The 57,041-nt window shown below is 40.0% G+C and carries 64 protein-coding genes and 1 tRNA gene (1 of these 65 running past the window's edge); 51 read left to right on the top strand and 14 right to left on the bottom strand.

Annotated features, from left to right (window positions below; all coding sequences use genetic code 11):
- Positions 1-969 carry the 3' portion of a DUF4249 domain-containing protein gene (locus tag LV85_RS09170; protein WP_111318590.1) on the top strand. 84 nt of this gene lie to the left of the window's left edge, so 969 of the gene's 1,053 nt are visible here — the last part of the coding sequence; the start codon falls outside the window, past its left edge; it ends in the stop codon at positions 967-969.
- Positions 970-1,014: 45 nt separating this feature from the next.
- Here the strand turns inward: LV85_RS09170 and LV85_RS09165 are convergent, their stop codons facing one another.
- Entirely contained in the window at positions 1,015-2,355 is a 1,341-nt protein-coding gene (locus tag LV85_RS09165) for a saccharopine dehydrogenase C-terminal domain-containing protein (protein WP_111318588.1), read from the bottom strand.
- A gap of 272 nt (positions 2,356-2,627) precedes the next feature.
- On the opposite strand from LV85_RS09165, the gene LV85_RS09160 reads away from it, so the two are divergent.
- The 7 genes from LV85_RS09160 to LV85_RS09130 all read left to right on the top strand — a co-directional run bounded on the left by LV85_RS09160 (position 2,628) and on the right by LV85_RS09130 (position 7,330).
- Positions 2,628-3,110 (top strand): cytidine deaminase, encoded by a 483-nt coding sequence (locus LV85_RS09160; RefSeq protein WP_111318931.1) that lies wholly within the window; start codon positions 2,628-2,630, stop codon positions 3,108-3,110.
- Between the two features lie 158 nt (positions 3,111-3,268).
- Complete coding sequence (locus tag LV85_RS09155; RefSeq protein ID WP_111318586.1) at positions 3,269-3,916, top strand: alpha/beta hydrolase; 648 nt, start codon at positions 3,269-3,271, stop codon at positions 3,914-3,916.
- 93 nt (positions 3,917-4,009) lie between these two features.
- Entirely contained in the window at positions 4,010-4,447 is a 438-nt protein-coding gene (locus tag LV85_RS09150; protein WP_111318584.1) for a UPF0158 family protein, read from the top strand.
- A gap of 267 nt (positions 4,448-4,714) precedes the next feature.
- On the top strand, positions 4,715-4,930 hold the full coding sequence (locus tag LV85_RS09145) for a hypothetical protein (protein WP_111318582.1): 216 nt from the start codon (positions 4,715-4,717) through the stop codon (positions 4,928-4,930).
- Positions 4,931-4,994: 64 nt separating this feature from the next.
- On the top strand, positions 4,995-6,077 hold the full coding sequence (locus LV85_RS09140) for a BF3164 family lipoprotein (RefSeq protein ID WP_317046442.1): 1,083 nt from the start codon (positions 4,995-4,997) through the stop codon (positions 6,075-6,077).
- A 99-nt stretch (positions 6,078-6,176) separates the two neighbouring features.
- On the top strand, positions 6,177-6,683 hold the full coding sequence (locus LV85_RS09135; RefSeq protein WP_111318578.1) for a GNAT family N-acetyltransferase: 507 nt from the start codon (positions 6,177-6,179) through the stop codon (positions 6,681-6,683).
- Positions 6,684-6,730: 47 nt separating this feature from the next.
- Positions 6,731-7,330: an HdeD family acid-resistance protein gene (locus LV85_RS09130; RefSeq protein WP_111318576.1), complete on the top strand. Its 600-nt coding sequence runs from the start codon at positions 6,731-6,733 to the stop codon at positions 7,328-7,330.
- 58 nt (positions 7,331-7,388) lie between these two features.
- Here the strand turns inward: LV85_RS09130 and eda are convergent, their stop codons facing one another.
- Complete coding sequence (gene eda, locus LV85_RS09125; RefSeq protein WP_111318574.1) at positions 7,389-8,051, bottom strand: bifunctional 4-hydroxy-2-oxoglutarate aldolase/2-dehydro-3-deoxy-phosphogluconate aldolase; 663 nt, start codon at positions 8,049-8,051, stop codon at positions 7,389-7,391.
- 8 nt (positions 8,052-8,059) lie between these two features.
- A complete protein-coding gene (locus LV85_RS09120; RefSeq protein ID WP_111318572.1) occupies positions 8,060-9,055 on the bottom strand; it encodes a sugar kinase in 996 nt (331 codons plus the stop codon).
- 283 nt (positions 9,056-9,338) lie between these two features.
- Here LV85_RS09120 and carB point away from each other — a divergent pair, with 283 nt between their 5' ends.
- The gene (gene carB / locus LV85_RS09115; protein WP_111318570.1) at positions 9,339-12,158 is read left to right on the top strand and encodes a carbamoyl-phosphate synthase large subunit; all 2,820 of its coding nucleotides are present in this window, start codon (positions 9,339-9,341) and stop codon (positions 12,156-12,158) included.
- A gap of 24 nt (positions 12,159-12,182) precedes the next feature.
- Entirely contained in the window at positions 12,183-12,440 is a 258-nt protein-coding gene (locus LV85_RS09110; protein ID WP_111318568.1) for a DUF4834 family protein, read from the top strand.
- 174 nt (positions 12,441-12,614) lie between these two features.
- Here the strand turns inward: LV85_RS09110 and LV85_RS09105 are convergent, their stop codons facing one another.
- Both LV85_RS09105 and LV85_RS09100 read right to left on the bottom strand, forming a co-directional pair.
- Positions 12,615-13,841, bottom strand: a complete 1,227-nt coding sequence (locus tag LV85_RS09105) for a THUMP-like domain-containing protein (protein WP_111318566.1) — start codon at positions 13,839-13,841, stop codon at positions 12,615-12,617.
- Positions 13,841-14,830, bottom strand: coding sequence for an aspartate-semialdehyde dehydrogenase (locus LV85_RS09100; RefSeq protein ID WP_111318564.1), 990 nt, complete (start codon positions 14,828-14,830; stop codon positions 13,841-13,843). The genes LV85_RS09105 and LV85_RS09100 overlap by 1 nt, the downstream gene beginning before the upstream one ends.
- Before the next feature lie 201 nt (positions 14,831-15,031).
- Between LV85_RS09100 and LV85_RS09095 the strand changes: the two genes are divergently transcribed.
- The 4 genes from LV85_RS09095 (at position 15,032) to scpB (ending at position 19,146) form a co-directional block, all read left to right on the top strand.
- Positions 15,032-17,527, top strand: coding sequence for a lamin tail domain-containing protein (locus LV85_RS09095; protein ID WP_158531163.1), 2,496 nt, complete (start codon positions 15,032-15,034; stop codon positions 17,525-17,527).
- Between the two features lie 70 nt (positions 17,528-17,597).
- On the top strand, positions 17,598-17,768 hold the full coding sequence (locus LV85_RS22055) for a hypothetical protein (RefSeq protein ID WP_158531162.1): 171 nt from the start codon (positions 17,598-17,600) through the stop codon (positions 17,766-17,768).
- Positions 17,769-18,198: 430 nt separating this feature from the next.
- Positions 18,199-18,582, top strand: coding sequence for a TraR/DksA family transcriptional regulator (locus LV85_RS09090; RefSeq protein WP_111318560.1), 384 nt, complete (start codon positions 18,199-18,201; stop codon positions 18,580-18,582).
- A gap of 3 nt (positions 18,583-18,585) precedes the next feature.
- Positions 18,586-19,146, top strand: a complete 561-nt coding sequence (gene scpB / locus LV85_RS09085) for an SMC-Scp complex subunit ScpB (RefSeq protein ID WP_111318558.1) — start codon at positions 18,586-18,588, stop codon at positions 19,144-19,146.
- 1 nt (position 19,147) lies between these two features.
- Here scpB and LV85_RS09080 read toward each other — a convergent pair whose 3' ends face one another.
- The 4 genes from LV85_RS09080 to era all read right to left on the bottom strand — a co-directional run bounded on the left by LV85_RS09080 (position 19,148) and on the right by era (position 22,326).
- The gene (locus LV85_RS09080) at positions 19,148-19,771 is read right to left on the bottom strand and encodes a SprT-like domain-containing protein (protein ID WP_111318556.1); all 624 of its coding nucleotides are present in this window, start codon (positions 19,769-19,771) and stop codon (positions 19,148-19,150) included.
- Positions 19,772-19,836: 65 nt separating this feature from the next.
- Positions 19,837-20,040: a hypothetical protein gene (locus tag LV85_RS09075; RefSeq protein WP_111318554.1), complete on the bottom strand. Its 204-nt coding sequence runs from the start codon at positions 20,038-20,040 to the stop codon at positions 19,837-19,839.
- Between the two features lie 76 nt (positions 20,041-20,116).
- Complete coding sequence (gene der, locus LV85_RS09070; protein WP_111318552.1) at positions 20,117-21,430, bottom strand: ribosome biogenesis GTPase Der; 1,314 nt, start codon at positions 21,428-21,430, stop codon at positions 20,117-20,119.
- A 2-nt stretch (positions 21,431-21,432) separates the two neighbouring features.
- Entirely contained in the window at positions 21,433-22,326 is an 894-nt protein-coding gene (gene era / locus LV85_RS09065; RefSeq protein ID WP_111318550.1) for a GTPase Era, read from the bottom strand.
- A gap of 394 nt (positions 22,327-22,720) precedes the next feature.
- On the opposite strand from era, the gene LV85_RS09060 reads away from it, so the two are divergent.
- From LV85_RS09060 to LV85_RS09010, 11 genes are all read left to right on the top strand, one after another.
- A tRNA-Met gene (locus LV85_RS09060) sits at positions 22,721-22,793 on the top strand.
- Positions 22,794-22,987: 194 nt separating this feature from the next.
- Positions 22,988-24,244: a tyrosine-type recombinase/integrase gene (locus tag LV85_RS09055; protein ID WP_111318548.1), complete on the top strand. Its 1,257-nt coding sequence runs from the start codon at positions 22,988-22,990 to the stop codon at positions 24,242-24,244.
- A gap of 2 nt (positions 24,245-24,246) precedes the next feature.
- Complete coding sequence (locus tag LV85_RS09050) at positions 24,247-24,927, top strand: hypothetical protein (RefSeq protein WP_111318546.1); 681 nt, start codon at positions 24,247-24,249, stop codon at positions 24,925-24,927.
- 76 nt (positions 24,928-25,003) lie between these two features.
- Positions 25,004-25,312, top strand: a complete 309-nt coding sequence (locus tag LV85_RS09045; protein WP_111318544.1) for a hypothetical protein — start codon at positions 25,004-25,006, stop codon at positions 25,310-25,312.
- Positions 25,313-25,579: 267 nt separating this feature from the next.
- Positions 25,580-26,602, top strand: coding sequence for an AAA family ATPase (locus LV85_RS09040; protein WP_158531161.1), 1,023 nt, complete (start codon positions 25,580-25,582; stop codon positions 26,600-26,602).
- A 195-nt stretch (positions 26,603-26,797) separates the two neighbouring features.
- Complete coding sequence (locus tag LV85_RS09035; RefSeq protein WP_111318540.1) at positions 26,798-27,838, top strand: toprim domain-containing protein; 1,041 nt, start codon at positions 26,798-26,800, stop codon at positions 27,836-27,838.
- Between the two features lie 373 nt (positions 27,839-28,211).
- Positions 28,212-29,441, top strand: coding sequence for a hypothetical protein (locus LV85_RS09030; protein ID WP_211318397.1), 1,230 nt, complete (start codon positions 28,212-28,214; stop codon positions 29,439-29,441).
- A 12-nt stretch (positions 29,442-29,453) separates the two neighbouring features.
- On the top strand, positions 29,454-29,852 hold the full coding sequence (locus tag LV85_RS09025) for a hypothetical protein (protein WP_111318536.1): 399 nt from the start codon (positions 29,454-29,456) through the stop codon (positions 29,850-29,852).
- Positions 29,852-30,253 (top strand): hypothetical protein, encoded by a 402-nt coding sequence (locus LV85_RS09020; protein WP_111318534.1) that lies wholly within the window; start codon positions 29,852-29,854, stop codon positions 30,251-30,253. The genes LV85_RS09025 and LV85_RS09020 overlap by 1 nt, the downstream gene beginning before the upstream one ends.
- 464 nt (positions 30,254-30,717) lie before the next feature.
- Positions 30,718-31,218: a toprim domain-containing protein gene (locus LV85_RS22460; RefSeq protein WP_111318531.1), complete on the top strand. Its 501-nt coding sequence runs from the start codon at positions 30,718-30,720 to the stop codon at positions 31,216-31,218.
- A gap of 432 nt (positions 31,219-31,650) precedes the next feature.
- Positions 31,651-32,571: a hypothetical protein gene (locus LV85_RS09010; RefSeq protein ID WP_111318529.1), complete on the top strand. Its 921-nt coding sequence runs from the start codon at positions 31,651-31,653 to the stop codon at positions 32,569-32,571.
- A gap of 188 nt (positions 32,572-32,759) precedes the next feature.
- Here the strand turns inward: LV85_RS09010 and LV85_RS09005 are convergent, their stop codons facing one another.
- Entirely contained in the window at positions 32,760-33,146 is a 387-nt protein-coding gene (locus LV85_RS09005; protein ID WP_111318527.1) for a helix-turn-helix domain-containing protein, read from the bottom strand.
- Positions 33,147-33,759: 613 nt separating this feature from the next.
- Between LV85_RS09005 and LV85_RS09000 the strand changes: the two genes are divergently transcribed.
- The 24 genes from LV85_RS09000 to LV85_RS08885 all read left to right on the top strand — a co-directional run bounded on the left by LV85_RS09000 (position 33,760) and on the right by LV85_RS08885 (position 53,248).
- Positions 33,760-34,329 (top strand): GNAT family N-acetyltransferase, encoded by a 570-nt coding sequence (locus LV85_RS09000; protein ID WP_111318525.1) that lies wholly within the window; start codon positions 33,760-33,762, stop codon positions 34,327-34,329.
- A complete protein-coding gene (locus LV85_RS08995) occupies positions 34,326-35,246 on the top strand; it encodes a helix-turn-helix domain-containing protein (RefSeq protein WP_111318523.1) in 921 nt (306 codons plus the stop codon). The genes LV85_RS09000 and LV85_RS08995 overlap by 4 nt, the downstream gene beginning before the upstream one ends.
- 152 nt (positions 35,247-35,398) lie before the next feature.
- Positions 35,399-35,764, top strand: a complete 366-nt coding sequence (gene mobC, locus LV85_RS08990) for a plasmid mobilization relaxosome protein MobC (RefSeq protein ID WP_111318521.1) — start codon at positions 35,399-35,401, stop codon at positions 35,762-35,764.
- Positions 35,761-37,119, top strand: coding sequence for a relaxase/mobilization nuclease domain-containing protein (locus LV85_RS08985; RefSeq protein WP_111318519.1), 1,359 nt, complete (start codon positions 35,761-35,763; stop codon positions 37,117-37,119). Before mobC ends, LV85_RS08985 begins: the two co-directional genes overlap by 4 nt.
- Before the next feature lie 10 nt (positions 37,120-37,129).
- A complete protein-coding gene (locus LV85_RS08980) occupies positions 37,130-37,777 on the top strand; it encodes a ParA family protein (protein WP_111318929.1) in 648 nt (215 codons plus the stop codon).
- On the top strand, positions 37,756-38,106 hold the full coding sequence (locus tag LV85_RS08975; protein WP_111318517.1) for a hypothetical protein: 351 nt from the start codon (positions 37,756-37,758) through the stop codon (positions 38,104-38,106). The genes LV85_RS08980 and LV85_RS08975 overlap by 22 nt, the downstream gene beginning before the upstream one ends.
- Complete coding sequence (locus tag LV85_RS08970) at positions 38,103-38,474, top strand: hypothetical protein (protein ID WP_111318515.1); 372 nt, start codon at positions 38,103-38,105, stop codon at positions 38,472-38,474. The genes LV85_RS08975 and LV85_RS08970 overlap by 4 nt, the downstream gene beginning before the upstream one ends.
- The gene (locus LV85_RS08965) at positions 38,471-38,791 is read left to right on the top strand and encodes a DUF4134 family protein (RefSeq protein ID WP_111318513.1); all 321 of its coding nucleotides are present in this window, start codon (positions 38,471-38,473) and stop codon (positions 38,789-38,791) included. The genes LV85_RS08970 and LV85_RS08965 overlap by 4 nt, the downstream gene beginning before the upstream one ends.
- Positions 38,792-38,850: 59 nt before the next feature.
- The gene (locus tag LV85_RS08960) at positions 38,851-39,156 is read left to right on the top strand and encodes a DUF4134 domain-containing protein (protein ID WP_111318511.1); all 306 of its coding nucleotides are present in this window, start codon (positions 38,851-38,853) and stop codon (positions 39,154-39,156) included.
- A complete protein-coding gene (locus LV85_RS08955; RefSeq protein ID WP_111318509.1) occupies positions 39,156-39,440 on the top strand; it encodes a DUF4133 domain-containing protein in 285 nt (94 codons plus the stop codon). Before LV85_RS08960 ends, LV85_RS08955 begins: the two co-directional genes overlap by 1 nt.
- Entirely contained in the window at positions 39,437-41,944 is a 2,508-nt protein-coding gene (locus LV85_RS08950; RefSeq protein WP_170125610.1) for a TraG family conjugative transposon ATPase, read from the top strand. Before LV85_RS08955 ends, LV85_RS08950 begins: the two co-directional genes overlap by 4 nt.
- The gene (locus tag LV85_RS08945) at positions 41,944-42,606 is read left to right on the top strand and encodes a hypothetical protein (RefSeq protein WP_111318507.1); all 663 of its coding nucleotides are present in this window, start codon (positions 41,944-41,946) and stop codon (positions 42,604-42,606) included. The genes LV85_RS08950 and LV85_RS08945 overlap by 1 nt, the downstream gene beginning before the upstream one ends.
- Complete coding sequence (locus LV85_RS08940; protein WP_111318505.1) at positions 42,603-43,256, top strand: hypothetical protein; 654 nt, start codon at positions 42,603-42,605, stop codon at positions 43,254-43,256. The genes LV85_RS08945 and LV85_RS08940 overlap by 4 nt, the downstream gene beginning before the upstream one ends.
- Positions 43,253-43,921, top strand: a complete 669-nt coding sequence (locus LV85_RS08935) for a hypothetical protein (RefSeq protein WP_111318503.1) — start codon at positions 43,253-43,255, stop codon at positions 43,919-43,921. The genes LV85_RS08940 and LV85_RS08935 overlap by 4 nt, the downstream gene beginning before the upstream one ends.
- Complete coding sequence (locus tag LV85_RS08930) at positions 43,918-44,700, top strand: hypothetical protein (protein ID WP_146260457.1); 783 nt, start codon at positions 43,918-43,920, stop codon at positions 44,698-44,700. Before LV85_RS08935 ends, LV85_RS08930 begins: the two co-directional genes overlap by 4 nt.
- A complete protein-coding gene (locus LV85_RS08925; RefSeq protein ID WP_111318499.1) occupies positions 44,697-45,851 on the top strand; it encodes a plasmid transfer protein in 1,155 nt (384 codons plus the stop codon). The genes LV85_RS08930 and LV85_RS08925 overlap by 4 nt, the downstream gene beginning before the upstream one ends.
- 2 nt (positions 45,852-45,853) lie before the next feature.
- Positions 45,854-46,462 (top strand): conjugative transposon protein TraK, encoded by a 609-nt coding sequence (gene traK, locus LV85_RS08920; RefSeq protein ID WP_111318497.1) that lies wholly within the window; start codon positions 45,854-45,856, stop codon positions 46,460-46,462.
- A complete protein-coding gene (locus tag LV85_RS08915) occupies positions 46,440-46,877 on the top strand; it encodes a hypothetical protein (RefSeq protein ID WP_111318495.1) in 438 nt (145 codons plus the stop codon). The genes traK and LV85_RS08915 overlap by 23 nt, the downstream gene beginning before the upstream one ends.
- Positions 46,867-48,090 (top strand): conjugative transposon protein TraM, encoded by a 1,224-nt coding sequence (gene traM, locus LV85_RS08910; protein WP_111318493.1) that lies wholly within the window; start codon positions 46,867-46,869, stop codon positions 48,088-48,090. The genes LV85_RS08915 and traM overlap by 11 nt, the downstream gene beginning before the upstream one ends.
- A 99-nt stretch (positions 48,091-48,189) precedes the next feature.
- Positions 48,190-49,026, top strand: coding sequence for a conjugative transposon protein TraN (gene traN / locus LV85_RS08905; RefSeq protein WP_111318491.1), 837 nt, complete (start codon positions 48,190-48,192; stop codon positions 49,024-49,026).
- Between the two features lie 12 nt (positions 49,027-49,038).
- Positions 49,039-51,030 carry a type IV secretory system conjugative DNA transfer family protein gene (locus LV85_RS08900; RefSeq protein WP_111318489.1) on the top strand — a complete coding sequence of 664 codons (1,992 nt, stop codon included), beginning with the start codon at positions 49,039-49,041 and terminating at the stop codon, positions 51,028-51,030.
- 11 nt (positions 51,031-51,041) lie between these two features.
- The gene (locus tag LV85_RS08895) at positions 51,042-51,671 is read left to right on the top strand and encodes a M23 family metallopeptidase (RefSeq protein ID WP_111318487.1); all 630 of its coding nucleotides are present in this window, start codon (positions 51,042-51,044) and stop codon (positions 51,669-51,671) included.
- Between the two features lie 4 nt (positions 51,672-51,675).
- Positions 51,676-52,605, top strand: a complete 930-nt coding sequence (locus LV85_RS08890) for a DUF4099 domain-containing protein (RefSeq protein ID WP_111318485.1) — start codon at positions 51,676-51,678, stop codon at positions 52,603-52,605.
- Entirely contained in the window at positions 52,583-53,248 is a 666-nt protein-coding gene (locus LV85_RS08885; protein WP_158531160.1) for a hypothetical protein, read from the top strand. Before LV85_RS08890 ends, LV85_RS08885 begins: the two co-directional genes overlap by 23 nt.
- Before the next feature lie 127 nt (positions 53,249-53,375).
- Here the strand turns inward: LV85_RS08885 and LV85_RS08880 are convergent, their stop codons facing one another.
- Together LV85_RS08880 and LV85_RS08875 are read right to left on the bottom strand one after the other, a co-directional pair.
- The gene (locus LV85_RS08880; RefSeq protein ID WP_146260455.1) at positions 53,376-53,918 is read right to left on the bottom strand and encodes a hypothetical protein; all 543 of its coding nucleotides are present in this window, start codon (positions 53,916-53,918) and stop codon (positions 53,376-53,378) included.
- A 57-nt stretch (positions 53,919-53,975) separates the two neighbouring features.
- Positions 53,976-55,274: a T9SS type A sorting domain-containing protein gene (locus LV85_RS08875; RefSeq protein WP_111318479.1), complete on the bottom strand. Its 1,299-nt coding sequence runs from the start codon at positions 55,272-55,274 to the stop codon at positions 53,976-53,978.
- Between the two features lie 185 nt (positions 55,275-55,459).
- On the opposite strand from LV85_RS08875, the gene LV85_RS08870 reads away from it, so the two are divergent.
- Positions 55,460-55,954, top strand: coding sequence for a hypothetical protein (locus LV85_RS08870; RefSeq protein WP_111318477.1), 495 nt, complete (start codon positions 55,460-55,462; stop codon positions 55,952-55,954).
- A gap of 5 nt (positions 55,955-55,959) precedes the next feature.
- Here the strand turns inward: LV85_RS08870 and LV85_RS22240 are convergent, their stop codons facing one another.
- Both LV85_RS22240 and LV85_RS08860 read right to left on the bottom strand, forming a co-directional pair.
- On the bottom strand, positions 55,960-56,256 hold the full coding sequence (locus LV85_RS22240; RefSeq protein WP_111318475.1) for a hypothetical protein: 297 nt from the start codon (positions 56,254-56,256) through the stop codon (positions 55,960-55,962).
- Positions 56,257-56,463: 207 nt separating this feature from the next.
- Positions 56,464-56,700 carry a hypothetical protein gene (locus tag LV85_RS08860; protein WP_146260454.1) on the bottom strand — a complete coding sequence of 79 codons (237 nt, stop codon included), beginning with the start codon at positions 56,698-56,700 and terminating at the stop codon, positions 56,464-56,466.
- A gap of 57 nt (positions 56,701-56,757) precedes the next feature.
- On the opposite strand from LV85_RS08860, the gene LV85_RS08855 reads away from it, so the two are divergent.
- Positions 56,758-57,018, top strand: a complete 261-nt coding sequence (locus tag LV85_RS08855) for a hypothetical protein (protein ID WP_111318463.1) — start codon at positions 56,758-56,760, stop codon at positions 57,016-57,018.
- Positions 57,019-57,041: the final 23 nt, after the last annotated feature.

Here is a 57,041-nt window from a genome sequence, read left to right as displayed (position 1 = left end):
CAGATTTTGACCATCGAGGGTACTATTACCAGCGCTGCGGGGCCACATACTGTCCGCTTGACGAGAGGAGCTACCTATGGATCTGTGTTTGAAGGGTTGATACGGCCTGTCACTGGAGCCACCGTAATCGTGAGAGATGAACTTGGGAATGTTACTTATCTCTCTGAAAATCTCGAAAATCGTGGTGATTATCAGAGTCCTGCGAGTTTTTCAGCTATTGTAGGTAGGTCTTACACCTTGCAAATACAGCTTACAGATGGGAAGGTTTACAGTTCATTTCCCGAAAAAGTCAACAATGTCCCCCCAATCAGAAATTTGACTTACCAATCAGAACGAATTCCGGTAGAAGGAGAAATAAACGATGCTTCGGGGGTGAGTTTTATCGTGGATATAGATGATCCAGCAGAGGAAAATAACTTTTACTTCTGGAGAAATAGCCCTGCCACCTATGTGTTGGAAACTAGACCAGATCTCTATGTAGATCGTGAAACTATGTCTCCAGCACCGAAAGACTGCTGTGCGGTATGTTACAAATCAGAAACGACTGGAAATAGCTCATTTTTTATTGCAAATGATGATAATTTCAATGGTTTGAGTACCAGGATCAAAGCTGGGTTTATTCTTGATGATGGGTTACGATTTGTGAATACATATCGTGTGGATTTGCGACAGCTCAGTATTAGCGCTGAGGCTTATCGATTTCTACGCTTGGTGAAGCAACAAACTGAGATCAGCGGTTCGGTCTTTGATCCCCCTCCTGCGAATATTCGTGGGAATATGATAAGCTTGGATAATCCAGATGAGGTAGTCCTTGGTTATTTCATCGCAGCAGGAGAAACTTCCCAACGAGTTTATATAAATGGAGCGGAACTGGATTTCAGGCAGAATGTGGGAATCATTGCTGATGATTGTAGACAGGTCGAGGGTTCAGTATTTGATCCTCCTGTGGATTGGGATCCAGGGGCCTAGCAGGAAGCTGAAATATAACTGCTGGCCAGAGAATGTTTCAATTGCTTAGTCAGGCTTATATAACTTTTCCTGTTCCAGGAAGCTAATTCCATGATTTTTTAACCCGGCCAAAATCGGAGTGTAAATCTCTGCAAGCACAGGCAGATGGAGGCCTGTTAAATTGATTTTCCCATCTAGAAAGAGATCAACAGCAATTGCCATCGGAAGTCCCACCGTCTTTGCCATCGCCGTATAGGTAGCGTCTTCACCGAAGCAAACTAGGCTTGATCTGACTTCTTTGATGCCTTCTGGAGTTTTGAGTTCAAAAAGATGCTGCATCACAATCATGTCCTTGTCCTCTGGGTAAAGCTTCCAGTTTTTCTCTAAAATAGCTTGAAGAATCGCTGCTGGAGAACCTGTTGTTTTTGGAAGCAAATCATTTCCGAAAAATCCCAGCCACTGGATTTTCTCCCATGTAGGAAAATCAAAATCAGGGATCAGGTTTCCGAGCTTTTCTTCCACCGAAAGTGCTGGGTCGTAAGGCAAAAATGTGTTTAGGAACTGTCTCAAAGTCGTTCCTTCTGACAGATTCATCTGGAAAGAATCATCACAGATTCCCAGCTGCACAAATACATTCCAGGCTTTGCAGTAACCCGCTCTTCTGAGCGTTCCGCGTAGCATGGTGCTGATATTTTCCAATCCATAAACCTTTCTGTAGCTGAGTGAATCCCGATTGGGATAGCCGTCAAAATCCCCCAATCCTGAAAACTGGAGGGTTTCGAGTCGGTTGAAAAGCTGATGATAAGGAACAAACTTCAAATCCCCATTTTCAATGTAACGTGAAGTTCCCTGTCCAGCCAAAACCACGTTTCTTGGATTCCAGGTGAACTTGTATTTCCAGGGATTGTCTTCGGATTGTGGTGCGAGGAGCCCACCACAATAGGATTTGAAGGAGGTGATTTCTTCGCCTTTTGACTTCGCCGAGTTGATGATCTGCATGGCGGACATGTGATCAATGCCTGGGTCAAGACCGCATTCGTTCAGGAAAAACAAGCTTTTTGCTTCGATTTCAGACCTCATTTCACGCATTTCCTCCGACTCGTAAGATGCCGAGAAAAAATGCTTTCCAAACTCCAAACAGTCCTTTGCTATCGTAGGGTGCATAAAAGCAGGAAGCATGGAGATCACTACATCAGCTTCTTTGATCAGCGACTGCCGGGCAGCTACATTTTCTATGTCGAGCTGACGAGCTTCGGTATTTGGCTGATCTTTAAGCTTTTCCTTAGCGGAAGCCAGATTGATGTCCGCCAAAATCAATTTACGGGATTTGGGTTGACAGCTTTCAGCTAGGAAGTCTATTAAATATATGGCTGATTTTCCGCCGCCTAAAATCAGAATTGTATGCATGCTTAATCGATCTATACTATTTTTAGTAACCCTGCGGGTAAAACTCATAAAGTGATGTCAAGTACCCAAATCCCCCTACCCCCTTTAAAAAAGGGGGAGTTGGTTCATTTAGGCACCAAATTTTACTGAAAGTAGTTTAACGTGCAAACATTATGAATGCTCCTAATTATGGCTAAAATGGAGATTTTATTTTAGGGTAAAAAATTGTGTAGAGATTATTGAATGGAACAATTTCCTACCTTGATCGTTTGGAAAACTCCAAAGACAGAACCATGAGCAAGAAAATAAAAATAGAAGCTGAGTTTGAAGAACTAGCTTGGGAGGAGTTGACGATAGAGGAGCAGCAGCTGATGATGAGGGCGAGAAAAGTTTCTGAAAGCGCCTATGCGCCTTATTCCAACTTTCATGTAGGCGCGGCTGTACGGCTGGCGTCTGGGGAAATTCTACAATCCAGCAATCAGGAAAATGTAAGTTTTCCAGTAGGAGTTTGTGCCGAACGCTTGGTGCTTGGCTATGCCGGAGCCAATTTCCCAGATCTCGCAGTGAGGGAGATAGCGATAGTAGCGCGCAGAAAAGGCGAGGAGATTTGGGCTAGTGTGTCGCCCTGTGGACTTTGTCGGCAGACGATCAACGAAATGGAAATGAGATTTGATCGCCCAATGACTATTTTGATCCAGAATCCTGATGGAAGCGTACTCCGTTTCCAAGGGATTCAGACGCTTTTGCCTTTTAAGTTTGACGATTTGAACGGGTAGAGTTAAACTAATTCCTTGATCAAAAGACTGCCCTAATTAGTGTTTCGTATTTTGAAATCCCCCTGGCCCCCTTTGAAAAGGGGGAATTACCTCAATTTGAACCTTGCCGATAGATTCCAATAACTTACATCGGTTTTGCTAAACATTCATAAAGAGTTTTGAAAAAAAGCATCAATTTCCAATATCAAGCGCAGTATTCCGTATCTCATGAGCCGACTTTTGAAGAGAAAGAAATCTGGCTGATCTTGCATGGATATGGGCAATTAGCGGAGTTTTTCATCCGGAAATTCCAAGAATTCGATTCCTCGGACCGACTTTTTATAGCACCTGAAGCCACGAATTATGGCTATCTGAAAGGTTTTGCAGGAAGAGTTGGGGCAAACTGGATGACGAAGCATGAGCGGGAGTTATCCATCCAAAATAATCATAGGTATTTAGATCTCTTGATGGAGAATCTACTTTCGCAGTATAAGGATATACCCACCATCAAGTTACTGGGATTCTCACAGGGAGCGGCTACTGCCACGCGCTGGGCAAGTCGCTGGGCGGGTGAAGTAGATCAATTGGTACTGTGGTCAGGTGGATTTGCTCAGGACATGGTGTTGGAAGATGCCCGTGAGAAATTTTCGCAGACAGAAGTTTCCTTGGTTATGGGAGATCAAGATGATATGATCAGGCCAGAAAGCATTGAAATACAGCAGGAATTGATCAAAAATTTGAACAAGGATGTGAAAACCATGATTTTTCGAGGGGGGCATGAAATAGATATTGAAATGCTTTCGAGAATTCTTGAATCAAGTGAGTAAATCCAACTATATTGGTGCTTCAATTGCTTACTTAAACTAGAATTTAATCAGAATTCGACTTTCACTATTTTCTGAAAATTTTGTAAACCATCAATGCTTACGCTTACTGAAAAGGAGATAGACCTTATCTCAACCCAATTGCTCAAAGGAATGATCTGTTTCTATCAGATCGACAAGAAAAGAATTCATCAGATGCCAGATGATGAGGATTATTACAATTATGATCTGACTGAGGCAGAAGAGGATGTGCTAGACGAAATCGAAGAAAACCCGGACAATTATGCCGAGTTTACCCAGATGGAGCCAGCTCAGGAGCATCAGATGATGCAGGATTTTATTGACCGAAGGGTCAAAGAAAAAAGCCTAGCCGATGATTTGGTAAGTTCACTCACCAAGCCAAAGGCAAATACAGCTTTCAAGTTTCTGATCGAAGATTCCAAATACAAAAAGGACTGGGTCGAATTCCGCAAGGAAAAATACTACGACTGGATCAAGGAGCAAGTTGATAGTTTCAACTATACCGAAGGTTAATCGAATAGCCGTCCAGCTTTGGGCGGCTAATTTTTTTTGGTTTTAACCACGGTGGACACGGAGGGATTCTCCTGCTTCTCCAGAAGCTGGACTGGAGTATATATTTATGGTCTTATATTTTATGCCATGTGTGTTATAACTAGTGTTTTATTATTTTCGCACAAGCCATTTACCGCTTGCAAAAAAAACACCACTCCTATAGTTAATGTCCTTAGTTAACTGGCTAGTTTTTAGTTTGAACTATACTTTAACCAAAACAAGTTGATTATGAAAAACAAAATGAAAGTATTCGGTCTCACTTTGGGGATGATGGCAATGTCGTTTGCCTTCTTTGTGGGAAACCCTTCTAGTGCGCATGCAGAGGAGGAAAAGTTCGATTGGATTTGCTGTTTGGCGGATTCAAGTGGATGTACTGATGCACTAGGTGGTCATTGGGAATACGATGAGAAACGTGTCGGAGCAGCAACTTGTACCATTCATTAACCACACTAATTTGAACGCCTGCCAAATACTTTTGGCAGGCAAATTTATATTTAGTAATGTATAGATCAGTATTCTCCTTTTTTATTGGTTTTTATTATTAAGCTGTTCTACAGCTTCCAAAAGGAATTCTTTTGATCTTTCTGATCAAGAGATATACAATCTTAAATCAGTAAAAAAATACTACCCAGAACTAATAAATCCCATGAAGATAAATAAAGTGGGAGAATATTTAATTATTTCTGAGAACCCAAGAATAGGTCCAGAACAGCCTCTCTTACATGTATTTAACAAGAATAATTCAACTTATTTATACCCGAAAGGGATAACTGGGTTTGGCCCATTGGAGATTTCTAATGCCACTCTAATCGAGGAAGGATTTACCGATAGTACATTTTTAAACTATAGTAGCCAGAGCAAAAGGTTTTCCGAATTTTCTTTGACAAATAACGCTCGACTTGCAATAAGTGAATACAAACAACCAGATGACCTGTATATGGTTTACCTGAGTTATCATGCTACAGATAGTACAATAATTGGTTTGATGGCAAATGATCTCAACCGCTTAGCTGAATATTCTATTAGAGATGGAAAGCGGATTGCCGGTTACGGTACTTGGGAAAAAATACCAGAAACAGAAATGCTTATTGATTACGAAGATCCATTGATTAATTATCATTTGGGTGAGCTAAATAAAGGATGGTTCAAAGCAAATAGGGCACTTGGATTATTTGTAAAAGCTAGTATTTATAGAGATAGATTGGAAATTTTTCATTTCGACACCAAAAAATTTGACATTGTTGAAGGGCCAAGAGTAGAACTGCCAGATTTTAATATTCGGCACTCAAATGGTCAATCTACCGTTATTTTCAATCCTGAAAATGCTTATGGTCACAGAGATGTAGCAATTGGCGAAAAATATATTTATGACTTGTATGGAGGATTTAACCAAGCTCATATCAATCAAACCAATGAAATCGCAAAAACAATTTATATCGTGACTCACAACGGTGAGGTAGTAGGGAAACTCAATTTGGACATTTCCTTAAGAAGTTTGGAAGTAGATGAAAAATTGGGGAAAATCTACGGTATCACTACAGATGAGGATCCAGGGATAGCTGTTTTTGATATTCCTGCGGAGTTTTTGTAAGGATATGTTGCGATTCTAATTAGGAAGAAGCTCAGTTTGGGATTCTTTTTTTAATTCAAGCTAGACTAAGTTCTCACGATTTTTTTATACTTTAATTGAATGCATAATCCTCCTGAATTTTTAATCAGAAACACCTTAAAGCCTGGTGATCTTGGGCAGGTGGCTGCTTTGCATGGTAAGGTCTATTCGGAAGAGCATGATTTTGGGCTGGGCTTTGAAGCTTATGTGATGGAAAGCTTGCTTGAATTCTATCGTGCTTACAATTTGAAAAAAGACAAAGTTTGGGTAGTAGAAAGCGAGGGGAAAATGGTGGGCTTTGTTTTACTGATGCATAGACCCACAAACCGAGCCCAGTTGAGGTACTTCATCTTGGCGAAAGAATTTCGTGGTTTTGGTATTGGAAGCAGGCTGATGAAAGAATGGATGGAGTTCTTCGGAGAATGTAACTATGACGCGGCCTATTTGTACACTTCTTTAGGAATGGATGCTGCGGCTAGTTTGTACGGGAAAATGGGCTTTCGAAAGATCAGCGAAATGAAATCAAAGAATTTTGGAGTACTTTTATTGGAGCAGTATTACGAACTGATTAGTCCTACTAGGTTGTAAAATTTTATACTTTAACATTTATACTTTAATCAAAATACTTTCTTTTTATGCCAACACAACCCTTGAAATCCATCAAAAAAGCATTGTCACACTGGTATTTGATTACCATAATAGGAGTGATATTTGTTCTCTTAGGAATATGGGTTTTCCGAACTCCATTAGCTTCGTACTTAGTGCTGGCTACCTTTTTCAGTATTTCTTTTTTGCTTTCAGGAATAGCGGAAATTTCTTTTGCACTGGGTAATAAAGATACTATTGATAACTGGGGCTGGTTTCTGGCTTCCGGTATTTTTAGTGCTTTAATTGGTGTTTTACTTCTGTCCAATCCAGCACTTTCTATGGCTACTTTGCCACTTTATGTTGGTTTTGGGATAATGTTCCGTGCGATTGCTGGAGTCAGTTTTGCCTTTAGTTTGAAAGACCATGGGGATGAATATCAGTCCATGCTTTGGATGAGTATTTTAGGGGTTGTGCTTGCTTTCCTTCTGATTTGGAATCCTGCTGTTATTGGATTGACCTTGGTTACTATGACTGCATTGACGTTTATATTCATTGGAGCTGGAGTGATCTGGTTCTCCTTGAAGTTGAAAAAGCTGCATAAGGTTTCTGGGAATATTAAGGAAACGATTGAGCAGAGGGATTTGTAATATGTAAAAATTGTAAGTGGTAAGTTATTACATTAAAACAACTTACCACTTACACTATCTACGACTTACAGCTTTGAATAATCTTCAGCGTATCCGCTATTTTATTCTCCAAGAGCTCGTATTGCTGATTCTTGATCCAATCTTTCTTGAAAAGCTGAGAGCCCATTCCCACGCAGTACACTCCCGCATCAAACCATTCTTTTAGATTTTCTTCCGTTGGTTCTACTCCGCCAGTGGGCATGATGTGTAGTTCTGGATATACTGACTTAGCAGCAGCCACAAATGCTGAACCTACTACATTTCCCGGAAAGGCCTTCACAAGGCTTGCGCCTAGTTTTTTCGCCTGAAAAATCTCAGACATGGTAGCGCATCCTGGAATCCAGAAAACATCCTTAGAGTTACAGTAAACCGCTAGTTCGCGGATCAGAGCTGGGGAAACAATAAAGTCTGCCCCTGCTTCAATGAAAGATTCCGCTTGTTCAGTGGTGAAAATGGTGCCTATGCCCATCACTAAGTCTGGATACTTGGCAGCGTAATCGTAAAGCTCCTTAAAAACCTCTAGGGAGTTAGCAGTTCGGTTGGTGAATTCAAACACTCGAATTCCTGCCTTATAAGAAGCGTCTAGAACGCCTTTTGCCACTGCTATGTCTACATGGTTGAATACAGGAATCATTCCCGTAGCTTCCATGGCTTGAAGCATTTCTTCGTTTGAAAATTTCATAATAGTTTTTAACGTAAAAGTTTACCTACATTTTTTCCTTCCACCAGCTGATTGACCTCGTCTAAAGAGACGAAGTTAGCATCTCCTGGGATGGAGTGCTTCAGAACTGATGCTGCCACTGCAAAGTCCAGTGCATTTTGGTCTTCTAAGTGGAGTAAACCATAAATCAAGCCCGCCATATAGGCGTCGCCTCCTCCGATTCTGTCCACGATATGCGTCATTTCGTAGGTTTTGGATTCGAGCATCGCTTCCCCATTCCAAAGAATTCCACTCAGATTATTCTCTGATGCACTGATAGAATCGCGCTGTGTATTCGACACATATTTCAAAGCTGAACACATGGATTTGGCTTTTTCACAAGCTTGCAAATAGTCCGTTTCTGTGATCCCCATACAATTTTCGAAGTCGGTCAGACCAGCGATGATCAGATGCGATGGTTCGATCAGTTCTGGCATAATGTCCAACGGGCCTTTTCCGTATTGCCATAAGTTTCTACGGTAATTGATGTCGGCGCTGATTTTTACACCAAGCTTAGCAGCGGCTTTCACCGCGGCCTTGCAAAGATCAGCTGCGGATTGCGAAATGGCAGGCGTAATTCCTGTCCAGTGAAACCAATCTGCACCTTCAAAAATCGCTTCCCAATCAAAATCTTTCACATTGACCTTTGCAAAGGCAGAATCAAAACGATCATAAATGATTTTTGAGGAACGCTGCATGGTGCCATGCTCTACAAAGTAAACGCCCATTCTTCCTTCATTGAATCGAATCAAAGAGGTGTCCACACCTGAAAATCGAAGTGTATTTATAGCGGCATGGCCGATTTCATGGTCTGGAAATGACGTGACATGCGCAGCTGACAATCCCCAAAAAGCAAGAGAAACGGCCACATTTGCTTCTGCTCCACCATAATTGACTTCATAGGATTGCGTATTTACAAAACGCTCATGTCCAGGTGTAGAAAGGCGTAGCATGATTTCGCCAAGTGTGATTATTCTTTTATTCATCAATAGGATGTTTTACTAATTCATTTTTTTTGGAAAAAACAGGAAGGCAAATTTTATTTTTTGCGTTCTTGATGATTCAACAATAATAAAGGCGAAAAATTGGTTTACCAATTATTGTTGCCCAAATCTTTGTGATTTTCGAAACAAAGTCAGGTTATCATTGCAAACGCTTTATGAGACTTATTGGATTTCTTTCCCTTTTTACCGTGCCCCTTCAGAATATTTTTTTAATTTTGCCCCAATTTGGACTTAAGCAAAACTTTCTCTTCAATCTCCCTCTCTAATGCCTAAAGATAGCAGTATCAAGCACGTTCTCATCATTGGTTCAGGTCCCATCGTTATTGGTCAAGCTTGCGAATTTGATTACGCAGGTTCCCAAGCATCCAGATCTCTTCGTGAAGAAGGCATCACTGTGACGCTGATCAATTCCAATCCTGCAACGATCATGACTGATCCGGTCACGGCCGATAATGTGTATTTGCTTCCTTTGGAAAAGAAATCCATCGTACAAATCCTCAAAGATCACCCGGATATAGATGCTGTTCTGCCTACCATGGGTGGACAAACTGCATTGAATCTAGCAATAGACTGCGAAAAAGGTGGAGTCTGGGCAAAGTATGGTGTGAATATGATCGGCGTAGATATCGATGCGATCGATACTGCCGAAAACCGTGAGAAATTCAAGGCACTGATGGAGAAAATCGGTGTCGGTGTATGTAAAGGTGGTACGGCTACCTCTTTCCTTCAAGGAAAAGAAATCGCACAAGAAATTGGTTTCCCATTGATCATCAGAGCTTCCTATACCCTAGGTGGAGCCGGTGGAGCTTTTGTGGAAACGGAAGATGAATTCGAAAAAGCGCTTGTAGCTGGACTTCAAGCTTCTCCAGTTCACGAAGTTCTGATCGAACAGAGTATCATTGGCTGGAAAGAATACGAGCTGGAAGTGATGCGCGATAATATCGGCAACATGATCGTGATCTGTTCTATCGAGAACTTTGATCCGATGGGAGTGCATACAGGTGACTCTATCACGGTGGCTCCAGCGATGACTTTGCCAGATACGACCTATCAGCGTATGAGGAACTTCGCGATCACAATGATGAATAGCATCGGGAATTTTGCAGGAGGCTGTAATGTGCAGTTCTCAGTAAGTCCTGATAATTCTGAGATCATCGGTATCGAGATCAATCCACGAGTTTCCCGCTCTTCGGCTTTGGCTTCAAAAGCAACTGGTTACCCGATTGCAAAGGTAGCTGCTAAACTAGCAATAGGATATAATCTGGATGAGTTGAAAAACTCTATTACTGGAACAACTTCAGCATTTTTTGAGCCTACAATAGATTATGTGATTGTAAAGGTTCCTCGTTGGAACTTTGACAAATTCAAAGGAGCTGACAGAAGACTTGGTCTATCCATGAAGTCTGTGGGTGAAGTGATGGGTATCGGTAGAAACTTCCAAGAAGCACTTCAGAAGGCTTGTCAATCACTTGAAATCAAGAGAAATGGTCTTGGGGCCGATGGCAAAGAACTTCGTAATCAAGACGAGATTTTATATTCTCTTGCTAATCCTAGTTGGAATAGATTGTTCCACGTCTATGATGCCTTCAAACTTGGAATCTCTTTCCGTACGATTCAGGATTTGACCAAGATCGATAAGTGGTTCTTGAAGCAAATCGAAGAGTTAATACACCTTGAAAAGGAGATTGAAAAATATAAGCTAGATACCATTCCATTGGAAGTGATGGATTTGGCTAAGCGTAAAGGCTATGCGGATCGTCAAATTGCACACTTGTTAGATTGCTTGGAAAGCGAAGTTTTCGATAAGCGATACAAGGAGATGGGAATCAAGCGAGTGTATAAGTTAGTAGATACCTGCGCAGCTGAATTTGAGGCGAAAACGCCATATTATTATTCTTCTTTTGGCTCTGAAAATGAATCAGTAAAATCTGATCGTAAAAAAGTAGTAGTACTTGGATCAGGACCAAACCGAGTAGGACAGGGAATTGAGTTTGATTACTCTTGTGTTCATGGGGTATTGGCAGCCAAGGAATGTGGCTACGAGACCATTATGATCAACTGTAATCCTGAGACGGTTTCTACTGATTTCGATATTGCAGATAAACTGTACTTCGAACCAGTGTTCTGGGAGCATATTTACGAAATTATCCTTCACGAGCAGCCTGAGGGTGTGATTGTCCAATTGGGTGGTCAGACGGCTTTGAAGCTTGCTGAGAAGATGGAGAAGTACGGTATCAAGATCATCGGAACCAGCTTCGAAGCATTGGATCTAGCAGAGGATAGAGGAAGATTCTCAGCTCTTCTGAAAGATCTGGATGTTCCATATCCTGAGTTTGGAACGATTCACAATACCGACGAAGCCTTAGAGCTTTGCAAGACGATTGGTTTCCCGCTTTTGGTGCGTCCTAGTTACGTATTAGGAGGTCAAGGAATGAAGATCGTGATCAATGAGAAGGAATTGGAGCAGCATGTCGTGACTGTGTTGAAAGATATTCCGAATAATGAGATCCTGCTGGATCACTTCTTGGAAGGAGCTATCGAAGCAGAAGCTGATGCGATTTGTGATGGAGAGAATGTATATATCATCGGAATCATGCAGCATATCGAGCCGGCGGGAATTCACTCAGGTGATTCTTATGCAGTGCTACCCCCTTACAACTTGGGGGATTTGGTGATTCGTCAGATCGAAACTTATACAGAGAAAATTGCACTTGCTCTGAAAACTGTAGGCTTGATCAATATTCAGTTTGCGATCAAAAATGACAAGGTTTACATCATCGAGGCAAACCCAAGAGCATCTCGTACGGTGCCATTTATTTGCAAAGCGTACAGAGAACCTTATGTAAACTATGCCGTAAAGGTGATGTTGGGAGAGAAAAAAGTAACTGATTTTGAATTCAAACCTTACAAAAAAGGTTATGCGATCAAGGAGCCAGTTTTCTCTTTCCATAAATTCCCTAAAGTAAATAAAGAATTGGGACCTGAAATGAAATCTACCGGTGAAGCGATTTACTTTATCGATGATCTGATGGATGATTATTTCTTGAAAATCTACGCAGAGAGAAATCTGTATTTGAGTAGATAAGAAACTAATAAAACGTTAAGTATTGTGTGGAAATTTCTTGTAATAGTGCTCGGAGTTGGTTGGCTACTTGGCCAACTAATCCGATATTTTCTTAGAAGCAAATTGGCCAAATTTGCTAGGCATGTAAATGAAGTGGCGAAAGAGGAGCAACGTGCTCAGCGGCATGCTTCTGCCTCAAAGGATGAGATCATTGTAGACTACGTGCCTCAAAAGCAGCAAGAAAAACGAAAGCATGAAATTAAAGGCGGAGAATACGTCGATTATGAAGAAGTGAAGGAGTAATCCTTCACTTTTTTCTTTTTAACCACAAAGTGCGTAAAGGTTTCGCAGAGGGTACAGTTTTAATAGTTGTCCTGCTTCTCCAGAAGCTGGACTAATTAGCTGATTTTTATATGCTTCAAATTTGTTCTAAAACACTATTTGGGATTTATAATCCCGAATCCAATCACAAGGTTTTTATTGAAGCGTAGCTAGCCTACACCAATAGATCTTGAAACCGCTTTGGGTTTTGGTTCCAATCAAAAAATCCTCTCCTCCGTCCCTCAACCCAAATTTATTTTTAAAATCAGCCGCTCCAGTGGCATAATTTCGCATCATGACATTGACTTTGCCAAAAGGAAATCGCTGCTTAAGTTCTTTTTTGTTTGGGTTGACTTGATCGATTACTTCGAAAACTCTCGCTGGAAGATCTTTATGAAATTCAGAAGAAGTATATAGATGACTGTTTGGATCAAGTTTTTTCAGGCCAAATCGTGCTCCAAAACTTTTGAAAGCTCCAGCTTTCAAGATTCCTGAAAAAGGCTCAATCAAATACTTTTCTACCTCGCCAAAAGTAGAATTACTTATTTCTTCTTCGCGCTGCTCAAATGAAAAACTGGATTCTTTCGCTCCCAAATCCACCGCTTCGATGGTCAAGGGAGATTCAACTCCTTCTTTGAACCAATGCAAAAGCAATTCTTTCACTTCATTTTTCACGGAGACTACCTGCACTTTCTGTATGTCAGGAAGTTCAGTGAGGGCTTGGGAGATATCGAGCATTGGCGATAATTTCAATAAGATCGAATCTGACTTACTTTTCATCATTTCCCAGGCACTGTACACATCAGGCTCGCAATCCTGAAGTTTATACATCTTCTGGTTGCCTTTTCCCCTACGCGCAGGATCGGCGTAGATCAAATCAAAATACTTGTTAGATTTTACGAAGTGATCAAGCCCATCACCCTCAAAAAACTCGAGCTTTTTAGTTGAACTCTCCAAGGGTTCCGAACCCTTGGAGGGTTTCAATAGCTCCAAATTATACTTTGAAATCTGGAAAAGTTCAGGTTGCCTTTCGCAATAAATCCCCGTTTCAAAGCCTTGGCTCATGTAAAAAAAATCTACTCCAAAGCCTCCAGTGAGATCTATCATGATTTGTCCTTCCCTGTCTCTAGCCTTGAATTCGGCAGTTTGCTCTGATGAGCTTTGCTCCAAAGAAATGGAAGCTGGAAAAATCAATTGCGAATTGGATGCCCAAGAAGGGAGTTTTTTGGCTGCCTTTTGTCGTGCAGAGATTTGTTGCACCGCAGCTTTTAGATCGAAATCAGTTTTGCCCTGATATTTAAAAAGCAAAAGTGCAGGATCTTCCATAAGATGATCCTGCACAAATTGTTGGAAGTCGGCCCTATGAAACTGGGTCAAATCCATTAAAACAAGCCGTTTGCGAGCGCGTACTCAGCGATTTGCACGGCGTTGGTTGCTGCGCCCTTTCTAAGGTTGTCAGCTACAATCCACATATTTAGTGTATTTGCCTGAGACTCATCTCTTCTCAAGCGACCTACGAATACCTCATCTTTTTTGTGCGCATTGATCGGCATAGGATAGACATTGTTTGCTGGGTCGTCCTGTACGATTACCCCAGGCGCAGCTGCAAGTAGCTCACGCACTTCTGTCAAGTCGAAGTCTTCTTTGAATTCCACGTTTACCGCTTCAGAGTGTCCTCCCATAGTTGGGATTCTCACTGTGGTCGCAGTTACTTGGATTGTATCATCGCTGAAGATTTTCTTAGTCTCCTTGATCATTTTCATCTCCTCCTTCGTGTAGCCGTTTTCTTGGAATACATCTATGTGAGGAAGCACGTTCATGTCAATCTTGTGCGGATAGACCATGTTGGCTTTTTCTCCTACACGCTCCGCCATCATCTGGTCTACCGCTGCTTTGCCCGACCCTGTCACAGACTGGTAAGTGGACACCACAACTCTTTTGATGCCGTAGCGCTCACGCAAAGGAGCTAGAGCCAGCACCATTTGTATGGTAGAGCAGTTTGGATTGGCGATGATCTTATCTTCTTTCGTCAATTCTTTACCATTGATCTCAGGAACAACCAATTTTTTGGTCGCATCCATTCTCCAAGCGGAAGAATTATCGATGACGATAGTGCCTACTTCAGCGAATTTTGGAGCCCATTCTGTAGATGTGCTTCCGCCTGCTGAAAATATAGCTACTTCAGGCTTCAGAGAAACAGCTTCTGCAAGTCCGATGACAGTGTAAGGTTTACCCTTATAGTCAATCTGTTTACCTACAGATCGCTCGCTGGCGACTAATAGAAGTTCGTCAAAGGGGAAGTTGTGCTCTGCTAGCACCTCTAGGATTTCTGAGCCTACCAAGCCGGTAGCTCCTACCACTGCTAATTTCATCAGATTTAAAGTAGTTGTTGAAAATTTTTGAAGCACAAAAGTAAGAGCTACTAATTCATTTTCAGACCTGTCTCTCGAATATTTTAAGGAAATCTGTATAAATGCTGGTAAAAAGTGTGGTTTGCGATCATTTTGAATATTATATTGAGTCTAGACTTTTTAATTGAGATGCTTGTGGTAGGCTTAATTTTTATTTGGCAAATGATCTTTTTCACTGTTTTCGCAGTGAGTGACAAGTCGCAAGTGGAGTTCAATAGTCGTATTCAGGATTTTGAAAGTGATTTTTCGATCATCAGCTATCCAGATGAATTTTTGCCAGACTGGTATGCAAATGAGATCAGAAGTACTTCTTCGCGGATATATCAACTAAGGGGACTTGGAAGGAATGGCAGCAAAGCCTTGGCCGTACAGCCAATTTCTACATTTGATGGAGAACTTATCATTCGACTTTCTCCCAAAGGACTCAAGGATCCCAAAGTTCGTTTCTGGGCGAGGTCAGTCAAAAATGGCTCTGGTGATAGGCCTGCTCAAGTTTACTATCGTTGGGGAGGGAAATTGGAAAGTGGTTATACTGAGCGGAAAGTACTTGGAGGAGCAAATGAATTTGGGAATGAAGACCAAGAATTCAGAATGTTTGAGTTGGATGTTCCGGAAGAGTATCAAGCTGTAGAAGAGGTTTTTCTAATGGTAGAAATCCACTGTGGTCCTGGTACTGGGACCTGCGCAAAATGGTTGATGGATGATTTTGAGTTTGGGGAGTTTGTGGTAGATCGGACCGCGCCGATGGTAGTACGTGTACAAGGATATGATGATAATCAAGTCGAGGTTCAATTTGATGAAGCCGTAGATCCTGTCTTTTCTGAGTTTTTACACAATTATAAACTGGATGGGCAAGAACCAGAAGTAGTTAGATTGAATGCGGATTCTTTGGTTTATCTGACCTTTTCGGAAGAGTTAGAACTGGGGAATTATTATGATTTAGAGATTGCACAAGTCCCAGATTTAGAAGGCAACTTCCTGCAGGATACGGTGATTTCTTTTCAATTTTTTGATCCTTCAGCCATTCTGCCCAAAGCCCTGCTGATCAACGAAATCATGCCAGCTCCCAAGGCTGATCTCGACCTGCCCAATGTGGAATATGTGGAAATATTTCATGCTGGAGAATATGCGATCCGCCTCGAGGGTGTTTCTTGGTCAAATTCTAAATCGACTGTGATTCTAAAAGAAAAGTGGGTACAACCTGGCGATTACTTGCTTTTGATTCCTGAGAACCAAACTTTACTTTTGATGGAATATGGAGAAATCATTCCTATAAGAAGCTGGCCTACGCTTTTGAATTCTGGAGATCAGTTAAGTCTTCAGGACGATCAAGGGAAGCCGATTGATAGGATTGCATATACTACGAACAGTTGGAGAGGTACTGAGTACTCCAGTGGAGGATACAGCCTGGAAGTTGCAAATCCATTCTATGCCTGTGAGCAGTCTGATCTGCTTAAGCCATCGATTGATCCGCTGAGAGGAACGCCAGGAAGACAAAATTCTATTTTCGATTTGACTCCAGATGAAAATCCCCCGCTGCTCAATAGGGTAGAATTCTCCTCTTCAAAAAGTCTGATATTGAGCTTTTCTAAGCCTATTCTTTCAGGATTTGATCCAGTAAACTTTGTCTTTGAGCCAAGTTTGCAAATTGACTCCATCGCTCAGTCGAGTTCCAAAGAGATTCAGATTTTCCTTGCAGAGGATCTTACTGCGAATACTATTTATAGACTAAGAATAAATGGGTTGACGGATTGCTCAGGGAATGGATTTCTGCAAACAGAGCCATTTCAATTCGTTTTGCCGGTACAGGCTGAAAAAGGAGAGGTATTGATCAATGAGCTTCTTTTCAATCCAAAAGCGGGTTCACCGAAATTTGTGGAATTGATCAATGTAACTGATAATTACCTTGATATACAAGATTGGAAGCTTGCGAACTTTGATGAAATGGGAGAGGTAGCTCAAGTGAAGCAGCTCGGTGAATCTTCCTTGATTTTGCCGCCAAGAGGGTATTTGGCAATCACCACTAGTCCCGATATGCTGAAGCTTGATTATGCTAGATCATCCATGGGAGCCTTTGTCCATATCGCTACACTTCCAAGCTATCCTATAGCTGGGGGTACGGTAGTGTTATTGGATGCTACAGGAAATATTGCGGAGACATTTCCTTATTCGGAAGAGCTTCATCATCCATTGCTGAAAGACCCAAAGGGAGTTTCTCTGGAGCGGCTTTCTACCCAGTCAGCGGCTAGCTTGTCTGCCAACTGGTATTCGGCGTCGGCAGTGGAAGAATACGCAACTCCAGGTAGGAAAAATTCTCAAGTGATTTCTGGTGAATTCGAAGCGGAATTGATTCAAATCGATCCTGAAGTTTTTGACCCTGAAGGAAGCAATGGAAATACCTTTACGACTATTCGCTATGAACTTGACCAAGCAGGTTGGGTCGGAAGTTTTAGGATTTATTCTACCACAGGCCAATTGATCCAAGTACTTGCAGAAAATGAAATATTGGGCACAGCTGGATTGTTTACCTGGGCAGGAACGGATAGTCAGGGAAAGGTCCTAAGATCAGGCTATTATGTGCTGTTGATAGAATTGTATGATTTGACTGGAGAAATGAGGGTAATCCGGAAAACCATAGTCATTGCGACAAAACTTTAATTTTTTTCTTCTTATTTCAGGGTTTAAAGAGCAGAAAATAGTATCTTAAGAAGCTTAACGCCCCAAAACCATGGAAAAAGACCTAATCACTCAAGCCTTGCAGACGATTCACCTGCAGAATGGCAAAGACCTCAAGGAGGTCTCTCAGTATTTGAATATGAAGTATCGGATCGATGCAGACCTCTTGGTTCTGCAGACGAGATTGAAGAAAATGATACTTGAAGAAAAAGCCGTCGCTTGACGGTTTTTTTTATGTGCCAGCCAGTAGAGAATGTTCACTGCTTTGCTCCGCGGTTTTAATCGTGAGACTAGGATTTTTTTTTCTAAAAAGAACATGTTCTAGCTTTATCTGAGAACATACCATTTGTCAGGAGCTCTTCTTGATGGATTGAAAGTCAATATCAAGTATGGCGAGTTCTACTGTTTTGATTATCAGCTTTTTGAAAAATTCAGGTAGAGTGACACTCTTCGCCAAGAGCATTTATTACTAAACTTACTCATGGTTTTCGCTAGCAAAGCTTCAACCTGAAAAGGCTTAAAATCATCAATTAGACATAATTTTCAAGTAAAAGCAATGCTAGGAATTCTTGTAATTCCAATGCGTAGGTGTATTTTAGGGAACAAATTCTAGAAAGAATCGTCCCAATACTATTACTTAATTTTAGCTGGCTATGAGCAAGGAAGAAAAGACCGCATATTCTCCGGAAGAATTAAAAGAATTCGAGGAAATCATCTTGAAGAAACTTCAAAGTGCGAAAGAGGAATTGAATGTACTGAAAGAGTCATTGAGCAAGAGAAATGATTCGGGTACAGGTTACACTGCATCTACTTCCAAATTGCTGGAAGACGGAGCCGATACTTTAGAAAGAGAGAGTCAGAATCAATTGGCAGCAAGACAACAGAAGTTTATTATCAATCTTGAGAATGCACTGATCCGCATCAAAAACGGTACTTATGGTGTATGTGTGGATACAGGTAAGTTGATCTCAAAAGAGCGATTAATGGCTGTGCCGCATACCATGCAGTCTATTGAAGCCAAACTTGCTCAGAGATAAGCCTTGGATTTTCTTCACCGGCATATTGAAGCATTGATTTTTTGTGCTCCCACACCTTTGCCCAAGGCGGAGATAGTCAAGTGTCTTACTGAAATGTTTGAGGCGGAAATCCCCGCTGATCATGTAGATCAGGCGATTGATCAATTGAGCGAAAAATACCAGTCGGAGGAGTTTTCTTTTCAGTTGGAGCATTTGGGTGGAGGGTATCAGTTCTTGACCAAGCCTGCCTATCAAACTTCCATCGGGATTCTTTTGCGCCAGCAGTCTCAGAAAAGACTTTCTACGGCACAGTTGGAGACCTTGTCTATCATCGCATACAAGCAGCCTGTAACCAAAGGCGATATTGAGCAGATCAGAGGGGTAAATAGTGATTACTCTGTCCAGAAGTTGTTAGAAAAAGAGCTAGTAGATATCAAGGGCAAATCAGAGGGTCTTGGAAGGCCAATTTTGTATGGCACTTCTGCGAAGTTTATGGAATACTTTGGGATAAACTCCATTAAAGATCTGCCTCAGCCAAAGGATTTTTCTCAGCCAGACAACCAGATCGGAGAGGAGCGAGACTGAATTAAGCAATCAACTTTACCTTAGCCAATTGAGCGATCAGATACTTTTTTCCAGATTTGATTTCCTGGCATAATACACGAGTTCTTCTTGTTTCTCCTTTTTCAAATTCACGCCCAGAAAGCAAAAATCGATTTCCAGGTTTCAAATCAGATAGAAAAAGAGCTTCTTGGTTGAGGCTTGGTTCATCGTATTTGCTCATTTCCTTCATCAGAAAAAGATCAGCTGCCGAACTTGCTTTCGGGTTCTTCATGTGCTTGCGCAAGGGGATGAGCAAGTCAATTGGGAAAAATTTGGTAGAGAGGATAGGAAATAGTAATTGTTGAAAAGTTGATTTCCACTCAGCGCCATGCGGTGCGATATCGATACCAAACCTCACAAAGGCATGAAGATGTGCTACTTCATGTATATAAGTGAGCAGGAATTGATAGGGATTGAGATCCGCATTGATTGTGATCGTTTGGGTTTGCCTATCTCTACGGTATCTAAAGTCTCCAAGTTTAGATTTGCGAGTAGCAGTAGTCTTAAAAGAAAAGGGTTCTTGCTCCCAAAGTTCAACAGCATAATTGACAGCTGCCTCAGGGAGTTTTGTTATTAAGACTTGTCTTAGTTGTTCTGAACCGCTCATTTCGAAAAGTACAAAAAAAAGAGTCCCGCGAATACGGGACTCAATTCATTTAAGGAAGGTGTGAATTAGTTCACAGACTCAACTACCTCAACAACTTCTTCAACTACTACAGTTGAGTCAGCCTCATCGATAATGATTACTTCTTCCTCTACAACGGTCTCTTCTACTACCTCGATAGTTTCAGTACCTTCTTCTTTTACTTCTTTGTTACCGCATGAAGCTACAGCGAACATGCTAGCGATTGCGAAAATTGCAAATACTTTTTTCATTTGTTGTGTTTTTCTTAATTACGCTGCAAATGTATTACTACTTTGATCAATAAAACAACAACCGTTCAAATATATTTTATTTGTTTTTATAAATGATTTTTACCGGAACTCCTTCGAAGTCAAAGTGTTCGCGGAGGCGGTTTTCGAGGTATCTCGTGTAAGGTGATTTGATATATTGTGGCAGGTTGCAGAAGAATGCAAACACCGGATTTTTAGTAGGGAGTTGGGTAGAATATTTGATTTTAATATACTTTCCTTTCCATGCTGGTGGTGGATATCTTTCGATTTCAGCAAGCATCAAATCATTAAGTTTGGATGTGGTGATGCGACGAGTTTTATTTTCATACACTTTCACCGCCAACTCAATAGCTTGGAAAATTCTTTGCTTTTCTGTCACTGATGTGAAGATGATTGGGATCCATTTATTTTCACCCAATTTCTCCATCATGTCGTCTTTGATTTTTCCCATGGTTTTATGATCCTTTTCGATCAAATCCCACTTGTTTACCATTATCATCACGCCTTTATTATTCTTGATGGCGAGGGAGATCAAGTTCATATCTTGAGATTCAAGACCACGAGTAGCATCTACCATCACCATAACAACATCAGACTCTTCAAGTGTTCTCAAGGAGCGCATGACAGAGTAGAACTCTACATCTTCTGTTACCTTGGATTTCTTTCTGATTCCGGCAGTATCGGTGATGATGAAATCCTGTCCAAAAAGCTGGTAGCGTGTGTGAATAGAATCCCTTGTCGTACCTGCTTCGTTGGTGACAATAGAGCGGTCTTTGCCGATGAGGGCATTTAAGAAAGATGATTTACCCACGTTTGGTCTTCCAAGAATCGAAATCTTTGGAGTGTCAGCATCTGGGTCTTCGTCTCCCACATCTTCGAAATGAGTAATCATTTCATCCAGAAGCTCTCCTGTGCCACTTCCACTGGCAGAAGCGATTGGGAACACTTCAAAATCACTTACTCCCAGAGAGTAAAACTCATGGGCGGCAAAGCTTCTTTCCTGATTGTCAGCTTTATTAGCAACGACAAAAATAGGCTTCTTGCTACTTCTAAGTTCTTTGGCAAATTCACTGTCCAAATCTGTAAGACCCGTATGGCAATCCACAATGAAAAGTATTACATCTGCTTCCTCTATGGCAAGCTTCACCTGCTTACGAATCTCCGCCTCATACATGTCCTCAGAGCCGGTCACATATCCGCCGGTGTCAATCACCGAGAAGAATTTGCCTGACCACTGAGCATGCCCGTAGTGACGATCACGGGTTACTCCACTCATATTGTCTTCAATTGCCTTGCGCTCTTCTACCAGTCGGTTGAAAAGAGTGGATTTACCCACATTAGGTCTACCTACTATCGCTACTATATTTGCCATGATCAGGTTGGGTCGTACCCAAATTTTTTCAGTTTCAGTTTATTTTTTCTCCAGTCTTGTTCCACCTTCACGAAGGTTTCAAGAAAGACTTTTTTTCCGAAGAACTTTTCTAGTTCTTCACGGGCTTGGATTCCCACTTTTTTCAGTGCCGCTCCTTTATCTCCTATGATGATGCCTTTTTGGCTATCTCTTTCTACATAGATAATTGCACGCACACTGATGATATTCTTCTTCACCTTGAAATCCTCAATGGAGACTTCAGAGCTGTAGGGTATTTCTTTTTTGTAATTCTCAAAGATTTTCTCACGAATAATCTCAGAGGCAAAGAACCGTTCAGAGCGATCAGAAAGTTCCGCTTTGTCATAAAACGCCGGATGCTCTGGCAGTCTATCGAGAATCTCCTGCATGATTTTTTCGGTATTGAACTTCTCGCCAGCAGAAATCGGAATAACCAGCTCAGACTTAATTCTAGAAGTCCAATAGGTAGTTATTTCTTCCAGCTGACCAGGTTTGGCTAAATCAATCTTATTGATGACCAATAGAACTGGAACGCCAGACTCGTTGATTTTTTCGATAACGTGCTCGATGTCATTTGCTGTCTCGTATAGGTCTGTGACAAATAGAATGATGTCCGCATCTTCAAGAGAGATGTTTACGAAGCTCATCATGTTCTTCTGAAGTTCGTACTGAGGCTTCAGCATGCCGGGTGTGTCCGAAAAAACTATTTGATAATTATCGGCATTTGTAAGTCCAATTATCCTATGACGGGTGGTTTGGGCTTTAGAAGTAATGATCGAAAGCCGTTCACCTACAAGGATATTCATCAATGTAGACTTGCCCACATTTGGTTTTCCTATGATGTTGACGAAGCCTGCTTGATGTTTTGCTGTATCCATTGTAGAAATTTTTTACAAAGGTACTTGATTTTTAGACAGTCTGGAAGTTTAAAGTGATTTGGCAAAATAAAATTTGGTATTTAGTAGTCTCAGTCTTTCCTGTTTTAGGACTGTTCTAAACGGTTGATAGACAAATGCCTGCTACTGATTCGATGCTTGTACAGTCCAAGGAATATGAGCTGAAAAGGTAATTTACAGTCAGGTCTTCCAAATATTTTTCTTGGTGTAGGTTTGCATTTCAAAATAAAACGCCTACTTTTGTATCACAATTAGCCAGAAGGGCAGATTTAGATAAGAAAAAAGAAGCTTAAAGCTTTAAAAATATATCGCGGGATGGAGCATCCCGATAGCTATCGGGAGGTAGCTCATCGGAACTCATCAAGCAAAGACATATCGCGGGATGGAGCAGTTGGTAGCTCGTCGGGCTCATAACCCGAAGGTCACAGGTTCGAGTCCTGTTCCCGCTACTTGGTAACTCCGGACAATGTTAAAATTGTTCGGAGTTTTTTGTTTTTCAGGGGTTTAGCATTATTTGGAATCTATTTGATTCTGTTAAATTCGGATGATTTTGTCCCAGTTTTTGTCCCAGATATTGTCCCAGTTTTTGTCCCAGTTTTTTATAGTCTTTTTGCTCCGCTCTTTATTGTGACTATTTTGGGGCATGATTGATATCAAAATTTCTGCTGTATTAAACCCTAAAGCAATTCCCTCTTCAGGTGGACAGGGGATTTATTTGTGCATAAATTGGAAAGTTCGACATTACATTAATCTCAAACTTGAGAAAATTCCTAAAAATGCTTGGTCAGGCAAACCAACCAAATGGGTAAATAGTCAATATCAGTATGCTGAATTTCACAATAGGGTCATCGCTAGGGAGATTCATAGACTCAAAGGGATTATCCAGGATTTTTATAAACGCAACGAAATACTGACTGCGGAAAAGTTGAAAAATGTTTACTTGGTAAAGTATCAAGGGAAAAAGCTAAAGGGAGTGAATGGTGTTCATGCCCCTGGAGCCAGTGATAAAGTTTCCGAATTCATTGATTATTCTATCAACTTTGGAGCTACTTCCAAAAAGGTAGCTGGCACAAAGAAAGTATATGTAACCTTGAGAAAGTTGATTGAATCTTTCAAGAAGACTTCTGTCATGGCTGATATTGACGAAAACTACGTGCTGGAATTTGTGGATTTCATGAGAAGTGATCAGACAGAAATCAATTCAGATACCACAGTTGCCAAGTATTTAGATAGATTGAAGGTTATCTATAGAGAATACTGTGACCAGTACACCGTTCCTTTCAGGAAGCGGATTTTTGAAGGAATTGATATAGATTCCAATAAAAGACCTGATAAAATCATCTACGTGAATGATGAACAGTATAAGAAACTTTTAGAGTTGAAATTTGACAGAAAAGAGAGAAGGCTTGAAATCACCAGAGATATTTTCATTTTGCTGTGCAATACCGCGCTTTATTACAATGATTTGATCGCTATTAGCAATGAAAAAGGATTTGACCGTAACTTGCTGAAAGAAAATCCAAATCACTTAGTGCTTCAGGGTGAGCGAAAGAAAAACGGTGAGGAATTCTGGATTCCTTTGAATGACACAGCTAAGCAGATCGTCAAAAAGTATTACGTTGAGGATGATGAAATGATTTTCCCTAATAGTGTTGCAATATCTGAACAGAAGTTCAACCAGCATTTAAAAGTCCTTGCAGAACGGATTGGTTTTACTGATGTGCTTTCCAATAAAGTAGGAAGAAAGACCTTTGGTACCTGGACTGATCGCTTGGGAATGGATGATAATGATATTAGGATGATTTTTGGTCACTCACCGGGATCGGTTTTAAAAAAGTATTATACTGAACGAAGGACGGTTGAATCCTACAACAGAATTCTTTCTTTCATTCAAAGGTAACTATGCAAAAGAAAAGCAAGCTGGCTATCAAACATTACCATGGCAAGGAGCTGGAAAAGATTGGCAAATCTTCCACCGGATTTCCACTGTACGTCATGGTTCGATATAAGAATGTCAAAACCAAATTTGCGTCTAGGATCGGGATGAAATTTGTAAAGGATCATGATGGAGGCCTTGGTGCCCTAGACCGTGAAGTATCTAGAATCATAAAGGAGGAGGTCAACTATATTGAAATGCTTCGCGATTACTTTGAGGATACTTTGGAAGTAGAGTTTACACCATCAATGATAGTAAATGAAGCTTATGAAAAGGTGACCTTAGAAAAAATTGTTGACTATTTTGATTCCATTTTTGAGGATAGAGAGATAAAGGAGATCCTTTGGAGTATCAATCAGGATATAGCTGAGTTGTACGAAGTGGCTGGACCAATTCGGTTCATTTCTGCTTTACGTTATCTGGATCCGGCGCTTTTTGGTAAGATTATGAATATCCCTGCAGTCAACGAAGTCTTTGATTACTATTTAGAATACAAGTCTCTTAATTGGCCTGAGGTAACTCGGCTACAATTCAGAATGGCAGGTGAAGAAGGAGAAGAAGTTTCTTCTAGTTTGAGAAAATGGCTGAATGAGAAATTCGATGTAGAAATGCACCATTTTTATAATTTGAAGCCAATTACTATTTAATTCTTTAAAATATCGGACACTAGTGACCGATTTCATATTTTTTGCCTATATTTGAGTAAATCAAACTCAAAACAAGATGAATCAAGACACTTTTATTCCGTTTTCAGCTGTTAGCCAAAAATGGCTTGAAGAAAAGTTTAACAAGCTGGAAGAGAAAATCGCAAAGATGAGTTCGGGGGATTCCGAAAAGTCAATCAAAAATGAATGGCTTTCGCTTCAAGAATTTATGGAGGCTACAGGTGTGAAATCACATTACTCCATTTCCAAAATGGAGTCCGTTTCTGAATCTAGAGGAGAGGAATTCCGCTCCATGTTCAGAGGGAAAAGACGCTTTATCCACCAGAGAGAGGTGGAAAGATTTTATGCTGGAGAGTTTGAAAATTAAAAAGGAAAGGACGGCCATCCTTTCCTTTTTTTGAAAAAGCCAGTGGGCATTTCCAAGTTGTCTTTTAACCTTCTGTTATTAAAAGTGTGTACTAAATTGGTAAAACTTTCAATCAAAGTCAACTTAGGCAAGACTGATCTCCCATCTTTTTCATCTCTCCCGAATCAGCACCAACTCTTGGTGATCAACTGATCTATTCAATTTATTCTTAAACAATTAATAGCAGCATTTGGAATAATGTTGCCTGGAATCTTAATGCCAAAAAGTATGACCTTATTAAATCAAAAACCTAATTCAAAGGCTCCCAAAAATGGTGAATTTTTAACCATCAAAACCGCTAACCAGTGGATCGATGAAGCCAAAAGCAAACCCATCCCCAAAAAGATATTTGGCCCATTTTGGTATAAAGAAGAACTCTGTATCCTATTTGCCGATACGAATCAGGGTAAATCACTGCTAGCTGTTCAGATCATCGATAGTGTGACAAAAGGCACTTCGACGCTGGGCCTAGAAATGGAGCTTCCTGAGTCCAAGGTAATTTACTTTGACCTGGAATTGACAGCCAAGCAATTCGAAATGCGATATGCCCAACACGATAAGGATAAAGACATCCTGTTTGACCATTTCGAATTCAGTGAACAATTTTTAAGAGCTGAAATCAATCCCTATGGCTATGATGTTTCTGTAGAGGATTATGAATCCTTTCTTTTTCGTGAGATTGAAAACCAGACCACTGAGTCTGGGGCAAAGATTCTGGTGATCGATAATCTGTCCTGTGTCATTTCTGACAATGAAAAAGCAAAGAATACTACACCGTTTCTGATTCGGCTAAACAACCTAAAGAAGATGTATGGCTGGTCGATTTTGTTAATTGCCCATACTCCCAAGAGGAATTTGTTTGCTCCCATTAGTAGGAATGATATTCAGGGAAGTAAGAGTTTTATCAATCTTATCGATTCCTGTTTCGCAGTTGGGGAGAGTCAAAAAGATCCTTCGATTAAATATCTGAAACAGATTAAAGTCCGTTACGGAGCATTTCAATTTCCCTCTGAGAATGTAGTAGTATGCAAAATCGGTAAAGAGTCAAATTTCAGCTCTTTCAAATTTTTAGAATATGGCAAAGAGTCAGAGCATCTCAAGCACTTCGATGCAGCTGATAAAGCCCAAGTAAAGAATAAAGCCTTTGAACTGAAAGAGAGTGGCTATTCGAATGTGAAAATCGCCATGGAATTGGGTGTGTCAGAAGGAGCCGTGCGAAAGTGGCTAAAACAGGCTGAAATCGAGGAATAGTCGGATTCGAACGAATCGTACTGTACGAGGGGTACGAGGTGTACGAGCCGTACGAATTCCTATACCTCCTACCCTTCCTTTTCTTTTTGATGTATTTCTATCAAATGCCAGCAAAAGAGAAAAAAGCTACTGATTTCAAGTGGCTGTAAATCAATTGTCTTTTTCAAAAGTAAAAACACTTAAACACAAACAACCATGAATTATTCTGATTTAAAACATGAAGCAAATCGAATAAAAAAGGACTTCTCTATTATAGAATACTTCCAAGGCTTAGTGAGTGCCGGAGCGCTGAAATATGAAGGTATGCAAGGAAAGGAGCATTTCTTTGGTTTTCTCTCACAGAGGACCGGTTCCATTGCTGTGGATCATCGAACTAATGTGTGGTATGACCATTCTGCAGGAAGAGGAGGGGATGTTTTGGAAGCTGTTCAGGTTTTCGAGAATAAAACCTTTGCCCAGTCAATTGAGCAACTTTCTGATTTGCCAACAGAGAGAACAGTGGTTCCAAAGAATAAGCATAAGGCTGCTCCGAAGATTAAGATTGAAAGTGTGAAGAAGGTTTCTCATCCGGCTTTGGTAAATTATATACGAACCAGGGGACTAGAACCTGATGAGATTTCAGATTTCGCTAAGGAAGTACATTGGGGAAATAAAGGGAAGAAGTACTTCGCTGTTGGTTTTCCCAATGAGTCTGGTGGATGGGTGCTTAGATCTTCTATTTTCAAAGGGAATATCTTAGGAGGAGGTATTTCTATCCAGGTTCTTGGAACTCCTGATAGGACAAAGATCTTTGAAGGTTGGTTTGACTTTCTGAGTTATCTGAAGTTGTCAGGAGCAACTGATTTCAAGGCCGTTATTTTGAATAGTAGTGTCAATTTGAAATTAAGTCTGATCATGGATGTTTTAGCAGAATTTGAGGTGGTAGATCTTTACCTGGATAATGATGCCACCGGTGAGAAGTACACGAACTTTTTCATGAAAGCAGCCCAACTGTACCATTATTGTCGCAGCAATGCAATTTCTACTGATTGGGATTTGAATAAGCTAAAGGGTAGCCATGATAAATTTGGGAAGCTGATATCAACTCTCAAAATCAGCTCTAGAGATGTTGTCGGAATATGGAGTTTCCAAACTGAAGTCACCGATCAAAGGTATCGATATAAGGGATTTGAGGATTTGAATGAGGTTTTGAAGCCTCATGTTGTCACTGGAAATCAGAATCAAATTAGGCAGTGATTCATTCAGTTTTTCTCGTTTTATATATAAAAATACCCAGTACAGGGTATTTTTTTTGTTTGGATTAATCCTTTTCTTGGTAGCGCCATTTATTTAAAACGCATCTTTAAGGTATAAGTGAGATAAATATGAGTACCTGATAAGTGAGAAAGGTCTCTAGCTAGCTAAGGATATCTGCCCAAAATGGAGAGATATATCCTTTGGAATTTACAATCGATAGCTGAAATACTTGCCAATGGGAATAATTCGACCAAGAATTAACGATTATCATAATATCCCTTTCACTCAAGAGGAGGTTGATTTCGCTATTCCCTATCTCAATGAAGACATTCCTCTTTATGTGGATCCATTTCTACTTTGGAAATCACCTTCTATGCAGGACAATTCACTTCACACTGCAACTATCAATTCATTTAACAACCTAGGATATTTACTAAATAAGGGAAAAGAAAGTGAGGCTATTGAAATATTGATTCGGACGAGCGAGTGCAACGAGGTAGGGCTAGGTAATTCCAAAACCCGAATTGGTAAACCAATAGGTGAAAAAACAGCGAATGACATATTAAGTTTATTCAAGTCAATTCCCCAAGTAAACCAATCTGGTTTTGTCCATTTTGAGAGTATTCAATTGTTTGTTGATGGAATTTCACGAGACAGAATAAGTGATTTCACATGTAGTTTCATCAAGTCTTTTTTAGTGGACTATACAATTGAGCAATGCGAAAAATATGGCATCCCAATTCAAAAGGTAACGCTTGATTCAATTTATGATTATCGGAAGAATAAGATTGTATCAGAACAAACCCATCTTCCCATAAACCCTGAGAAGGGAGATCCAATTCTCTTAATCCCAAAACGATGGATCAGATCAATCCCGTGGATCAATTTTGACGATTACTATTCCAATTTTTATATCAAAGAAATTGATGAGAACGGTGAAAAGGAACGAATTCCATTGCTCAATTACAATAGACACAATTATGATGTAGTTGAAACTTATCTCAGAATCAGAGAACAGCAACAGGCGAACTGTAAGAATGACCCAATCTTTAAGCCGATTTCAAAAACTTCTGTTTCCAAGAAGGCTTCAACTATTCTAAAATTGCCAACTGGAAAGACCGACAATGCGGATATGAAATTTGAAGATAATGCTTGTCCATTGCTGGCGACTGTTTTTTATCCTCAATTAGATTTTGCCCAAGAACAGAGTAGAACAATCAGTGGTGTAAGCATTAGAGACTTAGTATTCTATAATAATAAGTCTTATGACTTCTTGGAAGAGATATTTCAAAAATACGATTGTCGACAAATTGTTTTTGAACTCAAGAACGTAAAGGAGTTGAATAACGATCATGTCGATCAATTAAACAGGTATTTAAAAGATCAATTTGGCAGGTTTGGAGTATTGGTTACTAGAAATGAACCACCAAAAAAAGTTACAAAAAATATTATTGACTTATGGTCTGGACAAAGGAAATGCATTTTAGTACTAACGGATGAAGATATAAAAATGATGAACACTCTTTATAGCGGGAATCAACGTTTACCTATCGATGTATTAAAAAAGAGATATATTGAATTTACAAGAAATTGCCCCTCATAAACCTCGAAAGATATGACTAAGAAGGAAGTCGATAATTTTGAAAAATATCAAAGTCAGTTAGAAGGTCTTTTATCTGAAATTGGCATGCTTGCCAAAAAATCTCCAAACGATGGTGTGAATAAGTTCAAATTAAAGTTTATCAATGAAGTAGTAAATGAATCCAACACTATTTTAGGTGATAATTATAAGCCATTTGATTCATTTAAAGAGTTTGACGAAAACGATGTGCCCACAAACAGCGATGTAACATTTATTATTTCTCAATATTTAAACTGCTTTGAAAAATTAAGATCAGATAATATCTACTACGACAAGAAAATAGAAGGAAGTAAGAATGTCTATTATTGGTTTTGGGTTATTGATGGCAAAAAATCAGACATTAAGACTTCAGAACCAAATAAAATCAAGTGATGGCTAAGAAAATTGAAAATTTAGATCTTCCAAACGAAGCAACAGTTAAGAAATATAATATACTTTCAGAATTGATAAATTCATTGATACTTGAGACAAAAGAACTGTCAAAAAAGAAACCTGACGAAGCACTGAATAAGCTTAAAATAAAAATGATTAACCGTGTTTTGGATCAACTTAAGGAAATTTTAAAAAATCAACCAACTATTGAATTTCTTGACCTGCTTGATGAAGATGGATTACCCACAAATAGTGATGCTGTACTAATTCTAGGACAATTCAGAGCTGCAATGGATCAATTTAAAAAATCTTATAATGGCAGAACTACGCAATATGAAAGCAGTAGACGTTGGTTCACCCAGGAAAACCCCGGAAAACATTATAAATCTCCTAAATTTTAAAGCGGCTAATAGCATGTGCCATATTTATTTAATCGTTGTACCGGTAATACTAATCCATCTACACCTTCCCAAACCTCTCCTCCAAAGTAGCTATCATCTTGAGTTTGGAATCTAGGAGTTCACGGTAAAGTTTGTTTTCAGCGTTGAGGCGTTCGATTTCTACTTTTAGGTTTTAGATTAGTTTTTGGTCGTCGGCAAATCTTTCTGGGCCCGTCTAGGTATAGAATTAGCCTAAGAGTAGTTTTTTAACTACGCTTTAATATCATCTAGAATATTCTGATATGCCAGTGAGAAAAAGTTTATGATCTTAGGCCAATTTCAAATTTCACCCAGTCCTTAGCAATAATTCGACTACGCCGAGTGGGGTACATTGGAACAATAAGGAAAAGAATTACTTCGCTGTAGGTTTTCCCAATGAGTCTGGAGGATGGGTGCTTAGATCTTCCATTTTTAATGGGAATATTATGGGAGGAGGAATATCTGTTCAAGTTTTAGGGGAACCAAAAAGGACAAAGATCTTTGAAGGTTGGTTTTGCTTTCTGAGTTACTTAAAGCTTTCTGGAGCCACAAATTTTAAAGCCATCATTTTGAATAGTACAACCAATCTCAGTTTACGGTTAATGCTGGATATTTTGAAAGAGAATGAGGGGGTGGACCTTTATTTGGATAATGATGCCACTGGTGAAAAGTACACGGGGTTTTTCATGAAAGCAGTCCAATTGTACCATTATTGCCGCAGCAATGCAATTTCTACCCATTGGGACCTGAATATGCTAAAGGGTGCCAGAGATAAATTTGGGAAGCTGATTTCGACTCTCAAAATCAGTACTAGAGATGTTGAAGGAATATGGAGATCCCAGACACAAGTGACCGATCAAAGGTATCGTTATCAAGGCTATGAGGATGTAAATGAGTTTTTAAAGAGTAGTATTATTAGGGGGGATCAGAAACATACAAGGCATTGATACGTTCAATTTTTTCTTTTTAAATACAAAAATACCCTGTACAGGGTATTTTTTTTGTTAAAAGAATTCATTTTCTTGAAGGAGTCTTTTAGTAGCAGCGAGTATCTCCTGTTTTTGATCAATTTTTGAAACATGATTTTGCTTCCTCGATGATCGAGATATGGAGAGTCAGATTAAACCAACTTTTACTTTTATTCGGGCTTAAATCCGGATGCAATTAAATTGATTTTTCTGCTAAGGCCTGATTGAAATATGCTTACTGGACCTATTCAGAAACTTTCAAGAGTGAGTTTGCTATAGGAGACAAGTTCATTTGGGAAGCTTGAGTTAATTGAATTTAAGAAGTTTATGAGCGGACATTTGAAAACTAGGTGTCTTGTTGAGATGTCATTAATTTAAGTTTTAAAATTAGAATAAATAAGTGCCTAAATCATGAAAAAGTTCACATTATACCTTGTTCCTCTTCTAGTCCTAACTGCAGGATGTAAAGGATTACAAAACTTGCCGCAAACTATGGGCGAGGAAAACTCTGCTTATACCTATATCCCTATCGATCCACTTCCTGTTTTTCAAGAGCCGGGGAGAAGTTGTCCAGGAAGTTGTGAGGGATCATCGCATGAAGAAAACTACAAAAAGCTTATAGAATCACTTCCTGATCAAGCAGTTCGACTTGCTGTCACTCATTTAGATGGGGAGGCCTCTGGCTCCTTCGGGCCGGCTACAATTGGTTATAAGAATAACAGCTACCAAGTAGTCCTCGACTACATTAGCGTTGACGCCACCCAGCTTCCGATTTATGTGAAAAGAGTTACAAATAAAGGGGATAGAGTTCCATTATATGCTGACTCACTTAAATTACCAACAAGATATGTTGTGTCTGCCGCTCCGAGGATTAACCCATTTTGTGAAGAGAATAATAAAGAATTTGTCAAGAATGAAGATTTAGGCGATCTGGTAATTGTTCCTGTGTACATCGGAGTGGGTTTACGTATGACGGCATCAGTCAAAGTAACGAAAGGTGAGGTGAACCTGTCCAGCTTAGGTGCCTTAGCTGTTGCTGCAGAGGCTGGGAAACTAACTGGGTCGTTGACAATTCAAACCCTTGGAATAACTGGAGAGAATGTAGCGACTTCATTACCTCTCCCCAGCGAAATAAATCAGACTACTATTCAAAATGCCATACTTTCTCTTGGATCAATTAAAGCTGTTCTTTACGATGAGGTTAATACAAAAACTACTCCTAGAATTGTTGGAATTTATAATCCTATAGGTGGTGGAAAAGAAATAGTGAATGGAATAATTTCTGTTTTAGCTGGAGATCCAATAAGGTGGTACCGTCCCTGCGTATTATAAAGTAATTCAGGCAACTAGAAATCGAAAGTATTGAATATGCTTGGCTAGTTTGAGATCAAATTTAGCAATTACATCCAAACCAATTTAATTATGAAACTGAGGTCTTATAATTTTAGTTGCGGTTTTTATTGATTCCTAACGCGGGTTACTTTTTCTCAATTTCGGATAATCTAAAATGAGTGCCGAACCTACCCCTTCCCAAACCTCTCCTCCAAAGTAGCTATCATCTTGAGTTTGGAATCCAGGAGTTCACGGTAAAGTTTGTTTTCAGCGCTGAGGCGATCGATTTCTACTTTTAGGTTTTCGATCTGTTTTTGGTCGTCGGCAAACCTTTCTGGACTCCATTCTTGATTTGGGATGATGGTGGCTATCATTTCTCCTTCGCCGCTTTCCAGCCAGGCCAAGTTCACATGGTGCTCCCGTTTCAACATGATTTTTATTTTGCCGGAGACCTTGTTTTTGCCTCTTTCTATATCTGAATATCCAGCCTGCGTTAATCCTATGGATGCTCCAAAATCCACTTGGGTCATGCCTAAAAATTTCCGGATGATTTTTATTCGCTGATTTTCAGTCACTAGTAGTAAGTTTTTACTTTTTTAAAGCTATATAATTTTCAAAAATATCGCAAAACCATATATTTGTATATGTGGATATATTCACACGGAATAGTTAAGTCTGCATCTACAAATTATCCAATTTCTGTGATTAATCATGATCACAATCCATTTCTAATGGGGGAAAAGAATAGTTGTTATTTCTACTTGCCAGTTTTCGAAATGGTATTATTTGGCAAATATATACTTATAAGTGTATTTCAAAACTGTTTTACTGTATTTCTGGGATTTGATATATGCGGATATATATCCAGATATAGGAATATCTAGATATATCATGAAATAAGTGCAATGCATCTAGTTCACAACCTTAAGAGTTGGAATTCAATTTTAAAATTTTATGGTTTTGCGATACGGCGACAGCTTTTGAACCGTTGAGGTAGTAACAGGATTTTTGTAGAAAATGAGAGGTAGGGCATCCTTTGCGTGTGCCATGCAAGTTGTGTATTTGTGACACAAATTCTGACGAATTTTCTCCCAAACACGAACTTGCCCTTTTAGAGATTCCTAGCAGAATCATCCAAAATGGAGGGATTTCACCTCGCAACTCGGTTAAATTTTAATAGACTAAAACATGAGAAAATTCTTAGAATCAGATAGAACAAAAGTCATAAAGGTGCTAGTGGATTCCTTTGAGGGGAATAAATCTGTTGATTTTGTGGTAGGAAATTCATCCAAAGGAAGAGAAGTCTTGATGGAATATAGCTTGGAGAACTGCCTAAGGAATGGAGAGGTCTTCATTTCTGATTCTGGAAAATCCTGTGTGCTGATCAAGTATTCCACCCAAAAGCAAAAGCCATTGAGCTTATGGCTTTGGGATTTGAAACTTGCTCTGAATGGCATTGGAATTCCTAAGATTCCAAAAGTTCTGAAGAGAGAGGCAAGCATAGAAGCAGCTCAGCCGAAAGATCCCTTTCTATATCTCTGGTTCATTGGAGTAGAGCCAGAAAGCCAGGGTAAAGGTGAGGGATCTAGCCTAATGAATTCAGTTCTGGACATAGCAAAAAGTAAGAATCTTCCTGTATGCTTGGAGACATCTACCGAGCGAAATTTTAAATGGTATGAGAATTTAGGGTTCTCAGTTTATGCTTCATCCAGTCAGTTTGGTTTTCCATTTTACTTCTACAGAAAGGAAGCGTTATGACAGTATTTGGAACGGAAATGCACTTGATGACATTTGTTTTTGTCTTGGTTGAGTGCATCTTTTTTGTGCAGCAATTAATAATTCATCTTCAAAGACCGTCCGAAAAGAAACGGTTGTATTACCTGATTTTACTAGGGCTACTTATAATTTATAATGTTGCAGGGGGTCTTTTTCCTGACCCGAAACTTTCATTGCCTATTAAGATTCAAATGAATTTGGCCTATGGATCTGGGTTTTTTATGGGAGCATTTTTCCCTTATTATTTTTACAAGGCTTATGATATGGATGAGTTAAAGTGGCAAGCTAAATATGGGGTTTGGCTGTTCTTAATTCTTCCGTTTTTTATTTTCTTTTGCATACTCTATCCTTTGTTCGATGATTTACCTAAGACGTTGTGGTATGGTCTTGCTATACCCTTGGGGTATGCCTTTTTTCTAGTGTATAAAATATTGGCATCAATACGAGAGAAATTTCGTGACAATAAAAATTCTTTGGAGGCAATTCTTACTTATGGAGCCATGTGCCCATGGGCTATTTTGCCTCTATTTAGCTATCTCAAAACATCCCAATTAGTAGAAGTGATTTTTACAAATTGCGGCTTTATTATCATTACTTTTTTGTTTGTGAAGCAGGTGATTTATGAAAATCGAGAGGCATTTGAAAAGCTAAAGCAATTTGATTTAAAAAAGGAGCTTGATACAGAAGGCATTTTCACAGAATGGTGTAACCAAACAGGACTCACCAAAAGAGAATCAGAAGTAGCGGAACAGGTTGCGCAAGGATTGACCAGTAAGGAAGCCGCTGAAATACTTTTTATTTCTGAAAGAACTGTAAATAAGCACCTCCAATCTATTTATAGAAAATCAGAAACTAAAAACAGGGTTGAGTTGATTAACTCCCTAAACTCCTATTCATAATTCAAAAATCAGGGTTTGAACCTATTTAGTAAGTATATCTGCGTATATAAATATATAGCTACGCAGATATACCAATTTGTCATTTTTGCGCATTTCTAGGTATTTTTTTTCACCACACAATTCCAATTCTTTACTCCTGCTAACACGCAGTCATGAAAGAGAAAAGAGAGAATCTTTCTTGGGTATCTGTCAGGTTAAAGCCGGAGATCTATACCCGATTGAAAGAGGAAAGTCAGTCACTTAAGATGTCATTGAGTCAATTGATCAGGATGAAGCTGAGCAGTGAAAATGCAAAAATCATTGACCTCAGTGGGCTCCTGGATTCCATTGAAAATCTTGTCTCTGAACAGGCACGGGTGAACAATAATATCAACCAATTGGCAAAGCATGCCAATACCTATAGGGACAAAATTTCTCCCTCGGTTTTTAAGGATCATACCATGCTCATGTCAAAGCACATCGAGCACCGAGATTTTATGAATAGGCTTTTGAAACAAATCTATCAAGCAATCAGATGAGAGCTAAAATTCTTTCCAGTACTAGCAGCTTCAAGGGTGTGACCTACAACACAAATAAAACCCAAAATGAAAAAGGGGAATTGATGCGGTTGCGCAATTTTGGGTATCTCCAGGATACCAAAGAAATAGGTCCGAACGAGGTGAAGAACTTTTTGATTGCACACTCCAATCGAAATTCCATAGTCAGGGACAAGCAGTTTCATGCTATGATCAGCTGCAAGGAGCGAGAATATACAAAAGAGGAGCTAACTGACATCGCGCATGAGTGGGTGGATAAAATGGGCTATGGGCAAAATCCTTTCTTGATTGTTTTTCACAAGGACACGGCCAATAACCATGTCCATATAGTGTCCTCAAGAATTGATAAGGAAGGAAAGAAGATCAATGATTCATTTGAAAAAATAAGAGCTCAGGAAGCTATTAATGAGATCATGAGATTGAATCCGAAACAAGAGGCAAAAAAAGCGACTGATGCACTTCAAGAATTCAGTTTCAGCACCAAGGCTCAGGGAAAGTTGCTCTTAGAGAATCTTGGATACAAGCTCAAGGAAAAGGATCAACAACTGGAATTGATCAAATACGGATCGGTCCAAGGACGAATCCCTATATCTGAGATCAATCAAAAGCTCCAATTCTATGAATTGGATAAAACTAGAGCTAATCAGCTAAAAGCAATTCTGGATAAGTATTCCAAAATCTACAAAACTGACCCAATCCCATTATTTGAACCGAAACACGGGGGTGTATCAGATAAGCTTCTTGGTTATCGCTCGGATTTAGGGGATTTCCTCTCAGCCAAGTTTGGTGTTCAATTGATTTTTCACGGGAAGGATGCAAAGACACCTTACGGCTATTCACTGATAGACAATGCCAATAATATTGTATTCAAAGGAAGCGAAGTGTTTCCAATCAAGCGCTTGCTTGAAGCAGAAGGGAAGCAACAAGCTTATCAAACTGACAAGTCCAATACCATTGATCTCATTGGAGGTAAGGTTAAGCTAAGATCAGCATTCAATGACTTTTCCACTATCCAGCAAGGGCTAGAGCATCATTCATTGAGGTTTGATCGGAGAGAAGGAGATACTTACCTGAAGACCTCACAAGGAGTTGTTTCCACCAAGGATATTCTTCAGCCAAATCAACTACAGGCTTTGGAAGATTATTTAAACCTATCAGGGGAGCATTCTTCAGGACAAAGCCAGGACGAATTCGACTTGATACCCATACTACATGTAGCCAATGACGAATTCGACTTGATACCCATACTACATGTAGCCAATGACGAAGATGATGAGGCTACCCATGGAAGGAAAAGAAAGAAAAAACGCAGTGGAGACAATGAAATCAACAGATAAAAAAATAACAATGATCATTCTATTTGCCAATCAGAAAGGAGGCGTCGGTAAAAGTACTTTGGCGGTACTCTTTTCCAACTTTTCAGTCCAAAAGAAGAATAGAAAGGTGAAAGTCATCGATATGGATTTTCAGCAGTCTTTGTATAACAAACACCTTAATTCTGACCTGTTGGAAAATGAGAAGCTGTACGAAGTAGAGCTATCGAAGATTTCTGGATTCCGGAACATCCGCAAGGAAGCAGCCGGAGTGCCAAACCTGCTAACAGTAATTGATCTGGCTGGGACGATGGCAGACGACAATCTGGTTCAGGTTTTTAAAGATTCAGGGTTGATCATATGTCCCTTTTGTTACGATGAGTACAGCGTTACGAGCACTTTTGAATTTTGCTATGTGGTCAAAAAAATCAACCCAGAGAGCAAAATCATCTTGATCCCAAATCGAGTGAAAACTTCGGTGAAATATGAGACGCTGGACAGTGTCAATCAGGCGCTCAGCAAGTTTGGGGAATTGACCGCACCGGTTTCTGATAGGATTGATTTTCAAAGAATAACTACTTCCTATTCTCCAAAAACATTGGATCCAATTCTCGATCCAATTTTCAGCAAAATTTTTAATGACTACATAGACGAATCCTCATGGGAAGTGGAAACTATATAAACAAACTAGTACAAGGAGTTCGAGGCGATATCCCTACGCCTGGGGAAGAAAAAATGCCAGAATCCATCAATAGTGGAATTGTAGAAAAGGAGGATAGAAATCCAGAAGTGGATGAGCTATTAGAGCGAATTCGAGACTATAAAGTAAATGGAGAAAACCGGAGATTGATCCGGATGGACTCTAAAATAGAGGATGTCTTTAAGCATGTGAATTACCTGTTTGGGATCAAGGTGACCTCTCTCGTGAACTATGTATGCTGGGATTTTCTGGAAAACAATCCTGAACTGGTCAACGAAATCAAAAAATCACTAAACCAACTAAAGCTATGAATTGGACTGACTTCTTTTTATATCTCGCCCTTTTCTATGTAGTGTACTATGCGGTCAACGTCGTCATTGATGTGTTAAGGACACCGCATCGTGCCAAATCTCAGGAAAGGCCTTCCTATGCATTCCAGTCTGACCTATCAGAATTTGACGAAAAGCCAATGGTCGTTGAGGAGGAAGATTTTGTTAACAAATCAACGTCAAAATCTGAAAAACCCGCTTCAACTAATACAGAAGGAAAAGAGGAGAAAATGGAGTTTAAGGAGATTAATCCAGTCAAGTCAACTGGCGGGGTGACTAATCTTGATTCCTTGTTTGCATTGGCTAAAGAGAACACAATCGAAATGAAAAAGAAAGTAGTGTTCTCATGAAGGCAAGTCATTTTCTCATTTGCTCCCTGTTAATTCTCTCTTTGCCTTGCGTGGAATTGATGGCGCAGACTCCTCCGGGCGTGGAAGAATTTCAAGAAGTAGAATCAGATATGGAATCTTTTTACGTCGCATTGTCGAAACTATCTCTTGTTACCGGTGCCATCTCAGGATTGCTAGGAGGTTTACGGGTTTACAACAATTGGCAGATGGGGCGGCATCATATTGATGTCCAAGTAATCAGCTGGTTTGGAGCATGCTTGTTTCTCGCAACTACGGGCTTTTTTCTTAGCGGACTTTACGGAGTTCCACTTACCTAAAACTTACAACCAATTCAAAATAGTCTATGAAATATTTTCTTACTAAAACCACAAAAATCATGTTCAACAGAACTACAAAAAAGATCTCAAGTGCCTTAGCAATGGCCATAGTTTCAATTGCTGCACATGCCCAAGGAGTGCAGGGAATTACTGCCGCTGAATCATCGCTCTTAACCTATGTGGATCCCGTCGCAAGTCTTTGCCTGGTGATCGGTGCAGTGGTAGGGATTATAGGAGGTTTCCGAGTGTACAGTAAGTGGAATCAAGGCGATCAGGATATCAATAAAGAGTTGATGGGATGGCTGGGTTCCTGCATTTTCCTGGTACTGGTGAGTGTGGTCATCAAAGCATTTTTCGGTGTCTAATGGCTAAGCAATTTCCGATATATAAGGGGCTTCAAAAACCCCTTATATATCGTGGATTTCAAGGAAAATTTATCGGATGGGGAATTTCCTCATTGATTATTGGAGTCGTGCTAGGTGGAGTTATCGGAAGTTTGACCAGCATGATAGCAGGTGGTGTAATCACAATTTTAGCAATAGTAATTGGTCTATTGGTTACTTCTCAGCAACAAAAAAAGGGACTGCATAGCAAAACAAGGCATGTAGGAGTGTTCCAAATCGCAACATCCTTAAAACCTAAAAAATGATATTGAAGAATAAAAGGAATGAATTTAAGTTGCCCTACGCGGGCATTGAAACTGAATTCAAGGGATTCCATCTACTTTTTAATCTAAATGGGGATTTCGGATTGATTCTGAAACTTGAAAACCCTGTAATCCAATATTCAGCCGATCCTTCTAGGTACGACTTTTTTCACCAGCTATATACGAATGTCATCAAAATATTAGGTGAAGGTCATTTGATCCAAAAGCAGGATGTTTTTTCAACTGAAAGCTATCATGAAGATAATTCAAAGGAGTACCTGCAGCGGAAATATGATGAACATTTTCAGGGTAGAGAATATGTTTCCCACAATACCTATTTGGTCATCACCAAGCGGTCAAAAGGAAGGTATAGTGAAAAATCAGTCAATGATTTTATTCAATCCATCGGAAAAGTGACAGACCTTTTTGAGCGATCAGGAATTAAATCAAGTGCTCTGAATAAAACAGAGATTGACCGATATGTGAAAAGAATTCTCAGTATGAATTTCTACCAGGATAGAATTGTACTGGACAATTTGGTGCCGGTGGAAAAACAAGTGGAAAGTGGAGATAGGGCATTCCGGTCTATTTCGCTGGTTGACACCGATAAGGTAGAACTTCCTGAAACGATAGGGTCCCATTCTGAAAGAAGTGATAAGGATAGCCTCAAAGGATTCCCAGTTGATAACATGGGTTTTCTATTTGATGTCCCAAACTTTCAGGCCATTGTTTACAATCAGGTCATCGAGATCGTAGAGCAGCGACCAACGCAACACAAACTTGAGGTCAAGCGAAAGCGGCATTCAGGAATACCAGATCCTGCCAATGATATGTGTGTCCAGGATATTAACAGACTATTGGAGGATGTGACAAGGAACAATCAGCTTTTGGTTAATTGTCATTTCAATGTTTTGGTTTCGGCTCAGAAAGAACATATCCAGGGAGCTTGTAACTATGTAGAGTCATCCTTATTTCAGCAGGGGATTATTGCCAACAAAAATTCTTATAACCAATTGGAGTTGTTCAGGACTGTCCTCCCCTGCAATACGGCCGAGCTAAAGGTTTACGATTACTTTTTGACCACTGCAGATGCTGCGTTGTGCTTTTTCTTTAAAGAATCACTGAATCAAGATGAAAAAAGTGGTTTTCAGATTCGATTCACCGATAGGCAGGGGATCCCCTTGAAAATTGATCCCTCAGATTTGCCTATGCAGACTAATCGGATCAATAATAGAAACAAATTTGTATTGGGGCCTTCCGGGTCTGGCAAATCATTCTTTATGAATGCCCTGGTGGAGCAGTATTGCATGTGGAACAAGCAGCCTGATCCTAAATGGCTGATGGATGTGGTGATCGTTGATACGGGACATTCCTATTCAGGACTGTGTCAATATTACAATGGCAAATACATTACCTACACTGAAGAAAAGCCCATTACCACCAATCCTTTTGCCATCACTGAAGAGGAATACAACATCGAGAAAAAAGACTATCTCCTTACACTTGTTTCCCTGCTTTGGAAGACAGCTGAAGGCACCGTTTCACAGGTGGAAGCTGATGTGATCTCCTACACCATTTCAGCTTACTATTCTTCATATTTCTCTGATGAGGGCAAAATTGATCGGCTTTGCTTCAATAGCTTTTATGACTTTGCTCTAGAGACAATTCCTGAAATAATGGAACGTGAACGAATCACGTTTGAATTGGATGAATTCCGATTTGTCCTCAAAAAGTTTTACCAAGGTGGAGAGTTTGAAAATCTGCTAAACGAAGAGGTTGACCAATCCTTATTCACCGAATCCTTTGTGGTTTTTGAAATTGACAGCATCAAAGAGCATAAGGTGCTTTTCCCAATTGTGACGCTCATTATTATGGATGTATTTATCCAGAAAATGAGATTTAGAACCAAGTACCGAAAAGCTCTGATCATTGAAGAGGCATGGAAAGCCATCGCTTCTCCTTTGATGGCTGGGTATATTCTGTATCTGTATAAAACAGTACGGAAGTTTTGGGGTGAGGCGATTGTAGTAACCCAGGAACTTGGTGATATTATAGGGAATGAAGTGGTGAAGGACAGTATTATTAACAATTCGGATACGATTTGCCTCCTAGACCAAACGAAGTTCAAAGACAACTATTTACAGATTTCTTCTTTGCTTTCCATCAGTGAGAAGGAGCGAATGAAGATTTTTACCATCAACCAGCTTGACAATCAGGAAGGGCGTGGCAGATTCAAGGAAGTTTACATTAGAAGAGGATCTACAGGTGAGGTCTATGGAGTAGAGGTTTCACTCTTCCAATACCTAACCTACACCACGGAAAAGCCGGAAAAATCGGCTGTAGAAATTTATGCCAATGCATTCGGAGGCTATAAGATGGGCTTGGACGAATTTGTAAAGGATTTTACTACATCTAATCTGACACTTCATAGTTTTTTCGAGAAGGTCAATAAAGAAGGATGTCCGCTTACTAATACCTTTCTCTCACCGAATTACCGCATAGCGTGATGAGGCATCTTCCACTACTCATATTGCTGCTTTTCTCAGGGTCAACTTTAAGTCAGACTGTTTATGTTGACCCCGCTGTTTCAGCTGCCACCGCCGCACATGCTTTAGTAATAGATTCACAACTCAAGGCGACCAACGAAAGGTTAAGTTTGATTGAGCGGGGCCAGCTGGCAATCACTGGAAACCTGACCATTGTCAATACGATGCAGGACAAAATCTACAAGGGGCTTTCCGAAGTCAGTTCCATTTTGACCAACCTTTCCAATGTCAAAGAAATCGCTCGAATGGCGACTGCTATTTCAGGAGATTTAAATGATGTGATGGATTTGGCGGGTGAGAATCCTGCTTTACTTCTGTTTGCCGAGAGAAACGCTACCATGTTTCAACAAAGGGCAACTTCCCTCGCTTTGGAGGTCAGTTCTTTTGTCCTGAAAGGTGGAGAAAATAACCTTATGGATGCCGGAGAAAGATCCAAGTTGATCAACCAAATCTTAAATGAAATGGTAATCCTGAGATCCTACACCTACGGCATGTATCGATCCATGTACTTTGCCCAGATGAAGGGAGTATTCAAGGCCCTGAATCCTTTCCAGGGGTACATCAATTTGGATATCCAACTCGCCCATGATATCGCCAGAAAAGCCAAAACCCTGCAGCCATGAAAACTTTGATTCTAAGCTTAATTATTCTGTTTGCCAATATCGGGACAAGTCTTGCGCAAACGAATGTTGCCCTTCTTCACCAGTTGGTAGAGGAGTCCAAGTCCGAGTACAATTTACAAAAGGAGGCAAAAGCAAATCAGGGGAAAAATGCCGTCAACGAGGAAGTCAATAACAACCTTGTTAAAAAGGTCAAAGAAAAATACAGAACGGTTCAGGAACGATTTGCAAAACTCTCCATTGTCATCGATGCAATTGGAATAGGTACAACGGCTGGGCCCTTGGTCAATTCCATCATTGATAACCAACAACAGATCCTGTATTACTGCAAGCAACATCCAGCTCTCCTCCTTTTTGCCGTCGAGACAGAAAAGCTCTTTGTACAAAGATCTTATTCATTGATGAATTACCTCCTAGGTCTTTCGGCCAGCATCGGGGTGGTCAATCAAATGAAAGTCTCAGACCGAAGAATTCTTTTTCAGCACATCATTGAGGAACTGAGAGAGATCAATGGAATTTCTTACATGGCTTCCCAATCTCTAAAGCATCATTTGCAGGGAAAATTAGGAGTCAATCCTTATTTGGGATATGTGGCAACGGAAATGGGACTGGTAGAAGAAATCATTCAGAACGCCAAAACACTTGCCAGATGAATAAGCTCATTTTCTTTTTGCTGATTATCAATGTAGCTCAGGCCCATTCCCAATCAGTGACGGTGGTATTTGACAGAAACCATTTTGCGATTGTCAATGCAAATGCCGCTATGAGGAATGTCAGCGAAATTGGGTATCACCAAACGCTGGCTGTCATCAAGCAAAATACGGATGATATCGTTGTCAATTCATCCAGTTTGGCGATGGTTCAGACGATGATAGTCAAATCCCTGACTCAGGTCAATGAAGGATTTAAGGATGCGATTCAGGTAAAGATGATTGGCGAGACTGTCCTGGATATCAAATCAATTTCAGCTGAGGCATTCGAGCTTGCCTCTGACAATCCCCTCTTATTTCTTTTTGTCGAAGAATATACAACTCAAGCTAAATCAAGAAGCCTAAACCTTGCTACCGAGGTGTCGAGCTTGATCCTAAAAGAAGGTGAAAATCTGCTGATCAATTACAATGTCCGGGACGAACTTTTAGATACTGTCCAGAAGGAACTGCAGGTAATCCGTGCTTTGATGCTTTCCGCAAAAAACAGCATCTATTGGGCGAAAGCCAACGGAGTAATCCGATCACTTAACCCCTATCAATCCTACGTCAACAAGGATTTAGGGCTGATCAATGAAATTATCATCAAGCAGAAAACTCTTACACGATGAGAACCTTACTAACAATTTCAATCATTTTCTGCATATGTCTCAAGAGTCATGGACAGACTCTAATTAAGGATAAAGCCATTATTGCCCAACAGGAGAGAATGGTCTTCAAGCAATGGGATGAAGACAAGTTTTATCCAAAACCCATCAAAGTTTTAGGGATCCCTATTAACTACTTGTGGTACTCAACTTGGGCATTGCATCCCAATTATCCAGACTTAGACAGAAGACCTTTATCAACTACTGGAGAGCAGACCCAGAGGCTTGGGTTGGCTGCTGCGATGCAGATCTCTTCCGACTACTACAAACAGCATTCGGATACCGTTAAGAATTTAGCTAATGCAGAAATGGCTAGAATTTCAGGCGCTCTTTCGGCCTCGGATCCTCTATATCAACTCTATTATAAGAAGGAGCTCAAGCCTTTGGAAGATCCTGTTTCCTCAGCTTTTCAGGGAATTTCTCCAGAGGTAGTGGAGTACATGACCGAACATGGAGTCTATCAATGGTATTTGGAGAACATGATTTCTCTTTCCGAGCGGTACGGATTTTCAAAGACCTTAGATATGGAACGAGGACAGCGAATCCTGATGTACCACAGGATTATGCTTGAAATGAGGGATATACTTGAAAAATGGCAATATAAGCTGGATATGTCAGCCAATATGCTAGCCTTCCGGAAGCTTCATAAGCGAAAAGCTAACGGGGAAATCACTATTTCAAATCCGCATGATGAAGAGGACATAGCCAAAAAAATCGCTAACCAAACCCAAGTCCTGAAATGAAGAAGCTTTTCACCGGAATTTTAATGTTCCTGGGCTTTTCCTTCCTGGGATTTGCCCAGTCTATCAACCATGACGAGTACAAGGAAACTATCAGCTACTTGCAGGGGAACAGCGTTTACGATAGAGGTGTGATGACCTTTTTCGAGGAAATGAGAGATTATGGTTTTGCCCATTCCGACCCTTTTATCAGGGATGCGCAGACCTTGGCCTGTATTTTCATGCTGATTTTTTTCAGTCTAAAATGCTACGAAATGATGGCAGGGGACAAGAGGTTGGAAATCATGCCACTTTTAAGACCCTTCGCCTTGGTGATACTGCTCATGTGGTGGCCAATTTTTTGTCAGATCATTGCTTTTCCCACTGATTTGATTGCTGCAAAGACAGAAGCTCTATTCAGTACGCAAAACGACACGAACAACTCCCTTCGTCTTGACCGTGCAGCCTACATGGTGGAGATGGGTGACCAGCTGGTGGAATACCAGGCTGTCACTGAAATGGCTTCGGATCAGGCTGAGGATTCAGAAGAGGATTTGGGAACTGTAATCGTGGACGGTGTTAAAGGGTTCTTTTCAGACCAGATCCTTTCACCGATTATGCAAATGCGGATCAGAATGCAAACCAGCCTTCAATTGCTGGTAACCCAGATTATTGAACTGATTGCAATGTGGATTCTGAGGATTTGCGTCTATATCATTTTCATGATCCAGATCATCTATTCTACTGTGCTTGTAATACTTGGACCTTTTGCGGTAGTGGTCAGTATCCTTCCGGCTTTTCGGGATGCTTTTACTACTTGGATAGCCCGTTTCGTCTCGGTCAATCTTTATGTAGGAGTCGCCTTTTTGATCCTTTATATCACAGGAAGACTTCAGCAATATGCCTTGGAAGTGGAAATTGACAAATATGAGTATTTGCTTTCCACAGGAGGCGGAGTGGATAGGCTTGAAAAGATGGCATGGTTTGCAGGAAATGGCTTGCTGAGCTTTGGTCTTGTCATAGTCGCTTTTTTCGTCAGTGCCATTGCAATTCTGACAGTCCCGTCCATATCCACTTGGATTATTTCTACTTCAGGTATTTCATCAGCTGCAACCACTGCAGGAAGAATGGGATCATCTGCTACCAAAACCATTTCCAGAGCTAAAGTAATCTAAGTATGATCATTAAAAACATAGAATCGAAAATCAGATTGGCAACCGTACTTTCTATCGGAAGCTTTTTGACCTCCATTGTCATTTGTGGATTTGTATCAGCCTATGCCTACCAACAGGTAGCCAATGCGAGACAGTCCATCTATATCCTAGATAACGACATTCCCATTTTGGCCAAGCAGACTAATATGCAAATGAACCGGCCAGCTGAGTATAAAGCAGCTGTGGACTTGTTTCATAGCCTCTTTTTTAACCTGGCTCCAGATGATAAACACATCGAATATCAGATGGAAAAGGCCATGTACTTTGTGGATGAAACAGGAGTGGGCCAGTACAACAACCTGAAAGAGAAAGGCTATTTCAATTCCATCCTTTCTTCAAGTTCAGTTTTGTCTATCCAGACAGATTCGATTGCCATTGACCAAAACAGGTTCCGCTATTACGGCAAGCAGAAGATCGACCGAAGAAGCGCAACGATCACCAGATCTATAGTCACCGAGGGTGAATTGATCGATATCCCCAGAAGTGAAAACAACAGTCACGGGGTATTGATCACGAACTGGAAAACCATAGAAAATAAAGACCTCTCCAATGTTTCGAAAAATACCTTCTAAAGTAAGAGATACGACTGTATTCCAGGAATTCAAAAATGAATTCTCGCCACAGGTAAAAGCATTCGAGGGGCTGGCCAAGACCTTTCTAGATCGGCATGCGAAAGTGATTTTTAGCGCAATGATCCTTCTGATTGTGGCTTCTTTCATTCTGACCTTTTTTGTCCTAAAGCCTGAATCGGGCGATCAGTCTCAGGGTATAAAAAAAGAACTGAATGCCATTCCTGGTGACTTGGGTGGTGAACTTTCTGCCCTGCAAGATCTCTCTTCTCGAGCAATACAGATGAATGAATTGAAAACTGAGATTGAACGGATCATATCCCAGGAATCTATTTCAAAGGAAGATTCCATTTACCTAGAAAAAGCGATTGAACAATTGCAATACTTCAACAATCAACCGAAAGAAGATGAACATTGACTTTAAGCAGCCGAAATACATTCTGCCCATTATCATGCTTCCCTTTTTGTGTTTGCTGTTTTACGGCTATAAGTCATTCAGCAAGGACAGTCCAAACCAACCCGTTCAGGGGACAAGTGGTATGCAGGCCCAGATAGGGAAAGTTTCAGAAAAGATCCAAAACAAACCGATTGACACAAAGCTTGATGCATCGCGGGAAACTTATAAAAGGGCGAATGACGGCTACACTGCAATCAAAGGTTTGGAGCTTGACATCGAGGAATCCAGTCAGATCAAGAGCCTTTATAACGAAGAGGAAAAGAGACTTTTGGATTCTATCGACAATGCCTTAAAAAACTCAAGCTTTTATTCGGTTCCATCCAAATCCAGCAACCAAGTTCCACCAGTTACCCAAGGAATTTCCAGACAACAAACCTTTTCGGAAGAGGATGAAGAGCTCCTAAAGGCTATCAACCAATTGGAGGGAGCAAAAACTATTAACCCAGCTAATAAATACGAAGACCCAATGGATCTCTTCAAGGCTCAGATGGCTGTGATAGACTCCATCTCCAAGGCCAATGACCCGGCCTTTCAGGAACAACAGCAAATAGAGAAAGAGTCAGAAGCACAAAAGCAGGAAACCGAAAGGGAGGTTTATAGAGTCCAAAAGACCAACGGTTCGGCAACAATGTTTAACACTGTCACCCGTGAGAAAAAGGGGAAGTTTATCGAGGCGATCATTGACCAGGATATCAAGAACGGAACTCTTGGGGCAAGATTAAGAATCAGACTTTTGGATGATATTCTGATAGGTAACGCCATAGTTCGCAAAGGAACCTATCTCTATGCGCTAATTTCTGGGTATCAAGCCCAACGGGTGAAGCTTACCATTTCATCAGTGATGGTTGGCGACCAGATCTATCCAATAGAGCTTTCGATTTATGATGTGGATGGGATGGAAGGACTCTATGTGCCAGCCAGTGCCTTCAGGGAGTTTTCTAAGGAACTCGGTAGCAGTACCACCGGAGGAATGAGCATCAGCATGCAGCAAAATTCGGATGATTTGAGCCAGCTGTATATGTCAGCCCTTCAGAAAATGTTTACCTCAACTTCCCAGGCTGTTTCCAAGACTATCAAAAAGAACAAGGCCAATATCAAATATGGAACTTCTGTCTATCTGATTGATCCCAACGAATTGCAGGAAAACGAAAAAACGATCCAAAACCAAAACTGATCCGCCATGAAATCGAGCATGACTAAAAAAGTCATACAATGGAATGACTATAAACCATGCGAGATTCCATCTGACCATTGAATAATAAACTATATACAGATGAAACTAAAACTTATAATTCTATTCTTTTGGGCTACTTCCATTTCGGCCAATGCTCAGCAAAATGGGGCCTTGTTGAAAACCCAACTTCCCAGAGTTTATATTGACGAGGATATATCCCTCCATTTTCTTTCTCCCGAGCCAATCCAGTATGTAGATGTTTCCACCGATGATATGATCGGAGATATTCCATTGGAAAATGTGTTTCGGATAAAGGCCGTTCGCGACAGCGTTTCTAAATTGAATGGGTACAACAAATCTCTCGGAGTGGTGACAATCATTGGGCAAAAGTTCATTGCGCAATATGATTTGTGGTATGCACATGACGAACGCCAGCTGAAGACTCAGATTGAAATCCTGCCTATCAATACGTACCCTTTGGAGGTAGGGGAAATCCCCATGAGTGATCAAGAGCTTCGATTTTTTGCAACGGAAGCTTTCAAGGATAAAAAGAAGAATAAAATAACTCAAAGCACTCAGTATGGAGTTACGGGGCAAGTCAACAACATCTACACGGTGGATGACTATATCTTTTTGGACATCTCCTTCAAAAACAAAACAAACCTAAAGTTTGACCTGGACCAGCTGAGGTTTAAGATCGAGGATAAGCGAATCCTCAAGGCAACCAATGTCCAGTCCATCGAGATTGAACCCGAATACCAGCTCTTTTCGACAGAGAGCTTTGATCGGAAATATCGAAATATCTATGTTTTCAAAAAGGTGACTTTTCCCAATTCCAAGGTATTTACCATCGAATTGACGGAATCCCAAATCAGTGGAAGGGCACTCAAGATGCAAGTGAAATATTCTGATCTTCTGAATGCAGATACACTTTAAAACTGGACGGGCATGAATGAGAAAAGAGAGTTAAAAAGCCTTCATGGTACATTCCAGTTCATCGTTTATCTGATGGTATTCATGGACATTCTTATGTTTGTCTATGCTCCGAAGTTGATGGAAATGGAGGAGGTTGGGAGATTTCTTTTCCCACTTTTTGACAAACTCCTTAACCTGAAAATCTATCAAAATGTCTTAATTGGGAAAATCGCCATCCTAATTGCGATTTGCCTTGCTGCTATCGGTACAAAATCCAAAAAGAACCTGGATCTAAATCCGAAAAGTCAAATCATATTTCCCTTGGCAATCGGATTGATCCTGTTTTTTGGATCGGTATATTTCTACTCCTTGGAAAACTCTTTTTTGGTAGTCGACTATACCTCCATTGAAAATGTAGTTTACATCCTGAGTACATTCATTGGGGCTGTGCTAATTCATACCTCCTTGGACAATATTTCCAAAATGATCAAATCAGGACTGGGCAAGGATGAATGGAATATCGAGGGGGAATCCTTCATGCAGGATAAAAAGAAGATTGAAAATCCCTATTCGGTCAATATCCCCATGAAATTCTATTACATGGGAAAAGTGCGAAACGGTTGGATCAATTTAGTCAATCCATTCCGTGGAACCTTTGTGATCGGAACGCCAGGCTCCGGAAAATCATTTGGGGTGATCAATCCTTTTATCCGACAGATGATCGGAAAGGGATTTACCATGTGCCTGTATGATTTTAAGTTTCCTGATTTGGCGCAGATCGCTTATTTCCATTACCTGAAAGCGCAGGACAAAAAGAAAAATCCAAATTTCAAATTCCATGTAATTAATCTGGATGAGGTTGAGTACTCCAGACGGATCAATCCAATCAACAGACGGTATTTGAAAACAGTTGCCAATGCATCCGAAACTGCAGAGGCAATTTTCCAGTCTCTTCAAAAATCCGATTCCTCGGGAGGAGCTGATAAATTCTTTGAACAGTCCGCGATCAACTTTCTTTCTGCTTGTATCTTCTTTGTGTCCAGATATGAAGAAGGAAAGTACTCGACATTTGCTCATGTCCTGGATTTTCTGAACAGAGATTATGAGGATATTTTCGACTGCTTAACCAAATACCCAGAGCTCAGATCAATGATTTCCCCTTTTCGCAGCGCTTACGAGAAGAAGGTTTTCAAACAATTGGAAGGTCAGGTCGGAACACTGAAAATTTTCCTTTCCAGACTCAATACCAAGGAAACAGCCTGGGTATTCAGCGGAGATGATTTTGACCTCAAAATCTCCGATCCCAACTCTCCATCTATTCTGGTTCTGGCTAACAGCACCGAGACACAAAGCATTACAGGGACATGCTATTCTGTGGTGATCAATAGACTCACTCGATTGATCAATACAAAAGGAAATCTGCCTACTGCCCTGATTGCTGATGAGGCCCCGACTTTCTACATCCACAAGATCGAAAACCTGATTTCCACTGCCAGAAGCAATAAGGTAGCAGTGTTACTCGGACTGCAGGAACTGCCTCAATTGAACCAATTGCAAGGTAAGGATACCGCTTCAACCATGACTTCGGTGATCGGAAATGTCCTTTGTGGCTCAGTTCGGCATAAGGACACTTTGTCCTGGTTGGAAATGATGTTTGGCAAACGCAAGCAGCTTGGCCAAAGCCTCTCAATAGATCGGGACAGGACTTCCGTGTCCTATAGTGAAAAGTACGAACCTCTTATTCCTGCAGGAAAAATTGCCTCCATGCATACGGGGGAAGTTGCTGGGATTATTGCTACAGAAGGGACTGAATTCGATGGGAAGTATAAAACATCCAACATTCATTGCCGGGTAAATCTTGATATGAAGGAGATCCGAAAGGAAGAAAACTCTTACCGTACTACTCCAAAATACTATGATTTTAAGGGCAAGAAGGAGGAGATATTAGAAAAGAACTTTGAGAAAATCCACTGTCAAGTAACTGAGATCATTGAGAGACATCGAGAAATGGCATCGGTTGATTAAATCAATTAGCTATGAATTGGATTCTAGGTATGGCTCTTTTTCTTTTTGCTGCACAGGATGGGTTCGCCCAATTCAATACCCAACAATTCCACAAAGGAATTCCTAAAGTAAAAGTGATCCAACAAGCAGTTCCCTTAGAAGCAGTCTCCAAAGATTTGGTGAAATATTCCCAACTAATTCAACCGGTTGAAAAAGAGAATAAGGTTTTACTTGCCTCCCTTCCATTGGATAGCTTTTCCGTGACATCGAGGTATGGGCATCGGATTGACCCAATTACTAAGGATCGCTCATTTCACCGGGGGATTGATCTTAAAACTAATAGATCCAAAGTCTATTCTATGCTGCATGGAAAAATTGAATCGGTGGGAACAGATCCACTATTGGGAAACTTTGTCAAAGTACAGCACGGAAAGTACGAGGCTGTTTACGGCCATCTTTCCTACGTGTCTGTATTGCAGGGCGAAAGTGTTTTACCAGGTTCTGCGCTCGGAATTTCTGGGAGTACAGGAAAGTCAACTGGGGATCATCTTCATTTGACCATCAAAAAGGGGCAGAAGTACATCAACCCTACACTTTTCATTCAGATGATTTCCAAGATTTCGAGTAAAGACGAGCTATTAAACCATATAACAAATCAATAACAATATGAAAAATCTAAGTGCATTACCAATGAGGGATTTGGAGATTTTCGGAATCGTCAAAGACGGAAATTTTACCATTCCGGAAAAAGAAGTTCATGCCTTAAAAAATGGGAAAATGACTGATATCGTCGAACTGAAAGATTTGAAGGGGAAGGATGTCCAGATAGATAAGCTGCCTGCAAGACTTTCCATAGTTCGCGGAGAAGATGGGAATCCATCCTTACGAATTGACCCTGTTTATAGAGAAGCGAAACCCCATCCAGATTTGAGTGAATCAGAACGAAATCAATTGGTCAAAAAGGAATTGGCAAACTTGAAGAAAAGCTATGTGGACAAGGATGGTAATATCCAATCCCAGGTAGTTGAATATGACCACCGAACCAAGCAATTTCTATCCTATAATCCCAGAGACATCAAGGCTCCCCATCAGGTAAACGGGGAAGAGCTTTCCCCACAGCAAAAGAAAAAATACAAGGAGGGTGATACTGTGACTTTGGAAGATGGAACAGAATTTCAGCTTTCCCCATCCTCTCCCAAAGGGATTCGATCTAACAACAAAGGGTTGGTTCTTTCGGTAATGCTAGATGGAGGGCTTTCTTACTTGTTGATTACTGGTATTGAGAAGATGTTGGGTAAGAAAAGCTGGGAGGAAAAAGCTTATACCGAAGGGTATTTGCAAGCGGTCAAAGAGGTTGAAAAACAAGTAGAGCGAAGGATTTTCAGAAATCCGAAAGACAAGGATGCAGTCCGGGATTTAAACAATATCAAGGAGGAGCATTCCAAAATTTCTGCCGACACGAATCTATCTAAGGAAGTCATGGATGATTTTGATATCAATAAAATCAAGCGACTAAATAGTAATGATACTGAAGAGGGAAGGGATCCAAGAAAACGAAATAGTGAGCAAGAGAATGACCAGGAACGGGACATTTGATATTTTAACTTACAAAGGCGTTGGAAAGGATATTCAGCGCTTTTTCTCCAAGTATGCCGTTCAAGATGAGAATGGGCAGGTCCTTTTTGATTTTTTTGATCAAAACGGTAAGCTTGTCGATAGGGAAGTCCTAAGTCTTTACCGTAGCAAAAACGCATCCTACGGCATTTCAACTCTTAATATTTCCGAGACCATGCACTCGATTTTTATCTCAGATTCCTATGCTTCATTGATCTTTTTTGCCAACCAGTTTAAGGCAAGGATCTCAATTGAGGATGCGGGATTTGTAGTTCTGGGTGCAGCTTTTAATGAGGATCTTTTTAAAAAATCATTGGAGGAACTCCCTTCAAAAACTAAGGTAAATACGGTTTTCAGTTCCTCGATCCTAGGACGAGTGATGGATTGTAGGGTTCAGGATTTGATCCATGGAAGAAATTGTTCCTACAGGCTGTCAGACGGATCAGTCCATTTGAAGAACTTAAAAACTGAAAGAACTTCAGCGGAGCATATTGCCACTTTTTCACTTCGAACCTATTGCATATCCCAAGGGGTATTGCAGACGGTAAGGACATTTAAGCCAAAAAAGATGGGGATTAAGTCATTCTATGAATTGAATTATAGAGAATTCAATTATTCAAAATAAAATCGTGTTTTGAACTAGACTCTTTCTTGAAATTCTAATCATATTTTAATTTTTCGATAAAATTAAACAAAATGAATAAATCCAGATTAGGTATGTTGGCGAACGGTATCATTTTTTATACTAATTTTTAAAAACTCCAACCTACCCCTAATCCAACTTGCAAAGCTTGGAATTCTATTTTTTCATCAGAACTATTACTAAATTTAAAAAAGGGAGTGTATCCTACTCTAAATAAGAGACCTCCTTCTGGTTTTTGATATCTATATCCGATTCTGAATGGTAAAATAGAAGCCAAATTCCTTGGGCCTTTAGTTTGAACCAATTCTCCAGATTCAAAAGAAGAGGTAATGTCGGCTTCTAAATATGGAGTTAAGCCGACACCGAATTCAAAATTATGCTTGCTTTTTCCGAGCAATGCAGATAATTCCAAAGGCAAAGCAGGGTTCCAAACTGTAGAATTCTCAATTGGATCCATCCAAAGTGAAAAACCAACATTAACGGTTAATTTAAAGGATTCTTTCTGATAGAAAAGTCTACCATAATTAAAAGCATATTGACCAGCGTTTCCTCCAATTTCAAGGAAAATCATATTTCGACCGCTAAATTGTTTTGATTCATTTTGGGCAAAAAGAGAAAATGGAAGTGCAGTGAATACCGCAAGTCCGAACAAGTATTTTAATTTTGGGAAGAACCGTAACATCGCAATTATTCTTTTATTAGGTTATGACTATTGAATCAATATCTGTTCTCTTATAACTTCTTTGTTGTAATAAATATGTAGAAAGTATGATCCACGTTTAACTGTACTAATATCTAAATGGATTTTTCCTGCTTTCGAAGCACCAGATTTTACAATGGTTCCTTCATGATTTAAAATATCAATTCTAAATATTTTTGTTTCATGTGTGATTTCGCCTTCTAGTTGTTCAGACTCAGCATTACTCTGGAAGTTATTATTCTCATTATATTCAACATTAAGTTCCCCCTGAGCAGGATTTGGAAATATGTTAAAATTGCCGGCAGACATCATATAATTACAGGGGAATACTGTCAATCCTGTAAATCCCGAAGAACCACAGCCATTGTTTACAGACACTCTTACAGGTCCGTAGGAGGAATTGTAGGAAGGTACATATAATCTTATTGTATTAGATGAAGTTGATTCCACATTCCATCCTGACGGATAAGTCCAATTATAGGTATAGCCGCTCTTATGACCTCCTGGAATATTAGCTGTGTAGGTATAAGAGTTTCCATTGCAAACAGCAGAATTACCCGATACAGATACCTGGGAAGTTGAGAAAGAACCAATTTGCACTGTAAAATTTCTTGGTGTACTATAAAAGGTGCTGCTTTGGGCTGGATTTGGTATAGTTGCTTCTACTGAAATATTATAACTTCCTGCAGGTGTATTAATAGGCGCAGTGATTCCTACTGTTTCTGCGGGGGACAAGAGAGTGTTTCCACCTCCATTTATGGACCATCCAGTTGGTGCTGTCCATAAATAATCGAAATGATAAAAACATTCAGTGCCATAAGGATATTGACTAGCTAGGCTTGGACTTGTTGTGAATGAATAAGATTGACCTGAATAACACATCACAGGTCCGGAAATGGGATTAGGCTGGACTACTCTAGAGACAACTGAAATTGACGCACTCCCCCCAAAATATGGTGAACATTGAGAAGCTACTACACCTACTTCGTAATTTCCAGTTTCTTCAAAAATATACGTTAAAGTGGTGCCTCCAATTTCATCAATTAACACTCCGTCCTTTTTTATGCCCCAAAGATAGTTCCCGCAAGTGTTTACATTCCAGCCAAAAGGAATTTGATAAGTATTGACAGTATAGGTAATCTCATTATTTGGGCATACAATAGTTGATCCATTTATGACAACATCTACTGCATTAGCGTGGGCAGATATGAGAAATGTTAAAAAAAGGCAAATTGGGTACTTTATTAATCGAAATGATAAAAAACAAAGTAATTGATTGTAAAAATAGTAATTCAGGTTAGGGTTCATAAAAAAGATATTTAAGGTGAATAAAAACAATAATAGACATAATTGACAATATAATTCAAATAAATCAAAGTATAATTAAAAAGAATAAATAATTGGGTTGTTCAGGTTTTTGGTTAATATGGTTTTGCTATATTTATCGTCTAGCGAATCTTAAAACAGGATTCTTAAACCAAACCAATACCGCAATGAAAAAACTGAACTACCTACTACTTTTTGTTTTTGCTAGCCTTTTGTTCGCCTGTTCTTCCGAAGATGAAAAGCCTAAATTGATGGAGAAAAACGTAACCATCGAAGTAGAAATGGGAGGAGGCTATTCCGATTACCTGGTGACTTTTTCTGTCCATAGCATGCTGTCAGGAACTTCCACTTTTGTCGCCCCGGTGTTGGGAGAGCCAAGTGATTTGGATTGGACTCAGGTGGTAGAGCAAGGGAATACTTACACCTTGACCTTTGAACCTGAATCACCCTCACTATTGGTAGAATCTTCAACTCCTATCCATAGCCTAGGCTTGGTTTTCAATGCTGTCCATTTGGGAGGAGAAACAGATGATTCTTTTCAGCCACTTTCGGCGGAAGTACGCGTTTTGACAAATGGTTCTGTTTTTAAGGAGTTCAGTTATGAGGCCTTGGCTCCTGGGGAAACTTCTGTACCCCTTGCCGAGGAGATTTCAGTTAAATAGATGTGTCAATTGTACTTTTTCTTCAAAAATTCTGATATCTCAGTTTCGAAATTGGTGTAGGGAGGTAGAATTGCACTCAAAAAACCTAATAGAGCAGAGATAAAAATATTAGGAGCGCAAGCTTCAACCATGATTTTGTTCTCTCCAATCGATAATTGAACACCAATCATAAAAGATTTACGGACAATTATACTTTTCTGCGGTATTGAATCAAAAGAGTATACTGTATAACCAGGGAATTGACTCTTTAAAGTTTGAATCAATTCGTTGAATTTAAGACCAGTTGTTACTTGAAGTATCATAAGTCAAATTTGTCCGAAAAATTAAGTTACGAATTAAAATTGATACTGTTCCAATTTCCGGCCTTTTCCTTTGACTGTCAATGCCTTATTCCAGTTTGTCCAATTGTATGCATAAATGTCAGTCGACTTGTCAGGTTCTAAAATGGGGCTACTAGCAGAATTTCCTAAAAACAGGGTTTCCTACTGAATATTTCAATTTTTCAGAAATTAGTAATCGTCTTCATCGTCAGGGTCTCCTTCTCTTAGCCAAACTTCATTCTCTTCAATCCTATCTACCACCATCTCATCGTTATCCAAAGTAGAAAGGGCAAGTTCCCATTCGTCTGGATCTGTAATATAGTCTTCAAACTTTAGTTCAAAGGTCTGGCCGACTTCCGGGATTTTGGTCATGGCCGGCAGCTGAAAGCTCACTGGCGATGAGGTAGGCATATGTATAGTTATCATAGTTCTAATTTAATTTTTTTCCGATATTGAGTCGACTTTTAAAAATCCTTTTAACCTATGGAGACTAGGGAAATTACTTTTCAGGACATCATTCGCTTGAATAACCATGATTGGGATCTTGCCTACGAAGTCTTAATCTATCAAATCAAGAAAGAAAATTTGATCAAAGAAATATTAGCTGGTGATCAGATTATTTACCGTTGTGCTATCAATTTTCCTGATCATGAATTAGAACATGCCCGGATATGGATATTCCGGACAATACTGACCCCTGTTCCGGTCATATTGACCCCTCTAAAAATGGGTTTGGTACTATAATCTGTTAGACTGACAATTTTACA

Source organism: Algoriphagus chordae (assembly GCF_003254055.1).
In the GTDB taxonomy this organism is placed as follows: domain Bacteria; phylum Bacteroidota; class Bacteroidia; order Cytophagales; family Cyclobacteriaceae; genus Algoriphagus; species Algoriphagus chordae.
This window is presented reverse-complemented; position numbering and strand designations above follow the sequence as displayed.

Coding starts and splice junctions, on each gene's coding strand:
- LV85_RS08995 (WP_111318523.1), top strand. CDS start 34,326: ATGACAGTATTTGGAACGGAAATGCACTTGATGACATTTGTTTTTGTC.
- LV85_RS09120 (WP_111318572.1), bottom strand. CDS start 9,055: ATGAATAAAAGAATAATCACACTTGGCGAAATCATGCTACGCCTTTCT.
- carB (WP_111318570.1), top strand. CDS start 9,339: ATGCCTAAAGATAGCAGTATCAAGCACGTTCTCATCATTGGTTCAGGT.
- LV85_RS08915 (WP_111318495.1), top strand. CDS start 46,440: ATGTTTCGAAAAATACCTTCTAAAGTAAGAGATACGACTGTATTCCAG.
- LV85_RS09050 (WP_111318546.1), top strand. CDS start 24,247: ATGCAAAAGAAAAGCAAGCTGGCTATCAAACATTACCATGGCAAGGAG.
- LV85_RS08890 (WP_111318485.1), top strand. CDS start 51,676: ATGAAAAATCTAAGTGCATTACCAATGAGGGATTTGGAGATTTTCGGA.
- LV85_RS09160 (WP_111318931.1), top strand. CDS start 2,628: ATGAGCAAGAAAATAAAAATAGAAGCTGAGTTTGAAGAACTAGCTTGG.
- LV85_RS09130 (WP_111318576.1), top strand. CDS start 6,731: ATGCCAACACAACCCTTGAAATCCATCAAAAAAGCATTGTCACACTGG.
- mobC (WP_111318521.1), top strand. CDS start 35,399: ATGAAAGAGAAAAGAGAGAATCTTTCTTGGGTATCTGTCAGGTTAAAG.
- LV85_RS08950 (WP_170125610.1), top strand. CDS start 39,437: ATGATATTGAAGAATAAAAGGAATGAATTTAAGTTGCCCTACGCGGGC.
- LV85_RS08970 (WP_111318515.1), top strand. CDS start 38,103: ATGAATTGGACTGACTTCTTTTTATATCTCGCCCTTTTCTATGTAGTG.
- LV85_RS08870 (WP_111318477.1), top strand. CDS start 55,460: ATGAAAAAACTGAACTACCTACTACTTTTTGTTTTTGCTAGCCTTTTG.
- LV85_RS09135 (WP_111318578.1), top strand. CDS start 6,177: ATGCATAATCCTCCTGAATTTTTAATCAGAAACACCTTAAAGCCTGGT.
- LV85_RS09150 (WP_111318584.1), top strand. CDS start 4,010: ATGCTTACGCTTACTGAAAAGGAGATAGACCTTATCTCAACCCAATTG.
- LV85_RS08935 (WP_111318503.1), top strand. CDS start 43,253: ATGAATAAGCTCATTTTCTTTTTGCTGATTATCAATGTAGCTCAGGCC.
- LV85_RS09095 (WP_158531163.1), top strand. CDS start 15,032: ATGATCTTTTTCACTGTTTTCGCAGTGAGTGACAAGTCGCAAGTGGAG.
- LV85_RS09030 (WP_211318397.1), top strand. CDS start 28,212: ATGCAGGACAATTCACTTCACACTGCAACTATCAATTCATTTAACAAC.
- LV85_RS08925 (WP_111318499.1), top strand. CDS start 44,697: ATGAAGAAGCTTTTCACCGGAATTTTAATGTTCCTGGGCTTTTCCTTC.
- LV85_RS08965 (WP_111318513.1), top strand. CDS start 38,471: ATGAAGGCAAGTCATTTTCTCATTTGCTCCCTGTTAATTCTCTCTTTG.
- LV85_RS09055 (WP_111318548.1), top strand. CDS start 22,988: ATGATTGATATCAAAATTTCTGCTGTATTAAACCCTAAAGCAATTCCC.
- LV85_RS08940 (WP_111318505.1), top strand. CDS start 42,603: ATGAAAACTTTGATTCTAAGCTTAATTATTCTGTTTGCCAATATCGGG.
- eda (WP_111318574.1), bottom strand. CDS start 8,051: ATGAAATTTTCAAACGAAGAAATGCTTCAAGCCATGGAAGCTACGGGA.
- era (WP_111318550.1), bottom strand. CDS start 22,326: ATGGATACAGCAAAACATCAAGCAGGCTTCGTCAACATCATAGGAAAA.
- LV85_RS22240 (WP_111318475.1), bottom strand. CDS start 56,256: ATGATACTTCAAGTAACAACTGGTCTTAAATTCAACGAATTGATTCAA.
- LV85_RS08960 (WP_111318511.1), top strand. CDS start 38,851: ATGTTCAACAGAACTACAAAAAAGATCTCAAGTGCCTTAGCAATGGCC.
- LV85_RS08980 (WP_111318929.1), top strand. CDS start 37,130: ATGATCATTCTATTTGCCAATCAGAAAGGAGGCGTCGGTAAAAGTACT.
- LV85_RS09000 (WP_111318525.1), top strand. CDS start 33,760: ATGAGAAAATTCTTAGAATCAGATAGAACAAAAGTCATAAAGGTGCTA.
- LV85_RS08895 (WP_111318487.1), top strand. CDS start 51,042: ATGAATTGGATTCTAGGTATGGCTCTTTTTCTTTTTGCTGCACAGGAT.
- LV85_RS08860 (WP_146260454.1), bottom strand. CDS start 56,700: ATGATAACTATACATATGCCTACCTCATCGCCAGTGAGCTTTCAGCTG.
- LV85_RS08855 (WP_111318463.1), top strand. CDS start 56,758: ATGGAGACTAGGGAAATTACTTTTCAGGACATCATTCGCTTGAATAAC.
- LV85_RS08875 (WP_111318479.1), bottom strand. CDS start 55,274: ATGAACCCTAACCTGAATTACTATTTTTACAATCAATTACTTTGTTTT.
- LV85_RS08930 (WP_146260457.1), top strand. CDS start 43,918: ATGAGAACCTTACTAACAATTTCAATCATTTTCTGCATATGTCTCAAG.
- LV85_RS22055 (WP_158531162.1), top strand. CDS start 17,598: ATGGAAAAAGACCTAATCACTCAAGCCTTGCAGACGATTCACCTGCAG.
- LV85_RS08885 (WP_158531160.1), top strand. CDS start 52,583: ATGACCAGGAACGGGACATTTGATATTTTAACTTACAAAGGCGTTGGA.
- LV85_RS09090 (WP_111318560.1), top strand. CDS start 18,199: ATGAGCAAGGAAGAAAAGACCGCATATTCTCCGGAAGAATTAAAAGAA.
- LV85_RS09010 (WP_111318529.1), top strand. CDS start 31,651: ATGAAAAAGTTCACATTATACCTTGTTCCTCTTCTAGTCCTAACTGCA.
- LV85_RS09040 (WP_158531161.1), top strand. CDS start 25,580: ATGACCTTATTAAATCAAAAACCTAATTCAAAGGCTCCCAAAAATGGT.
- LV85_RS09100 (WP_111318564.1), bottom strand. CDS start 14,830: ATGAAATTAGCAGTGGTAGGAGCTACCGGCTTGGTAGGCTCAGAAATC.
- LV85_RS08945 (WP_111318507.1), top strand. CDS start 41,944: ATGAGGCATCTTCCACTACTCATATTGCTGCTTTTCTCAGGGTCAACT.
- LV85_RS08975 (WP_111318517.1), top strand. CDS start 37,756: ATGGGAAGTGGAAACTATATAAACAAACTAGTACAAGGAGTTCGAGGC.
- traK (WP_111318497.1), top strand. CDS start 45,854: ATGATCATTAAAAACATAGAATCGAAAATCAGATTGGCAACCGTACTT.
- LV85_RS08900 (WP_111318489.1), top strand. CDS start 49,039: ATGAATGAGAAAAGAGAGTTAAAAAGCCTTCATGGTACATTCCAGTTC.
- LV85_RS09145 (WP_111318582.1), top strand. CDS start 4,715: ATGAAAAACAAAATGAAAGTATTCGGTCTCACTTTGGGGATGATGGCA.
- LV85_RS08955 (WP_111318509.1), top strand. CDS start 39,156: ATGGCTAAGCAATTTCCGATATATAAGGGGCTTCAAAAACCCCTTATA.
- LV85_RS22460 (WP_111318531.1), top strand. CDS start 30,718: ATGGGAGGAGGAATATCTGTTCAAGTTTTAGGGGAACCAAAAAGGACA.
- traM (WP_111318493.1), top strand. CDS start 46,867: ATGAACATTGACTTTAAGCAGCCGAAATACATTCTGCCCATTATCATG.
- LV85_RS09020 (WP_111318534.1), top strand. CDS start 29,852: ATGGCTAAGAAAATTGAAAATTTAGATCTTCCAAACGAAGCAACAGTT.
- LV85_RS09075 (WP_111318554.1), bottom strand. CDS start 20,040: ATGAAAAAAGTATTTGCAATTTTCGCAATCGCTAGCATGTTCGCTGTA.
- LV85_RS09025 (WP_111318536.1), top strand. CDS start 29,454: ATGACTAAGAAGGAAGTCGATAATTTTGAAAAATATCAAAGTCAGTTA.
- LV85_RS09045 (WP_111318544.1), top strand. CDS start 25,004: ATGAATCAAGACACTTTTATTCCGTTTTCAGCTGTTAGCCAAAAATGG.
- der (WP_111318552.1), bottom strand. CDS start 21,430: ATGGCAAATATAGTAGCGATAGTAGGTAGACCTAATGTGGGTAAATCC.
- LV85_RS09105 (WP_111318566.1), bottom strand. CDS start 13,841: ATGGATTTGACCCAGTTTCATAGGGCCGACTTCCAACAATTTGTGCAG.
- traN (WP_111318491.1), top strand. CDS start 48,190: ATGAAACTAAAACTTATAATTCTATTCTTTTGGGCTACTTCCATTTCG.
- LV85_RS08985 (WP_111318519.1), top strand. CDS start 35,761: ATGAGAGCTAAAATTCTTTCCAGTACTAGCAGCTTCAAGGGTGTGACC.
- LV85_RS09035 (WP_111318540.1), top strand. CDS start 26,798: ATGAATTATTCTGATTTAAAACATGAAGCAAATCGAATAAAAAAGGAC.
- LV85_RS09080 (WP_111318556.1), bottom strand. CDS start 19,771: ATGAGCGGTTCAGAACAACTAAGACAAGTCTTAATAACAAAACTCCCT.
- LV85_RS09165 (WP_111318588.1), bottom strand. CDS start 2,355: ATGCATACAATTCTGATTTTAGGCGGCGGAAAATCAGCCATATATTTA.